The 57037-nt window shown below is 62.0% G+C and carries 51 protein-coding genes and 1 tRNA gene (2 of these 52 cut by a window edge); 28 read left to right on the top strand and 24 right to left on the bottom strand.

The genetic code is table 11. The features are described from left to right. On the bottom strand, window positions 1–77 hold the beginning of the coding sequence (locus IP79_RS02670; protein ID WP_082336967.1) for an exodeoxyribonuclease VII small subunit. It extends 193 nt beyond the left edge of the window; 77 of the gene's 270 nt are visible here — the first part of the coding sequence; it begins with the start codon at window positions 75–77; the stop codon falls past the left edge of the window. A gap of 83 nt (window positions 78–160) precedes the next feature. On the opposite strand from IP79_RS02670, the gene IP79_RS02665 reads away from it, so the two are divergent. From IP79_RS02665 to IP79_RS02650, 4 genes are read left to right on the top strand one after another with little or no spacing between them, the layout of a single operon-like run. Next, window positions 161–568, top strand: coding sequence for a DUF2177 family protein (locus IP79_RS02665; RefSeq protein ID WP_054117681.1), 408 nt, complete (start codon window positions 161–163; stop codon window positions 566–568). 14 nt (window positions 569–582) lie between these two features. Further along, window positions 583–1257, top strand: coding sequence for a hypothetical protein (locus tag IP79_RS02660; protein ID WP_054117680.1), 675 nt, complete (start codon window positions 583–585; stop codon window positions 1255–1257). Window positions 1258–1287: 30 nt separating this feature from the next. Continuing rightward, the gene (gene purL, locus IP79_RS02655; RefSeq protein ID WP_054117679.1) at window positions 1288–3528 is read left to right on the top strand and encodes a phosphoribosylformylglycinamidine synthase subunit PurL; all 2241 of its coding nucleotides are present in this window, start codon (window positions 1288–1290) and stop codon (window positions 3526–3528) included. Window positions 3529–3553: 25 nt separating this feature from the next. Next, entirely contained in the window at window positions 3554–3961 is a 408-nt protein-coding gene (locus IP79_RS02650) for a DUF3052 family protein (protein WP_054117678.1), read from the top strand. 4 nt (window positions 3962–3965) lie between these two features. On the opposite strand, the gene IP79_RS02645 is transcribed toward IP79_RS02650, so the two are convergent. After that, window positions 3966–4757 carry a Coq4 family protein gene (locus tag IP79_RS02645; protein ID WP_054117677.1) on the bottom strand — a complete coding sequence of 264 codons (792 nt, stop codon included), beginning with the start codon at window positions 4755–4757 and terminating at the stop codon, window positions 3966–3968. Between the two features lie 107 nt (window positions 4758–4864). Here IP79_RS02645 and IP79_RS02640 point away from each other — a divergent pair, with 107 nt between their 5' ends. Further along, on the top strand, window positions 4865–5551 hold the full coding sequence (locus IP79_RS02640; protein WP_054117995.1) for a nitroreductase family protein: 687 nt from the start codon (window positions 4865–4867) through the stop codon (window positions 5549–5551). 5 nt (window positions 5552–5556) lie between these two features. Here IP79_RS02640 and IP79_RS02635 read toward each other — a convergent pair whose 3' ends face one another. Together IP79_RS02635 and serB are read right to left on the bottom strand one after the other, a co-directional pair. After that, window positions 5557–6381, bottom strand: a complete 825-nt coding sequence (locus tag IP79_RS02635) for a Coq4 family protein (RefSeq protein ID WP_054117676.1) — start codon at window positions 6379–6381, stop codon at window positions 5557–5559. A 135-nt stretch (window positions 6382–6516) separates the two neighbouring features. Continuing rightward, on the bottom strand, window positions 6517–7401 hold the full coding sequence (gene serB, locus IP79_RS02630; RefSeq protein WP_054117675.1) for a phosphoserine phosphatase SerB: 885 nt from the start codon (window positions 7399–7401) through the stop codon (window positions 6517–6519). On the opposite strand from serB, the gene miaA reads away from it, so the two are divergent. The 11 genes from miaA to IP79_RS02575 all read left to right on the top strand — a co-directional run bounded on the left by miaA (window position 7394) and on the right by IP79_RS02575 (window position 19342). Beyond that, complete coding sequence (miaA, locus tag IP79_RS02625) at window positions 7394–8350, top strand: tRNA (adenosine(37)-N6)-dimethylallyltransferase MiaA (RefSeq protein WP_054117674.1); 957 nt, start codon at window positions 7394–7396, stop codon at window positions 8348–8350. The two genes, serB and miaA, sit on opposite strands and share 8 nt — an antisense overlap. 174 nt (window positions 8351–8524) lie before the next feature. Then, window positions 8525–10270, top strand: coding sequence for a biosynthetic-type acetolactate synthase large subunit (gene ilvB, locus IP79_RS02620; RefSeq protein ID WP_054117994.1), 1746 nt, complete (start codon window positions 8525–8527; stop codon window positions 10268–10270). Between the two features lie 26 nt (window positions 10271–10296). Next, window positions 10297–10812 carry an acetolactate synthase small subunit gene (gene ilvN, locus IP79_RS02615; RefSeq protein ID WP_054117673.1) on the top strand — a complete coding sequence of 172 codons (516 nt, stop codon included), beginning with the start codon at window positions 10297–10299 and terminating at the stop codon, window positions 10810–10812. A gap of 38 nt (window positions 10813–10850) precedes the next feature. Continuing rightward, a complete protein-coding gene (ilvC, locus tag IP79_RS02610) occupies window positions 10851–11870 on the top strand; it encodes a ketol-acid reductoisomerase (protein WP_054117672.1) in 1020 nt (339 codons plus the stop codon). A 69-nt stretch (window positions 11871–11939) separates the two neighbouring features. Then, window positions 11940–12602, top strand: coding sequence for a YceI family protein (locus tag IP79_RS02605; RefSeq protein WP_054117671.1), 663 nt, complete (start codon window positions 11940–11942; stop codon window positions 12600–12602). A 47-nt stretch (window positions 12603–12649) separates the two neighbouring features. After that, the gene (locus IP79_RS02600; RefSeq protein WP_054117670.1) at window positions 12650–13798 is read left to right on the top strand and encodes an alpha-hydroxy acid oxidase; all 1149 of its coding nucleotides are present in this window, start codon (window positions 12650–12652) and stop codon (window positions 13796–13798) included. An 86-nt stretch (window positions 13799–13884) separates the two neighbouring features. Continuing rightward, window positions 13885–14355, top strand: a complete 471-nt coding sequence (locus IP79_RS02595; RefSeq protein WP_054117669.1) for a hypothetical protein — start codon at window positions 13885–13887, stop codon at window positions 14353–14355. Window positions 14356–14563: 208 nt separating this feature from the next. Continuing rightward, a complete protein-coding gene (gene leuA / locus IP79_RS02590) occupies window positions 14564–16252 on the top strand; it encodes a 2-isopropylmalate synthase (protein WP_054117668.1) in 1689 nt (562 codons plus the stop codon). A 75-nt stretch (window positions 16253–16327) separates the two neighbouring features. Beyond that, a complete protein-coding gene (locus IP79_RS02585) occupies window positions 16328–17131 on the top strand; it encodes a DUF2189 domain-containing protein (protein ID WP_082336966.1) in 804 nt (267 codons plus the stop codon). Window positions 17132–17186: 55 nt separating this feature from the next. After that, complete coding sequence (locus tag IP79_RS02580; RefSeq protein WP_054117667.1) at window positions 17187–18245, top strand: amidohydrolase family protein; 1059 nt, start codon at window positions 17187–17189, stop codon at window positions 18243–18245. Window positions 18246–18337: 92 nt separating this feature from the next. Further along, window positions 18338–19342, top strand: coding sequence for an NAD(P)H-dependent flavin oxidoreductase (locus IP79_RS02575; protein WP_054117666.1), 1005 nt, complete (start codon window positions 18338–18340; stop codon window positions 19340–19342). 3 nt (window positions 19343–19345) lie between these two features. Here the strand turns inward: IP79_RS02575 and IP79_RS02570 are convergent, their stop codons facing one another. The 3 genes from IP79_RS02570 to IP79_RS02560 form a co-directional block, all read right to left on the bottom strand. Continuing rightward, window positions 19346–19864, bottom strand: coding sequence for an AHH domain-containing protein (locus IP79_RS02570; protein WP_054117665.1), 519 nt, complete (start codon window positions 19862–19864; stop codon window positions 19346–19348). After that, complete coding sequence (locus IP79_RS02565; protein WP_054117664.1) at window positions 19865–20605, bottom strand: hypothetical protein; 741 nt, start codon at window positions 20603–20605, stop codon at window positions 19865–19867. Window positions 20606–20778: 173 nt separating this feature from the next. Further along, the gene (locus IP79_RS02560) at window positions 20779–21276 is read right to left on the bottom strand and encodes a flavodoxin family protein (protein ID WP_054117992.1); all 498 of its coding nucleotides are present in this window, start codon (window positions 21274–21276) and stop codon (window positions 20779–20781) included. 83 nt (window positions 21277–21359) lie between these two features. Between IP79_RS02560 and recJ the strand changes: the two genes are divergently transcribed. From recJ to phoB, 8 genes are all read left to right on the top strand, one after another. Next, window positions 21360–23168: a single-stranded-DNA-specific exonuclease RecJ gene (recJ, locus tag IP79_RS02555; protein ID WP_054117663.1), complete on the top strand. Its 1809-nt coding sequence runs from the start codon at window positions 21360–21362 to the stop codon at window positions 23166–23168. Between the two features lie 102 nt (window positions 23169–23270). Then, window positions 23271–23345 (top strand) — tRNA-Glu (locus IP79_RS02550). A 123-nt stretch (window positions 23346–23468) separates the two neighbouring features. Next, window positions 23469–24734, top strand: coding sequence for a sensor histidine kinase (locus IP79_RS02545; RefSeq protein ID WP_054117662.1), 1266 nt, complete (start codon window positions 23469–23471; stop codon window positions 24732–24734). Between the two features lie 112 nt (window positions 24735–24846). Further along, window positions 24847–26232 carry a phosphate ABC transporter permease subunit PstC gene (pstC, locus tag IP79_RS02540; RefSeq protein WP_054117661.1) on the top strand — a complete coding sequence of 462 codons (1386 nt, stop codon included), beginning with the start codon at window positions 24847–24849 and terminating at the stop codon, window positions 26230–26232. Further along, window positions 26229–27512, top strand: a complete 1284-nt coding sequence (gene pstA, locus IP79_RS02535) for a phosphate ABC transporter permease PstA (protein ID WP_054117660.1) — start codon at window positions 26229–26231, stop codon at window positions 27510–27512. Before pstC ends, pstA begins: the two co-directional genes overlap by 4 nt. Window positions 27513–27529: 17 nt before the next feature. Further along, a complete protein-coding gene (gene pstB, locus IP79_RS02530; protein WP_054117991.1) occupies window positions 27530–28297 on the top strand; it encodes a phosphate ABC transporter ATP-binding protein PstB in 768 nt (255 codons plus the stop codon). Continuing rightward, the gene (gene phoU / locus IP79_RS02525; protein ID WP_197273712.1) at window positions 28297–28965 is read left to right on the top strand and encodes a phosphate signaling complex protein PhoU; all 669 of its coding nucleotides are present in this window, start codon (window positions 28297–28299) and stop codon (window positions 28963–28965) included. Before pstB ends, phoU begins: the two co-directional genes overlap by 1 nt. Before the next feature lie 212 nt (window positions 28966–29177). Further along, a complete protein-coding gene (phoB, locus tag IP79_RS02520; RefSeq protein ID WP_054117658.1) occupies window positions 29178–29867 on the top strand; it encodes a phosphate regulon transcriptional regulator PhoB in 690 nt (229 codons plus the stop codon). A 3-nt stretch (window positions 29868–29870) separates the two neighbouring features. Here the strand turns inward: phoB and IP79_RS02515 are convergent, their stop codons facing one another. From IP79_RS02515 to IP79_RS02480, 8 genes are all read right to left on the bottom strand, one after another. Continuing rightward, on the bottom strand, window positions 29871–30611 hold the full coding sequence (locus IP79_RS02515) for an extensin family protein (RefSeq protein WP_054117657.1): 741 nt from the start codon (window positions 30609–30611) through the stop codon (window positions 29871–29873). A 2-nt stretch (window positions 30612–30613) separates the two neighbouring features. Beyond that, on the bottom strand, window positions 30614–34114 hold the full coding sequence (locus tag IP79_RS02510; protein ID WP_054117656.1) for an error-prone DNA polymerase: 3501 nt from the start codon (window positions 34112–34114) through the stop codon (window positions 30614–30616). A 1-nt stretch (window position 34115) separates the two neighbouring features. Next, a complete protein-coding gene (locus IP79_RS02505; protein ID WP_054117655.1) occupies window positions 34116–35564 on the bottom strand; it encodes a UdgX family uracil-DNA binding protein in 1449 nt (482 codons plus the stop codon). Further along, window positions 35564–36802, bottom strand: a complete 1239-nt coding sequence (locus IP79_RS02500; protein WP_054117654.1) for a putative DNA modification/repair radical SAM protein — start codon at window positions 36800–36802, stop codon at window positions 35564–35566. The genes IP79_RS02505 and IP79_RS02500 overlap by 1 nt, the downstream gene beginning before the upstream one ends. Window positions 36803–36880: 78 nt before the next feature. Next, window positions 36881–37213: a PilZ domain-containing protein gene (locus tag IP79_RS02495; RefSeq protein ID WP_233994053.1), complete on the bottom strand. Its 333-nt coding sequence runs from the start codon at window positions 37211–37213 to the stop codon at window positions 36881–36883. Between the two features lie 55 nt (window positions 37214–37268). Continuing rightward, window positions 37269–38888, bottom strand: a complete 1620-nt coding sequence (locus IP79_RS02490; RefSeq protein WP_054117653.1) for a DUF6504 family protein — start codon at window positions 38886–38888, stop codon at window positions 37269–37271. Then, the gene (locus tag IP79_RS02485) at window positions 38785–39564 is read right to left on the bottom strand and encodes a recA-like protein (protein ID WP_054117652.1); all 780 of its coding nucleotides are present in this window, start codon (window positions 39562–39564) and stop codon (window positions 38785–38787) included. Before IP79_RS02485 ends, IP79_RS02490 begins: the two co-directional genes overlap by 104 nt. Before the next feature lie 109 nt (window positions 39565–39673). Next, a complete protein-coding gene (locus IP79_RS02480; RefSeq protein WP_054117651.1) occupies window positions 39674–41245 on the bottom strand; it encodes an amino acid permease in 1572 nt (523 codons plus the stop codon). Between the two features lie 138 nt (window positions 41246–41383). Here IP79_RS02480 and panB point away from each other — a divergent pair, with 138 nt between their 5' ends. Both panB and IP79_RS02470 read left to right on the top strand, forming a co-directional pair. After that, window positions 41384–42256 (top strand): 3-methyl-2-oxobutanoate hydroxymethyltransferase, encoded by an 873-nt coding sequence (panB, locus tag IP79_RS02475; RefSeq protein ID WP_054117989.1) that lies wholly within the window; start codon window positions 41384–41386, stop codon window positions 42254–42256. A gap of 30 nt (window positions 42257–42286) precedes the next feature. Continuing rightward, entirely contained in the window at window positions 42287–43366 is a 1080-nt protein-coding gene (locus IP79_RS02470) for a DUF475 domain-containing protein (protein WP_054117650.1), read from the top strand. Here the strand turns inward: IP79_RS02470 and IP79_RS02465 are convergent. From IP79_RS02465 to IP79_RS02435, 7 genes are all read right to left on the bottom strand, one after another. Beyond that, window positions 43338–44318, bottom strand: coding sequence for a bile acid:sodium symporter family protein (locus IP79_RS02465; protein ID WP_054117649.1), 981 nt, complete (start codon window positions 44316–44318; stop codon window positions 43338–43340). The genes IP79_RS02470 and IP79_RS02465 overlap by 29 nt on opposite strands. Window positions 44319–44369: 51 nt before the next feature. Then, window positions 44370–45842: a tetratricopeptide repeat protein gene (locus IP79_RS02460; protein WP_054117648.1), complete on the bottom strand. Its 1473-nt coding sequence runs from the start codon at window positions 45840–45842 to the stop codon at window positions 44370–44372. Beyond that, entirely contained in the window at window positions 45826–47190 is a 1365-nt protein-coding gene (gene prsR / locus IP79_RS02455) for a PEP-CTERM-box response regulator transcription factor (protein WP_054117647.1), read from the bottom strand. The genes IP79_RS02460 and prsR overlap by 17 nt, the downstream gene beginning before the upstream one ends. After that, a complete protein-coding gene (gene prsK / locus IP79_RS02450; protein ID WP_420705616.1) occupies window positions 47190–49238 on the bottom strand; it encodes an XrtA/PEP-CTERM system histidine kinase PrsK in 2049 nt (682 codons plus the stop codon). The genes prsR and prsK overlap by 1 nt, the downstream gene beginning before the upstream one ends. Before the next feature lie 74 nt (window positions 49239–49312). After that, window positions 49313–50698 (bottom strand): TIGR03013 family XrtA/PEP-CTERM system glycosyltransferase, encoded by a 1386-nt coding sequence (locus IP79_RS02445; protein ID WP_054117646.1) that lies wholly within the window; start codon window positions 50696–50698, stop codon window positions 49313–49315. A gap of 98 nt (window positions 50699–50796) precedes the next feature. Further along, window positions 50797–51075, bottom strand: a complete 279-nt coding sequence (locus IP79_RS02440; RefSeq protein WP_054117645.1) for a hypothetical protein — start codon at window positions 51073–51075, stop codon at window positions 50797–50799. A gap of 92 nt (window positions 51076–51167) precedes the next feature. Beyond that, window positions 51168–52511, bottom strand: a complete 1344-nt coding sequence (locus IP79_RS02435) for a helix-turn-helix domain-containing protein (protein ID WP_054117644.1) — start codon at window positions 52509–52511, stop codon at window positions 51168–51170. Window positions 52512–52688: 177 nt separating this feature from the next. Between IP79_RS02435 and IP79_RS02430 the strand changes: the two genes are divergently transcribed. Together IP79_RS02430 and IP79_RS02425 are read left to right on the top strand one after the other, a co-directional pair. Then, window positions 52689–54287: an isocitrate lyase gene (locus tag IP79_RS02430; RefSeq protein ID WP_054117643.1), complete on the top strand. Its 1599-nt coding sequence runs from the start codon at window positions 52689–52691 to the stop codon at window positions 54285–54287. 151 nt (window positions 54288–54438) lie between these two features. Further along, window positions 54439–54618 carry a hypothetical protein gene (locus IP79_RS02425; protein WP_054117642.1) on the top strand — a complete coding sequence of 60 codons (180 nt, stop codon included), beginning with the start codon at window positions 54439–54441 and terminating at the stop codon, window positions 54616–54618. 91 nt (window positions 54619–54709) lie between these two features. Here the strand turns inward: IP79_RS02425 and IP79_RS02420 are convergent, their stop codons facing one another. Then, window positions 54710–56029 carry an amidohydrolase gene (locus tag IP79_RS02420; protein ID WP_054117641.1) on the bottom strand — a complete coding sequence of 440 codons (1320 nt, stop codon included), beginning with the start codon at window positions 56027–56029 and terminating at the stop codon, window positions 54710–54712. A gap of 32 nt (window positions 56030–56061) precedes the next feature. Further along, a protein-coding gene (locus tag IP79_RS02415) for an SLC13 family permease (RefSeq protein WP_324608162.1) crosses the window boundary here: on the bottom strand, window positions 56062–57037 show its 3' portion. It continues 824 nt past the right edge of the window; 976 of the gene's 1800 nt are visible here — the last part of the coding sequence; its start codon lies off the right edge, out of view; it ends in the stop codon at window positions 56062–56064.

The raw sequence follows: 57037 nt of genomic DNA, 5'->3' as shown, positions 1-57037 counted from the left end.
AGCGCGGCCAGCGCCTGCTCGAAACTCATCTGTGAAATCTCCTGCCCTGCGGCAGTGGTTGCTGTACCCTCGTCCATTCATGGAGCATTGACGGCGCGGGCGGGCGCGGTCAAGGCTGGCAAACACGGGCGGGATCACGAAAGACAGGGAAAGTCAGCATATGTTGAAGTGGATCATCGCCTATGGCGTGGCGGCGGTCGCCTTTGGCGCACTGGACGCCGTGTGGCTGCGCTGGGCTTCGGTCAATCTTTACAAGCCGGTGATCGGCGAGATCATGGCCAAGAATTTCAATGTCGGCGCGGCCGCAGCGTTCTACTTTATCTACATTGCGGGCATGACCTGGTTCGCGATCAAACCCGGCATTGAAAGCGGCACGGTGCAAGCCGCCTTGCTCAACGGCATCCTGCTGGGCGGGTTGTGCTACGCCACCTTCGATCTGACTTCGCAGGCGGTGTTCAAGGTGTGGGCGACGCATATCAGCGTGCTCGACATCCTGTGGGGCGCTTTTGCCACCGGTATGGCCAGCGCGATTGCCACCTGGGTTGTGCTGCGTTTCGTCCCGGCCTGACAGGCAGGCACCCCATGTTCATCGGCCATTTCGCTCCTGCTTTCATTGCTGCTGCGGTCAGCCCGCAAAGCCCGCGGCTGGGCACGGTGTTTGTGGCCGCACAGCTGGTCGACTGGGGCTTCTTCGCTCTCGCTCTGCTCGGGGTGGAGCGGCTGCGGGTCGATCCTGCGGCAAGCGTCATGGTGCCGCTTGATCTTTATCATATGCCATACACGCACAGCCTGATCGGCACGGCGATCTGGGCAGCGGCTTTTTTCGGGGTGGTGGCCATTCGTGACCGCAACCTGTTTGCAGGGATGCTGGCGGGCGCGGTGGTGATATCGCACTGGTTGCTCGATCTGATCGTCCACGTGCCTGATCTGACGATTGACGGCACCCCGCCAAAACTCGGCCTCGGGCTGTGGAATTACCCCTGGGCGGCGATCCCGCTGGAACTGGGAATCACCTTGGGCGCTTTCGCGTTTTATCTGCACCGCACCCGCGGGCCGGTGGGCCCACCTGCCGTACTGCTTGGGGTGTTATTGCTGCTGCAAATGATCAATTGGTTCGGCCCGCATCCCGATAGCGCCGGTGCATTTCTTTATATCCAGGCGCTGGTTGCCTTCGCCGTGCTGACGGCACTGGCAGCGTGGGTGGGGAAGAATCGCTGGTTCAAGAAACGCGGCGGCTTGGCCTTGTCGATCCAGTGATCTAGGGGGCCGGTCAAGGAGCTTGCCCTGATGACCACAATCACCCCCGAAATCGTCGAACAGCACGGCCTTTCCGCCGAGGAATACCAGCGCGTCCTCTCCGCATTGGGCCGCGAGCCAAACCTTGTTGAGCTCGGCATTTTCTCGGTCATGTGGTCAGAGCATTGCAGCTACAAATCCTCGCGTCTGCACCTGAAAAAGCTGCCGACCGAGGCGCCGTGGGTGATTTGCGGCCCGGGCGAGAACGCCGGCGTGATCGACATTGGCGATGGTCAGGCGGCGATCTTCAAGATGGAGAGCCACAACCACCCCAGCTATATCGAGCCCTATCAGGGCGCAGCGACAGGTGTGGGCGGCATTTTGCGCGATGTCTTCACCATGGGCGCGCGCCCGATCGCCAATGCCAATGCGCTGCGGTTCGGCCGGCCCGACCATCCGAAGATGAAGCATCTGGTGCAAGGTGTGGTCGCGGGTATCGGCGGCTATGGCAACTGCGTCGGCGTGCCGACCGTGGCGGGGGAGACCAATTTCCATCCGGCCTATGATGGCAATATCCTCGTCAATGCTATGACGGTTGGCGTGGCTGATGCCGACAAGATTTTCTATTCAGCTGCCACCGGCCTCGGCAATCCGATCGTCTATGTCGGCAGCAAGACCGGGCGCGACGGGATTCACGGCGCGACCATGGCTTCGGCCGATTTTGGCGATGATGCCGAAGCCAAGCGCCCGACGGTGCAGGTGGGCGATCCTTTCACCGAAAAACTGCTGATCGAAGCCTGCCTGGAACTGATGGCGACCGATGCGATTGTCGCGATCCAAGATATGGGCGCAGCCGGCCTCACCTCCTCCAGCGTCGAAATGGCGACCAACGGCAAGGCTGGCATCCGACTCGATATGAACAAGGTGCCTTGCCGCGAAACCGGCATGACGCCTTATGAGATGATGCTTTCGGAAAGCCAGGAGCGGATGCTGATGGTGCTGAAGCCCGGCAAGGAAGCCATGGCCGAGGCGATTTTCCGCAAGTGGGAGCTGGATTTCGCGGTGATCGGCGAAGTCACCGATACCGGCCACATGGTGCTGGAATTCAACGGCGAGATCGTGTGCGACATTCCCTTGGGACCGCTGGCTGCCGATGCGCCGCTGTATGACCGCCCCTATCTCTCCAAGGATGAATACAAGGTCTGGGCCGGTGTGAAACCACTCGCCGAAGTGCCAGCGAGCGACGATATCGCGGCTGACCTGCTGACCATGATGGCCTCACCCGACCTCGCTTCGCGCCGCTGGATTGCGCAGCAGTACGATTCGCAGGTCGGTGCCGATACGCTCCAGACCGGCGGCGATGCTGGTGTGGTGCGGGTGCATGGAACAGGCAAGGCGCTGGCCATCACCACCGACTGCACCCCGCGCTATGTCTTTGCCGACCCTTACGAGGGCGGCAAGCAGGCCATCGCGGAGGCCTATCGCAACCTGTGCGCCGTGGGCGCGCGCCCGCTGGCGGTGACCAACTGCCTCAACTTCGCCAACCCGCAGCGGCCCGAGATCATGGCGCAGATCGTCCATGCGCTGGAAGGCATGGGCGATGCCTGCCGGGCGCTCGATTTCCCGATCGTTTCGGGCAACGTCAGCCTCTACAACGAAAGCAAGGCGACTGGCGGCGGATCGGCCATCCTGCCAACACCGGCAATTGGCGGCGTCGGTATCATCACCGATCTGTCGAAGATGATGACGATGCATTTCAAGCAGGCGGGCGATGCGATCTACCTCGTCGGGCCGGAGTTCTGGGCCAAGCCCGATCCCACCCGCTCGCATCTCGGCCAGTCCCTGTGGCTGCGCGTGGTCAAGGGCATGGAGGCCGGACGCACTCCGCCGACCGACCTCACTGTCGAGCGCACTGCGGGCGAGATCATCCACGAATTGATCGCTGACGGGCTGGTGAATGCCGTCCACGATCTGTCGGATGGCGGCCTGGCCGTCGCGCTGGCGGAAATGGCGCTGGCGGGCGATCTGGGCGCGGATGCCGACCTGGCGGGCAACCCCGATTACACGCCCGCCCAATGGTGGTTTGGCGAGGATCAGGGGCGCTATCTGATTACTGTGCCCGATGTGGCGGCGCTCAATCAGGCACTCGCGAAGGGCACCCGTGACGAGGACACCGCACAGATCGGCTTCCAGCGCATCGGCACTGTCGGCGGAGACAGCGTGCTCGGCGTGCCGTTGGCTGAACTGCGCGCTGCCAATCAGCGGTTCTTCGACGAATGGATGGAAGCCTGATCGTCCGGCATTCAGGAGCAAGGCGATGACCTCAGGCCATTCCGGCACCCCGCTGGTCAAGAAACTGACCCTGCGCGACGGAATGCGGGTGTGGTTCGATGCCATGCCGGAAAACGTCATCGACGAGATCGACGAATATGCGCTGGAATTGCGGTTCGTTGCCGAGCCGGGGAGAGGGATCGATGCGGCGCATATCTTCGTGACCGAGCGCAAGGCGCTGGAAGATCATCTCGCCGCGTTGCGAAATCAGATCGCGCTGGATGGCCAAATCTGGGTCAGCTGGCCGAAACCGGGCTCCAGCGAGCCGAACGAAATAACCGAAGACATCATCCGCGAAGTGGGCCTGCCGCTGGGTCTGGTCGATACCAAGACCTGCGATATCGATGATGTCTGGTCGGGCCTGAAGCTTGTAATCCGCAAGGAATTGCGCTGATCGATCAGGCCGCTTGCGCGCCGCCCAGGGTCAGCGCCTCGCGTGCGGTGCCTTCGTTTTCGAGGATCGACAGGCAATGGCGATAAATCTCGGGCTGACCGATATTCAGCCGCGCGCGCGCTGCATCGATGTCCTCGCGCATCAGCGCGGCGATATCCTGATGCGAGATTTTGCCCGCGGCCTTGCCCAGCCTGCGGCCTTCCTTGATCGCTGCAAAGACCGGCGCCTTGGTGCCGCTGACCTTCCTGATCTGGCGCGCACCGGCATAGGCGATGAACAGGATGCCGGTGTTGTGGTTCTGTTCGTAGGAAAAGCCCAGCAGGCTCACTTCGCCCAGCGCATCGCGGCCATAGCCGGTGAGCACGTGGAACAGATCATGCGTATCGCGCAGACGTTCGAAATACCATTCGGTCAGATCCTGCGGGCGGGCATCGGCGGGCAGCCACTTGTGACTTTCAGCGACCAGCCCCGCAGCGGACAATCCTTCGCGTTTCATGAAAGCGATGTAATGCGCTGCAACCGTGTTCGGTCCGCAATCGGCCCAGTGGGCGTGATCATCCAGCATCGCCGGAATGTCGGTTTCTTCGGCAACGAAGCGTTGACCAAGCGGCGAGCGGATAAAGTCCCATGCCTGACGGTGGCTGCGCCTGCCCTTGGTCGCTTCGATGATGTGGAATACCTGTTCGGTGTCTTCCTTGTCTTCGATCAGCTTGCCGAAGTGGCGCAGCACCTTGAGCGGACGAAAGCCGGAAACCTTGCGTTCCGGGGCAACCAGCGGAAGATCAAGCAGTGCCATTGTGTAACGTCCTCGGCGTGATTCGCGAATTGGGTTCACATGGCACTACTTACATTAATGTCAGTTAAATGTCGATTCCTGCCACGATCAAGGTCAAACCCGGTCCGATGAACAGCCCCGATGCCCTGCCCTATACGCTTCCCTTGTTGTCCGATGCAGAGGCGATCACGCGCGCTCAAAATTTTTCGGAACACCTGAAGCAGCGGCGTACCTGCCGGGATTTCTCCGCCGATCCGGTGCCGCGCGAAGTGATCGAGGCCGCAATTATGGCAGCAGGAAGCGCACCGAGCGGTGCCAATCACCAGCCTTGGCATTTTGCCGTCATCGAAACGCCGGAAACCAAGCGCGCCATCCGCGAAGCAGCCGAGGCCGAAGAACGCCGCTTCTACGGTACGGCAGGCGATGCACCGAAGGCTGGTGCAGAATGGCTCGCCGCGCTGGCCGATCTGGGAACCCATGCCGACAAGCCTTTCCTCGAAACCGCGCCCTACCTCATTGTCGTCTTCGCCCAGCGCAAGGGCGGGATCGACGAAGATGGCGAAACGCAGAATTACTACGTCAACGAAAGCGTCGGAATCGCTTGCGGGATGTTGCTGGCGACCTTGCACGTCGCGGGATTGGCGACCCTCACCCACACCCCTTCGCCGATGGGCTTCCTGCGCAAGGTCTGCGGCAGGCCCGAATGGGAAAAGCCGGTGATGATCATCGTGGTGGGCCGGCCCTCGCTGCAAGCTACCGTGCCGGCCCATGCCATGCGCAAAAAGCCGCTGACCCAGATCGCCAGCTGGCTTTAGCGCGATCAGGCGGCGAGCAGCTCGCGCTCTGTTGGCTCACCGGATAGCAGGTTGTAGGGATCGATCCCCTCTGCCCGCCAGATGCGGTGGCATTCACGGTATTGGGTCGGCTGGGCAATGCGCAGCTCGGCGCGCACTTCGTCAAGCGGGCGGGCAAGCAGTTCGCGGATCGGCTGCGCCATCAGCGAAGGCGCGCCCTTGCCGGTGCGGTGCGCCTGACGCACGGCGCCAAACACGGGTGCGGCGCTGCCCTTCACCATCTTCTTGATATTGGCCGCCCCGGCATAACCGATCAGCAGGTGGCCTTGACTGGGGGACTGGCCGTGCGTGAACAGCAGCACGCATTGTTCGCCCAGCGCATCGCGGCCATAACCGGTAACGATGTGGAACAGATCATGCGTGTCGCGCGAACGGTTGATGAACCATTCGACCAGATCGGGATATTTCGGGCGGCCAAGCCGCTCGGCCTCGGCCACCAGACCAGCGGCTGACAGCCCTTCGGTCTCCATGAAATCGCAGTAAGCGTGCGCGAGACTGCCCTTGGGCGTGCGGCGCAGAGCGGCGTGATCATCGAGGATTTCGGGCAGGCTTGGCTCGGTCGCGCGCAACATTTCGCCGCGTTCCGAGAGGGAAAGGTTGCGCACCCGCTCCATGAAGCTGCCCGAAGGTAGCGATTCGAAAATCTTGAAGACGAGGCTGGTGTCTTCCTTGTCCTTGATCAGCGCTTGAAAATTGCGCACGGCGCGGATCGGACGATAGCGCGGCTCTGGCCTCTCGGGGTGACGCAGCACGGTGCCGTCTGCGGCGAACATCTGGCTGTAATCGGTCATCCTTGGTCAATCCCTGATGCGGTCTCAATGGTGAAGCGCAGGCACCTGATGCCACGGCTTGCTTACATTAGTGTAAATAACCGATTCGGGTTCCGAAAGAAAACTCTTTTTGAAATAAGCTTGCGGATTTCGCAATCAGGCGGTGCGCCATTCGCTACGGGGGATGCCAAGCAAACGGAGGACCGCAGTCAAATCTTCGCTGTCGACCCGACCGTTCGCGGCCGCACGGGCCTTGGGTTTGGCGCGGTACGCAAAGCCATAGGTAGCAGCCTCGATCATCGGGATATCGTTCGCCCCGTCACCGGTCGCAAGGCTATGGGCACCCTCGCCCAGCCCCGTCAGTTCCTCGCGCAGCACGGCTGCTTTGACCGCGCTGTCGGTGATCGGGCCGATCAGGCCGCCCGTCAGCCTGACGCCTTCAACCGCAAGCCGGTTGCCGACAACCCGGTGGAACCCAAGCATTTCGGCCACCGGATCGGCGAAGTGGTGAAAACCGCCCGTCACCAGCACTGTGCGTGTGCCAAGCGCCGCCAAAGTCGCAACCAGCGTCTTTGCACCCGGCGTTGCGGTGATCCGGTCAGCCAGGCAGGCGTGGATTGCGCTTTCCTCAAGGCCTTCAAGCAGCGCGACACGTTCACGCAAGGCAGATTCGAAGTCGAGCTCGCCCTGCATCGCGCGTTCGGTAATCGCGGCGATCTGCGGCTTGAGCCCCGCGTAATCGGCCAATTCATCGATACATTCCTGTCCGATCATGGTCGAATCCATGTCGGATACAAACAGGGCGGGAACTGCAAAGTCACCCTTGCTCACCAGCATATCCGTATCGGGGAACGCAGCGTCGATCGCGTCCAGCACGGTGGCCTGATCGTCCGAAGCAAGCCGCAGCTCCATCACGCCCACATTGTCGGCAGGCAGGGCGACCGCTGAAAGCAGCGTGCCCGATCCGCCCAATGCAGCAGTCAACGCATCGAGACGCGTTTCACATTCACTCGTCTCTGCTATCAGCCGCGCAATGAGCATGCATTTTTCTCCATCAGCACCGGTCGCGCTCATTGCAGGGCCGACGGCCAGCGGCAAGAGCGCGATTGCCGTGGCACTGGCCCATCGGCTTGGCGCAGCCGGACGGCGCGGCGTGATTATCAATGCCGATAGCGCGCAGGTCTACGCCGATCTGCGCGTCCTTTCTGCGCGGCCTTCAGACAAGGAAATGGCAGGCGTGGAACACCGCCTGTTCGGCGCGTGGGACGGGTCAGAGGCCTGCTCTGCCGCAGGTTGGGCCGCGCGTGCCAAGGCCGAGATTGCCGACTGCCATGCCGCGGGGGCTGTGCCGATCCTGGTCGGCGGAACAGGGCTTTATCTCAAGGTGCTGCTCGAAGGGATTGCGCCGATCCCGCAAATTGATCCGGCGGTGCGCACACTGGTGCGCAGCCTGCCCGAAGATGCCGCTTACAAGCTGCTCACCCTCGAAGACCCGTTGCGGGCCAGCGAACTTGATCCCGCCGATCGCCAACGCATTGCGCGGGCGCTGGAGGTCAAACGTTCGACCGGCGTGACCCTGGCAGAATGGCAGGTGGCCAAGGCAGGCGGAATTGCCGAGGAAATCGATCTGCACCCGCTGATCCTGTTGCCGGATCGTGCATGGCTTTATGGTCGCTGCGACCGGCGCTTCGAGGCGATGTTGCAGGCCGGCGCGATCGAGGAGGTCAAGGCGTTGCTGGCGCGCGATCTTGATCCCGACTTGCCGGTGATGCGCGCCATCGGGGTGCCCGAAATCGCTGCGTTCCTGTCTGGCGACCTCTCACGCGAAGAGATGATTGCCGGGGGACAGCAGGCCACGCGCAATTACGCCAAGCGGCAATTCACCTGGTTCCGCCGCCAGCCACCCGAGGGTTGGCTTCGTGTTTCCATGACCGATGAATCCGAAAATATCGACATTGACGGCTATTTTGCATCATTATTACGTGATTAGGGGTTGACCCATCAGATTATAACATTTAGCGGCACAATCACTCGGTCCGATGCAATCCCCCCTGCATCGGGCCGGTTTTGTTGTTAAGGCCCCCGCAAACCAACAGGATTGGAATTTCCCGTGCCCGGTCAGCCGGATCCCGCCGCAGCGCAGACTGCCCCCGCAACCGCCGCCATGAGCGGTGCGGCGATCCTTGTGCAGTGCCTGATCGAACAGGGCGTGGAGTTCGTGTTCGGCTATCCCGGCGGCGCGGTTTTGCCGATCTATGACGAATTTTTCGGGGATGAACGCATCCGCCACATCCTCGTCCGCCACGAAGCAGGCGCGGCCCATGCGGCGGAAGGCTACGCCCGCGCCACAGGCAAACCCGGCGTGGTGCTGGTTACATCCGGCCCCGGCGCGACCAATGCGGTCACCGGTATTGCAGACGCATGGATGGATTCGATCCCGCTGGTCGTCATCACCGGACAGGTGCCCACCGCGCTGATCGGCACTGATGCGTTTCAGGAAGCTGACACCGTCGGCATCACGCGCCACTGCACCAAGCACAATTATCTGGTCAAAGACCCGGCTGATCTGGCCGCGACGATCAAGGAAGCCTTTCTGATCGCCACCACCGGCAGGCCCGGCCCGGTCGTTGTCGACATCCCCAAGAACGTGCAGATCGCCGTGCCTTCGGAACGCCGCGCGCTGACGCGGGCGGGCGCGCATCGTTACGCGCCGCAGACAGTCGCCCCGCCTGAACAGATTGTCGAAGCGGTCGAAATGATCGCGAACGCGAAAGCGCCGATTTTCTACACTGGCGGCGGCGTGATCAATTCAGGGCCTGAGGCGAGCCGCCTGCTGCGTCAGTTGCAGGACATCACCGGCGCGCCCGTCACCTCGACCCTGATGGGGCTTGGCGCCTTCCCGTCGCAGCACCCCGATTGGCTGGGGATGCTGGGGATGCACGGCACTTACGAAGCCAATATGGCGATGAACAAGTGCGATGTGATGGTGTGCATCGGGGCGCGGTTTGATGACCGCGTGACCGGCAGGCTCGACGCATTCTCGCCCGATTCCAAGAAAATCCACATCGATATCGATCGGTCTTCGATCAACAAGACCGTGCCGGTCGACATGGGCATTGTCGGCGATTGCGGCACGGTGCTGGCGCAGATGATCGAGGCTTGGGGAACGCGGCAGGCGCGCAATCTGGGCGAATGGAAGGCACGCATTGCTGGTTGGCGGGCGCGCGAATGCCTCGCTTATCCCGAACGTTCGACCAAGAACCCGAACATGATCATGCCGCAAAGGGCTGTCGAGCGGCTCTATGCCCTCACCCACCGGCGCAGCCCAATCATCACCACCGAAGTCGGCCAGCATCAGATGTGGGCGGCGCAGTATTTCGGGTTTGAAGACCCGAACAAGTGGCTCACCTCGGGCGGACTCGGCACGATGGGTTATGGCCTGCCCGCCGCGATCGGCGCGCAATTGGGCCACCCGGACGCGCTGGTGATCGACATCGCGGGCGAAGCCAGCATCCAGATGAACATTCAGGAACTCGGCACCGCTTCGCAGTACCGCCTGCCGGTCAAGGTGTTCATCCTCAACAACGAATATATGGGTATGGTCCGCCAGTGGCAGGAACTGACCTATGAAAGCCGCTATTCGAACTCCTATTCCGATAGCCTGCCAGATTTCGTGAAGCTGGCCGAAGCTTACGGCTGGAAGGGCATTCGTATCACCGAGGAACGCGATCTGGATGATGGCATCATGCGGATGCTCGATCATCCCGGCCCGGTGATCGTCGATTGCATGGTCGCGCAGGACGCCAATTGCCTGCCGATGATCCCGTCCGGAGCGGCGCACACCGACATGATGCTGTATGGCGACAAGGTCGACGGGACTATGGACGACGAGGCCAAGGCGCTGGTGTAAGCCGCCGCTTTACGGGAAACCATGCAATGAAAATCACCGAAGCAGCCTCAGAGCGCCATGTGCTCGCCGTGATGGTCGATAACGAGCCGGGCATCCTTGCCAAGATCACCGGCCTGTTCACCGCGCGCGGCTATAACATCGACAGCCTGACCGTGGCCGACATTACCGAAGATCACGCGGTCAGCCGCATCACCATTGTTACCAACGGCCCGCCACAGGTGATCGACCAGATCGAGGCGCAGCTGGAACGGCTGGTGCCGGTGCACAAGGTCACCGATCTCACCACCGCCGGCCCCCATGTCGAGCGCGAGCTGGCGCTGATCAAGGTCACGGGCACGGGCGAAAAGCGCGTCGAGGCGCTGCGGCTGGCGGACATTTTCCGCGCCCGCCCGGTCGATACCACCACCGAAAGCTTCATCTTCGAAATCACCGGCCCGCCTGAGAAAGTCGACAGCTTCATCGCATTGATGCGCGAATTGGGGCTGGTCGAAGTCGGCCGCACCGGCGTGGTCGGGATGCTGCGCGGGCCGCAGGGCGCCTGAACAGTTTCAACAAATACAATGTGCAAGAGAGAACACTGATGAAAGTCTATTACGACGCCGACGCCGATCTCAACCTGATCAAGCCCAAGAAGGTCGCGATTGTCGGCTATGGTTCGCAGGGCCACGCCCATGCGCAGAACCTGCGTGACAGCGGTGTCGCCGAAGTCGCCATCGCCCTGCGCGAAGGTTCAGCGACCGCCAAGAAGGTCGAGGCCGCCGGGTTCAAGGTGCTCTCCAACACCGAAGCCGCCAAGTGGGCTGACCTGATCATGATCCTTGCGCCCGATGAACATCAGGCCGCGATCTGGGAAAACGACATCAAGGGCCACATGAAGCCGGGCAGCGCGCTTGCCTTCGCCCACGGCCTCAACGTCCACTTTGGCCTGATCGAGCCGCCCGCCGATATCGATGTCATCATGATCGCGCCCAAGGGCCCCGGCCACACCGTGCGCAGCGAATATGTGAAGGGCGGCGGCGTGCCCTGCCTGATCGCGATCCATCAGGACGCCAGCGGCGCGGCGCATGACGTGGCCCTCGCCTATGCCAGCGCCGTCGGCGGCGGACGTTCGGGCATCATCGAAACCAACTTTCGCGAGGAATGCGAAACCGATCTGTTCGGCGAACAGGCCGTGCTGTGCGGCGGGATCACCCACCTGATCCAGGCCGGTTTCGAAACACTGGTCGAGGCCGGTTACGCCCCCGAAATGGCCTATTTCGAATGCCTCCACGAAACCAAGCTGATCGTCGATCTGCTGTATGAAGGCGGCATCGCCAACATGCGCTATTCGATCAGCAACACTGCGGAATATGGCGACATTACCACCGGCCCGCGCATCATCACGGCAGAAACCAAGGCCGAAATGAAGCGGGTGCTCGATGACATCCAGTCGGGCCGCTTCGTGAAGAACTTCGTGCTCGATAACCGCGCAGGGCAGCCCGAACTCAAGGCCGCGCGCAAGCGGGCTGAGGCCCATCCGATCGAGCAGACCGGTGCCGCCCTGCGCGCCATGATGCCGTGGATCGCCGCCAACAAGCTCGTCGACAAGGCGAAGAACTGACACGGCAGGCCGAGGAACCTTTGCGGCGCATCGGGGGTTGCTTATCCTGAACAACAGGAGGCTCCCCCGATGAACCGTCTTACCTTCCTCGCCGCTGCTGCGGCAACCGTCACGGCCGTAACCGGCGGCATCGCTGCTGCCCCCGCGATCTTCGCGCAAGAAGCGCCGCAGATGCCCGGCATTCAGGATGCTTCGCGCGTTACCGCTGGCACATACGCACTCGATGCGGGCCACACGCTGGTGAAGTGGAATGTCAGCCACTTCGGCTTCAACGACTATTTCGGCCTGTTCGGCAATATCACCGGCACCATCACGATGGACCCGGCCAATATCGAAGCCGCCACTTTCGAAATCATGATCCCCGTGGCCGAAGTCACTGTGGCCAGTGACGGCCTGAAGAACCACCTGCTGCGCGGTGGCAAGGATGGCGCCGAGCCGGATTTCTTCGGGCCTGAGCCTGGCATGGCCAAGTTCACCTCGACCAGCGTGACAAAAACCGGCGCGACCAGTGCCAACGTGCTGGGTGATCTGACTCTCAACGGCAAGACCGGCCCGGTCATGATGGCGGTGGACTTTGTGGGCGCCGGGGCCAACCCGATGAACAAGAAGGAAACCGTCGGCTTCCACGCCCGCGCTATGATGGACCGCACCCAGTGGGGCATCAATTACGGCGTGCCGATGGTAAGTAAGGATGTGGAGCTGACCATCAGCGCCGCGTTCGAAAAGCAGTAATCACCCTCTCGACTTGATCCCGGCAATCGGGCAGGCGCTCCGTCACCATGCGCCTGTCCGATTGCCACAATATCGATGATTTCCGTCAGCTGGCAAAGGGCCGCTTGCCCTTCCCCGTGTTCGATTACATCGACGGGGCAGCGGACGACGAACTGACCAAGGCGCGCAACACGGCGGCTTTTGCCGATGTCGATCTGGTGCCGGATGTGCTGGCGGGCGTCGAGACGATCGATACCTCCTGTACGATCCTTGGCCGCGCTTCGGCCCTTCCCCTGATGCTTTCCCCCACCGCCGTCCAACGCGCCTTCCACTGGCAGGGCGAAACTGCCGTGGCAAAAGCGGCGGACAGGTTCGGCCTGTGGTTCGGGATCTCCAGCCTTGCGACCCGTTCGATCGAGGAAATCGCCGCGCTGACCAACGGGCCAAAACTGTTCCAGCTTTATGTCCATAAAGACAAGGGCTTGAACACTCACATGATCGAGCGGTGTCAGGCGGCGGGCTTCGATGCACTGGCGCTGACGGTCGACACGATTGTTTCGGGCAAGCGGGAACGGTGTTTGCACAGCGGCTTCACCACCCCGCCGCGCTTCACTGCGGCCAGCATGTGGAGTTACGCCACGCGCCCGCGCTGGACGATGGATTACCTGCTCCGCGAGCAATTCCGCCTGCCCAATCTTGATACCCATGTGCGCGAGGGATCGAGCAAGGCATTGAGCATCGCCGATTATTTCAACACCATGCTGGATACGTCGATAGACTGGCGCACCGCCGCCGCGATCCGCGAACAATGGGGCGGCAAGTTCGTGCTGAAGGGCGTGATGAGCGCCGGGGATGCGCGGCGCGCGGTGGACATTGGCGCCGATGCGATCATGATTTCCAACCACGGTGGCAGGCAGCTGGACGGCAGCCGCGCGCCGTTTGACCAATTGCCTGAAATCGTGGACGCTGTCGGCGGCCAGATTGAGATCATCTGCGATGGCGGCATCCGGCGCGGCACCCATGTGCTGAAGGCATTGTGCAGCGGCGCAAGCGCAGGATCGGGGGGTCGGCTCTATCTCTACGCCCTGGCAGCGGCGGGGCAAGAAGGGGTCGAGCGCGCGCTGGGCATCCTCAAGGACGAGCTGGAACGCGGCATGCGGTTGATGGGCGTCACGCGGGTCGATCAGCTGACGTCCGACCGCTTGCGTCAGCGCTGACTTTTCGGACAGGCCTGCTTGTCATAATCCTGCAACGGTTCGCGCCTTTTGCGGCACGTGTCACAATTCATCGGGGAAACTGTCTCATGATCCGCACCGTCGCTTTGCTGCGCGCCCTGCCCTTGGCCTTCGCCGCACTGGCACTGGCCGCCTGCGGTAGCGAACCGGAACAGCCCGGCAACGATGCCGACAGCTTTGCTGCGCGCATCGGTCAGGCTCAGGCAACGCCCGCCCCCGGAGCGTCCCCCGTCGCTGCTGCCACCAATGCGCCGACTGTCGCTGATCCCCTGCCCGGCGCCGTGCCCGGCCCGTTTGCACGCGGCACCCTGACCGATCCGGCATCGAAGACCTGCGGCGCGACGCTGATGGGGCCGTTCATCGGCAAGCTCGCCGATCAGACCACCCGCGCAGATATCGCCGCAGCACTGGGACGCACCGACAATCTGCGCTTTGTCGCCTTTGGCGGGGGCGGCAACGTCAACCCCGATCCTACCAACCCGCGCCTGTCGATCATGCTCGACGCGCAGAATATTATCCGCGACGCGCGTTGCGGATAAGAATAGATCGCGGTGCCGGATTATTCCCTGCTTGCACGCGCAACCAATATCGGCAAAGACTTCGCGCCATGACACGCACCGGAACCCTGCTGCTGCTTCGACTTATGCGCCCTTGGGCGTAGGCGCTGCGCACAGGATGCCAGCGGCCCGCTCCCAAGGGTGATGCAGCAGCAAGCTTCCTTCCTCTTTGCGTGACGAGCCAGTTTCCATGTCCATGCTCAAAAACCCTGCCGCCAAATACCGCCCGTTCGGCCAGATCAATCTGCCCGACCGCCAGTGGCCTTCGCGCCTGATCGAAACTGCGCCGCGCTGGCTTTCGACCGATCTGCGCGATGGCAACCAGTCGATCATCGATCCGATGGACGCGGTGAAGAAACGCCGGTTCTTCGATCTGCTGGTGGAAATCGGCGTGAAGGAAATCGAAGTCGGCTTCCCCAGCGCAGGCGCGACCGAGTTCGATTTCATCTCCGGTCTCGTGAAGTCCGATGCGATCCCCGATGACGTGATCGTGCAGGTTCTGACGCAAAGCCGCGAAGACCTGATCCGCACCAGCTTTGCCAGCCTTGAAGGTGCGCGGGCGGCCATCGTCCACCTCTACAACGCGGTCAGCCCCGCATGGCGCGACATCGTGTTCCGGATGAGCAAGGACGAGGTGAAAGCCATCGCCGTCGCCGGCGCCAAGGTGATGCGCGATGAAGCAGCCCGCTATCCCGGCACGGATTGGCACTTCCAGTACAGCCCTGAAACCTTCTCCACCGCCGAACTCGATTTCAGCATCGAGGTGTGCGCCGCAGTGATGGATGTGCTCCAGCCAACCCCCGAACACCCGATCATCCTCAACCTGCCCGCCACGGTCGAGGCGGCCACCCCCAATATCTACGCCGACCAGATCGAATATTTCGCGCGTCATCTACCCAACCGTGAAAGCGCAGTGCTGTCGCTCCACACCCACAATGATCGCGGCACAGGCGTAGCTGCGGCGGAGCTTGGGCTGATGGCCGGCGCCGACCGTGTCGAAGGCTGTCTGTTCGGCAATGGTGAACGCACCGGCAATTGCTGCCTCGTGACAATGGCGCTGAATCTCTACACGCAGGGTGTCGATCCGAAGCTCGATTTTTCGGACATCGACCGGGTGATCGAGACGGTTACCTATTGCAACGATCTGCCCGTGCATCAGCGCCACCCCTATGGCGGCGAACTGGTCTACACCGCCTTTTCCGGCAGCCATCAGGATGCGATCAAGAAAGGTTTCGAAGCCCGCGACACGCAAAATGATGAACAGTGGCGCGTGCCCTATCTGCCGATCGATCCGGCTGATCTTGGGCGTAATTACGAAGCGGTGATCCGCGTCAATTCGCAATCCGGCAAGGGCGGTTTTGCCTGGGTGCTGGAAAAGGATCAGGGCCTGAAACTGCCCAAGAAAATGCAGGCCGATTTTTCGAAACACGTGCAGGCCATGGCTGACGAACTGGGCCGCGAACTGGGCGCAGCCGATATCTGGGATGCCTTCCGCCGCGCCTATCAGGTCAAGATCCACCCCAAGCATTTCCAGCTGGTGCGTTACGAAGAAAGCCGCGGCAGCGACGGGACACGGATTTTTGCGGGGACAATCGCAGTCAACGGCCAGGAAAAGAGCGTTTCAGGGCGCGGCAACGGGTTAATTTCCAGCGTCATGGGTACGCTGCACGAAGCCTTCGGGGTGGAACTGGAAGTGGTCGATTACACCGAACACGCGCTGGGCGCTGGCACCGATGCCCGCGCCGCCGCCTATCTTGAATGTCGCGCGCCTGATGGCAGCACGGTGTGGGGCTGCGGCATTGATGAAGACGTGGCGACCGCCAGCGTGCGTGCGGTGCTGAGCGCGGCCAACGGGGCGGTTGCACGATCCACACAGTGAGCATTCGGCCCCGGCTTGCGTGACGATTGATTTGCGCGCAATCTCCCATCAGAAAAGATGGGAGGAGGATCACCGATGGATGTGTTGGATCATGATCCAGCCCTGCGCCTGCCGCCTGAGATAGCGCCGCCCTTGCCTGCGCCGCAGGTCGCTGACGATCTGACCTTCAGCGACCTTGCGCGGGCACTTGCCGCAGGCTGGCACGATTTTATCAATATGCCGCAGTTCGGCCTGTTCTTCGGCGGGGTTTATGTGGTGGCCGGTTTGCTGATCGGCTGGGCCGCGATCACCGGGGGCGAGCCGACATGGCTGATCCCTGCGATTGCCGGTTTTCCGCTGATCGCGCCGTTTGTGGCCGTGGGCCTGTACGAGGCGAGCCGTCGGCGCGAGACGGGGGACGCTGTGAAATGGCGTGCCGTGCTCGGCGCGTTGCGCGGCCATGATGATGACCAGATCCTGTCGATGGGCGTGATCGTGTTCGTCGCCTTTTCGTTCTGGATGATCGTGGCCCACGCAATTTTTGCGGTGTTCATGGCGGAAAGCGGCATGGGTGGCGGAGAGCTTGCGGCTTTCCTGACCCCGTCCGGTTTGGCGATGCTTGCGGTGGGCAGCGCGGTGGGCGCACTCATGGCCTTCGCCTTCTACGCAATGACGGTGATCAGCTTGCCGATGCTGGTTGAACGCAAGGTCGATTTCCTCACCGCAATCATTGCCAGTCTCAAGGTGGTGCGGCGCAATCTGGCTGTGATGCTCGGCTGGGCTGCGATCATTGCCGGATTGCTGTTCCTCGCCTTGCTGCCGGGCTTTCTCGGTCTGCTGGTCGCCCTGCCGGTGCTGGGCCATGCAACCTGGCACCTTTATCGCCGGGCGGTGGTCTGATTCGCCTTTGCCGCGAACGCTCTCTTGCGCTTAGGAAGATGTGAGGGAGAGATACATGACCACAAATCACCAGCCCGAAGCGATTCTCGAACCCGATCTGCCGATCATCGATCCGCATCACCACCTGTGGGATCTGCGGCCGATGATCCCGATGTTTCCGCAGCCGCATCACCATTTCATCGCCGCTCTGGTCGATAATGCGCACTACACCTTCGATCAGCTCCACGCGCATCTGACCAGCGGGCACAACATCATCGGCACCGTGTTCATGGAATGCGGCGCATTCTACAACAGCGGGCTTGGCGATGCGTTGAAGCCGGTGGGCGAGGTCGAATTCGTGAACGGTGTCGCCGCGCAATCTGCCAGCGGGCTTTATGGCGCAGGCCGGGCATGTGCGGGCATTGTCGGCCATGCGAACCTGATGCTGGGGAGCGAGGCTGGCGCGGTGCTAGATGCGCTGACAGCCGCAGCGCCGCGCCGTTTCAAGGGCATCCGCCATGCAGGCGCGTGGGATGCCGATGCCGAAGTGCTCGGCCCGCCGTTCCATCACCCCGAAGGCCTGTATCGCGATGCAACCTTCCGCGCAGGCTTTGCCGAACTGGGCAAGCGCGGGCTGACGTTCGACGCGTGGGTGCTGGAACCGCAACTGCCCGATGTGATCGCCCTTGCCCGCGCATTCCCCGACCAACCGATCTGTCTGGATCACTGCGGCACACCGCTGGGTGTTGCTGGCTACAAGGGGAAGTTGCACGAACGGTTCGATGTGTGGCGGCACAACATCAGGGAACTCGCCACTTGTGAAAACGTGGTGGTGAAGCTTGGCGGGCTCGCCATGGCGTTTTGCGCCCTGCCCGAAGATGGCCCCTGCGCAGGCCATGGTTCGGAACATCTCGCAGCCCTGTGGCGGCCCTATATCGAAACCTGCATCGAAGCCTTTGGGCCGGAACGTGCCATGTTCGAAAGCAATTATCCGGTCGATTACTGGGGCGCGGATTATGCGGTGCTGTGGAATGCCTTCAAGCACCTCACCCGCTCTGCCAGCGCGGATGAAAAGGCTGCGCTTTATGCCGGAACAGCCGCACGCTTTTACGGGCTTGAGGAATTGCTCGGCTAAGCCTGCCCTCCCATGGCAAAAATCGCGCTTGGCAGTCTCGGAACCGGCGTTAGAGACGCGGGTTGAGCACAATACGTTTTGAGGAGAAACCGATGCCGCTTCCCGCCCCGTTCGATCGCCTGCGCCTGCCGTTGATCGGATCGCCGCTGTTCATCGTCTCCGGCCCCGAACTGGTGATCGCGCAGTGCAAGGCGGGGATCATCGGCAGCTTTCCCGCGCTGAACGCGCGCCCGCAATCGCAGCTGGATGAATGGCTGCACCAGATCACCGAAGAACTGGCCGCGCACAACCGCGCCAATCCTGATCGCCCCGCCGCGCCCTTTGCGGTCAACCAGATCGTCCACAAGACCAACGACCGCGTCGATGCCGACATGGCGACTTGCGAAAAGTGGCAGGTGCCGATGGTGATCACCTCGCTGGGCGCGCGCGAGGATATCTACACCGCGGTGCGCAACTGGGGCGGGGTCACGATGCACGATGTGATCAACAACCGTTTCGCCATGAAGGCGATTGAAAAGGGCGCGACCGGACTGATCCCTGTGGCAGCAGGCGCGGGCGGCCATGCGGGCGCATTGTCGCCCTTCGCGCTGATGCAGGAAATCCGCGAATGGTTCGATGGTCTGGTAGCGCTGTCAGGCAGCGTCGGACACGGCGCGACGATCCTTGCAGCCCAGGCCCTGCGGGCAGACTTTGCCTATGCCGGCAGCGCCTTCATCGCGACCAAGGAAGCCAATGCTTCGGATGGCTACAAGAACGGCATCGTCGAAGGGTCTTCGGAAGGCATTGTCTACACCAACCTGTTCACCGGCGTGCACGGCAATTACCTGCGCTCCTCGATCGAGGCGGCAGGCATGGATCCTGACGATTTGCCGGTCAGCGATCCCAGCAAGATGAACTTCGGCAGCGGCGGCAACACCAAGGCCAAGGCGTGGAAGGACATCTGGGGTTCGGGCCAGGGCATCGGCCCGATCAAGGAAGTCGGCAGCGTCGAAGACCTCGTCGCCCGGATGGAGCGGGAATACCACGCGGCCAAGGCGCAGCTGCTCGCCAATTCAGGCTATGCATCATGGGGCGCAATGGCCGAGGCTGCCGAATAGCGCCTATTGGCTGGCCCATAGGCTTTCAGCCATTGCGTCAAGCTCGGTAAAATCGAACCCGGTGCCGAGCGGGTCGTTGCGATTGAGCAGCACCCGCCGGCGTTCGGCCAGCAATTGCCGCCGCAGGGCGCCTTGCAGCAGGTGCAATCGCAGCACGACTTCGGTCAGGGCAGCTTCGGGATTGCGTGATTGCACCTGCGCCCAATGCTGTTCGATCACACCCACGCGGGCGATGACCACTTCATTGTAGCGGCGGTGCGGCCCGCGATGCAGCGGCATGCTGGTGCGCATGCTTGCCTTCTCGGTCGCGGGCAGCAGCAATCCGTTGCGGCGAAAGTCGTCAAACCCCACGTACCCGCGCCCGATAATTTCGAACATCGGACCAAAGCAGCGGCGGGTCAGCAATTGGCGGGGAAGCAGGTGATGGCGCTGCAGGCCGGGGTCGTAGCCGCCAGTGCCCGGCCGATTGACCGAACGGAAGGCGATGGTGGTGGTAAATGCGGCGCGACCCACTGGCTCCATCTATTCCCGCCACACGCTGATGGTTGCACGATCGCGCGATGGCCGCAGCACCAGCCTTGAACCATCGGGCGAGATAATCCGCTCGTCAGCCTCGACCCGGCCTGCCAGCACAAGCTGGTTCACCAGACGGATGCCAAGCCGGGTGGCCGTCACCCGGTCTGCCGAAAGCGGCGGTTCGATCCGCAATTCCTGCCCGATCCAGTAATCCAGCCCTACGCTTTGCAATGCGCCGTCAGGCGCCTGGACGAAAGCCGTCAGACCCAGCGCAGGGAAAGCTCCGCCATCCAGCCAAGCCGTTACCACCGATTCAAAGAATTGGCGCCCGATCATGCTGCGTGAAGGGCCCCAACTGATCGCGGCCAGATCATCGAAATGCCGGATCATGTCGCATGCGTGGCCCAGCATCCCGCGAATCACCGGCAGACTGCGTGCAGATGAAGCCAGATGCGGGCCTGCCATCACGGCGACAGCATCGAAACCGGCGGGCGTGGGCATTTCGGCCAGATCGAAGCGATGCATGACCTCGGGAAAATCGCTCGCCGGGCCCGGCGCAAGCCCGCAAAGATCGAAAGTCAGCCCATCGCGCAGCAATTCGGCCCAGACAGGATTGCCCGGCGATAAGGCATCATCACCGGCACCGCCATCGGAGGAACCGGCTTGGACGAAACCCAGCGTGTGAACCTGCGCTGCACATGCACTCAGATCAGCCCGGTCTGGCCGTTTGCCTCTGGCAAACAGCAAATGCAGCTCTGCGGCATCGGCACGCTGAGACTGTGAAATCGTACAGGCCCCCTTCGTAACGCGCCCGGCAGAGCCGAAATCCTGTCATCAATATTTGACCTGTTTGCAACCTATCGTCGAGTCCACAATGGGTTGTGCTGTACTGATACGGGACACTACCCGGTTTCGGGTCGCTAAAACACGCCGAGCCGCAGCCCTTCCGCCAGTGCCGCACCCAGATCACGGCACTGTTGCAGCGCGGCTTCGGGGACCTGTTTCGGCGCCAAAATCGCTTCCGGCGTCTGTGCTGAAAAACCCACGATCAACGGATCGGCCACCCGGCGCAGCCGCCACCCGGTGGCGATCCGGTCGATCTGGCGCTGCGCCCCTTCCCCGTCCGATCCCGCAGCAATCAGCGTGGCATAGGGCCGCCCTTCGACCTGCCCGAGCACGGGATAATAGGCGCGGTCGAACATTTCTTTCATCAACCCGCTCATGCTCGCAAGGTTTTCGGGGCAGCAAAAGATGTAGCCATCTGCCGCCAGCAGCATTTCAGGCACGGCATCGGCGGCGTTGACGAGAAGCGCGCCGCGCCCTGCGCCATGCGCCGCGGCCTGCGCCATCGCCGCGCTGGCACCGGTCCGGCTGTGCCAGATAATCAGCAGGCAAGGATCAGGCGATGCGTCGGACATGGCCAAAGGCTTCATCGCAGGCCTGTCGATTGTCAATCGCACGAGCCTGTTGGCGGCGCTCTGATTGCGGTAGAGCGTGCTGCATGGCTTCTGCTCCGATAGTTCCGCCCGTTCTTGCTCCTGTGCTGGGGGTCACCTCCTCGCTGTCGGGCAAGGCGTGGCGCTGGCGCGGCGGCAATATGGAACTGTCCGAGGGGCAAGGCGGGGATGCGCAAGGGCTGGACCGTTCGATCCTGGATCAATTGCTGCTGACCCGCGGCGTGGCCCCTGATGATCTTGAACGCCATGCCAAGCCGACAATGCGCGGGTTTCTGCCTGATCCTTCGGTGTTCCGCGATATGGATACCGCCGCCGAACGGCTGGCCCAGTGCGTGATGACCGGCGAACAGGTGACGATTTACGGCGATTATGATGTCGACGGGGCGACGAGCGCTGCGCTGCTGGTTGAACTGCTGCGGCAATTGGGTCACGCGGCTGGATATTACATCCCCGACCGGCTGCTTGAAGGCTATGGCCCCAGTGGAGAGGCTCTGGTCAATCTGGCGCAAAGCGGATCGCGGTTGATCGTGACAGTCGATTGCGGGGCGATGGCGCATGAAGCGCTGGGCATGGCGCGCGATGCGGGCGTGGACGTGATTGTGGTCGATCACCACAAATGTTCGCCCGAACTTCCGCCAACGGCTGCGCTGGTCAATCCCAACCGGCTGGATGAAAGCGATGTTGGTGCAGCGCACGGGCATCTGGCGGCAGTTGGCGTGGCCTTCCTTCTCGGCATTGCGCTGGTGCGGTGCCTGAGGGTGAAGGGCTGGTTTGCACGCCGCCCGGAACCGGATCTGATGGGCCTGCTTGATCTGGTGGCGCTGGGCACGGTGGCCGATGTCGCCGCGCTGCACGGGCTTAACCGCGCATTCGTGGCGCAGGGCCTGAAGGTGCTGGCCCGGCGCGAACGGATCGGGATGGCGGCGCTGATGGATGCAAGCCGCCTGACCCGCGCCCCGCAATGCAGTGATCTGGGTTTTGCGCTTGGCCCGCGGATCAATGCCGGCGGGCGGATCGGTGAATCGACACTGGGCGTGCGGCTGTTGACCACCACAGACCCCGAAGAGGCCCGCGCCATCGCCACTCAACTTTCGCAACTGAACGAAGAACGCCGCGCTATCGAAGGTGAGGTGCAGGAAGCCGCCGAGGCGCAGCTGGCAGGGCAACACAATATGGCGGTGCAGGTAATTTCCGGCCACGGCTGGCACCCCGGCGTGATCGGGATCGTGGCCGGGCGGATCAAGGAAAAAACCGGCAAGCCCGCTGTGGTGATCGCTCTGGATGATCTGCAGGGAAAGGGTTCGGGCCGGTCGATCAGCGGGGTCGATCTGGGCGCCGCGATCATTGCCGCGCGGGAGGCAGGTTTGCTGGTGGCAGGCGGCGGGCATGCGATGGCAGCCGGGCTGACAATCGATCCGGCGCGGCTTGCCGATTTCGCCGAATTTCTCGACACCCGGCTTGCCCGCGATGTTGACCGCGCCCGCGCAGGCCAGGCGATGCTGCTCGATCTGGCGCTGGCACCCGGAGGATTGACGCCCGAACTGGTCGAAACGCTGGAAGCGGGCGGGCCTTACGGGGTCGGCTGGCCTGCGCCGCGTGTTGCAGTGGGCCCGGTGCGGATCATCAAGGCGGACATTGTCGGCAAGGATCACCTGCGCATCGTGGCCAGCGGCAATGACGGTCGCAGCTTCAAGGCCATCGCCTTTCGCGCCGGTGAAAGCGAAATGGCGCAGACCCTGCTCCACCGCAGCCAAGGCCGCCGCTTTCACCTCGCTGGACGGGTCAAGCTGGATGATTGGGGCAATCGCCCCGCCGCAGAATTGCATCTGGAAGATGCCGCCTTTGCCGATTGATCCCAAAGCTCCTGCCGCGCCGATGTTTTTCCATGGGGCTGCGCAAACGGGGCTTGACCGATCCGATTCACCCCCCTAGTTGCGCGCTCTCGCAATCGCGACGGCCCCTTCGTCTAGCGGTTAGGACGCGGCCCTTTCACGGCTGAAACACGGGTTCGATTCCCGTAGGGGTCACCATCTTCCGGATGGTTGAACAGGGCGGCAGGCTTAGGCCTCGCCGCCCTTTTTCGTTGCGGATTGATGTGTTGCGCGGCACCTGCCCGCTTCCCTCGAACGATGCTAGCTTGTAAAGGACGGCCCATGGGCAGCGGCCAGAACATCCCGATCGCCGGAATTCTGCTCGCGGCGGTGACCTTTCTGGCGATTCTGTCGCTGGGGGTCGATCCGATTATCGGCGTCGCCGTGCTGGCCGTCTGGATCGGATCGCTGATGGTTGCGGCAGGACGCCCGCCTGAACCACCCAAGGCCATGATCAAACAACCTGTCACGATCGATTCGATTCGCGATCTGATCGAAAACTCCACGACCCCTCTGCTGATCACCGAACGCGGCACGATTGCAATTGCCAACCAGGCGGCGCGCAGAATTCTTGGGCCGCATGTCGTCGGTCAGGATGCGCGCGTTGCGCTGCGTCAGCCTGAGGCGATTTCCCTGCTTAACGAGAACCGGCAGGGCGAAGCGATCGTGCGCGGGCTCGTACGGCGCGGCGATATCTGGCAGATCAACCGGCAGGAAATCGACGAACGCCTGGCCATGCTCGAATTCGTCAACCAGACCGCAGAGGCCGACATCAGCCGTGCGCACACCGATTTTGTTGCCAATGCCAGCCATGAATTGCGCACTCCGCTGGCCGCGATCCTCGGCTATGTCGAAACGCTGCGCGAAGGCGATGGCAGCCTTGATACGCCCACGGCGCAGAAGTTTCTCGGCATTATCGAACGCGAAGCGCAGCGCCTGCACGCGCTGGTCAGCGATCTGATGAGCCTTTCGCGGGTCGAGGCGGAAAAGCATGACCTCCCGACCGAGCGGATCGATCTCGCCTCGCTGGTCGAACGCGCTGCCACTGACGCAGCCGGATCGAACCGGATAAGCCGGCTGCAACTGGATCTGACTGCGGAGCCCTGTGTGCTGGGTGATCGGCAGCAACTGGAACAGGTGGTGCGCAATCTGGTCGATAATGCGCTGAAATATGGCGCGCCTGATACGCCGGTGAAGGTCGCGCTCGACCTGGCGCAAGGCGATCTGACCCGGATTTCCGTGACCGATGAGGGCGAAGGAATCGCGCCGGAACAAGTCCCGCACCTGACCCGCCGGTTTTACCGCACCGATCCCGGCCGAAGCCGCGCATCGGGGGGCACGGGGCTTGGTCTTGCGATCGTGAAGCATATCGTGGAGCGCCATCGCGGACGGCTCGACATCACCAGTGAACTGGGCAAAGGCACCCGCGTGGTGGTAAGGATACCGCTTGCCGAACCCGAAACCGAAGCTGAACCCGGTCATCAGATATCCGCCTCGCAGACCGCTGCTCAAGCCGCTCGCCCTGCAGAAACACAACAACTGTCATAGTAGTGTCTTATTTCTTCAACATGCGGCCCCCATGGCATAAGGGCCGGGGCGCAGGGGCGATGCCGGTCAGATCCGCTGTTCGCACCCCCTGCAGGAAAAACAGGTCCAATTGATGTCGCCGATCACACTGATCCTGATTGCGATAGGCCTTGGCCTTGCGGGCTGGCTTGCCGGTCGTGCCAAGGCCTGGAGCTTCCAGTCCAGCGATCCCGCGCTGCGGCCGGCTTCGCGGCCGATCTACCACGCATGGTATGTTGCCCTGTGGGTCGTGATCCCGGTGCTGGCCTTTGTCGTGTTGTGGAGCGCAATTGCGCCCCAGCTGGTGCTGCAATCGGTTCTGTCCCACCCCGCAGCGCAGGCACTTCCCGCCTTCGGGTTCGAACGCGACGCCTTCCTGAACGAAGCGCGCGCCGTGGCGATTGGTCAGGCGCCCGGTGTGTTCAACAATGATGCAGAAGCGCTGATCGTTCCGTTCCGCGACGCGATAGCCCGTTACAGGCTGATCGGCATCATCGTCACCATTCTGATCGCTCTCGCTGGCGGAGCTTTTGCCTTCTTGCGCCTGCGCCCCGATTTCCGCGCCCGCACCAAGGTGGAACGCACGGTCATGATGATCCTGCTGCTGGCTTCGCTGGTGGCAATCCTCACCACGCTGGGCATTTTTGGCAGCCTCGTGTTCGAAACGGTGCGGTTCTTCAGTGTTGTCTCGCCGCTGGATTTCCTGTTGGGCACTGTCTGGGGGCCGGACACGATGGTCAGCCCCGAAGCGACCGACCCTTCGCGTTACGGCGCGGTGCCATTGTTCTGGGGCACGATCTTCATCGGTGCGATCATCGCGATGATCGTGGCCATTCCGCTTGGCCTGATGAGCGCGATCTACCTCACCCAATATGCCCATCCGAAGGTGCGCACCTGGGTCAAGCCGCTGCTGGAGATTCTCGCCGGTGTGCCGACGGTGGTTTACGGCTATTTCGCCGCCCTCACCCTCGCCCCGATGATCCGCGATGCGGCGGTCGCCATCGGTATCACCAACGCATCGACCGAAAGCGCGCTTGCCGCAGGGGTGGTGATGGGGGTGATGATCATCCCCTTCGTATCATCGATGGCCGACGATTCGATGGCTGCGGTGCCGGGCGCCATGCGCGATGGCAGCCTGGCGATGGGCGCGACAAAGTCAGAAACCATCCGCAAGGTGCTGTTTCCCGCCGCGCTGCCGGGTATTGTCGCTGGCATCATGCTCGCCGTCAGCCGCGCCATCGGCGAAACGATGATCGTGGTGATGGCCGCCTCTCCGGCCGCCAACCTCACCGCCAATCCGCTTGAGCCGATGTCCACCGTGACGGTGCAGATCGTCAAGCTGCTGACAGGCGAACAGAGCACCGATCACCCCGCCACCCTCAGCGCCTTTGCGCTGGGCTTTGTGCTGTTCATGGTGACGCTGGCGCTGAACTTCATTGCGCTGCGCGTGGTCAAGCGTTTCCGGGAGGCTTACGAATGAGCACTATTGCCCCCTCTGTCACCGGCAACGCGGTCGAAAAAGAGCGACCGACGCGCACTGCCAGCTTCGAGGCCCGGTTGGCCAAACGTTACAGCGGGGAACGCAACTTCCGCCTGCTGGGCTTATCGGCTGTCGCATTTTCACTCGCGGTGCTGGTGTTCCTGCTCGGCAACATGCTGATCAACGGGATTGGCGGATTCCAGCGTGCGGAACTCGCGGTTACAATCGACTTTCCCGAAAGCGGGGTAACGGGCGATGCCGTTTCGCTGACCGCGCCAAGCGCAATGCAGACGCTCGAAATGCAGGGCCTGCCGGAAGTCATCGAATTCTTCGCTGAACAGCAGTTGGGAGCGGATGCGGCGGCCCAGATTTCTGCCGAAGGCTGGCGCGATGTCGCATCGGCGCTTTCGGCAGACCCGACGCTGATCGGGCGCAGTGCAACTTTCAAACTGCCCACAACCTCCGCGCTTGCCTCGGGCCTGCGCGGTGAGGGAGCGCCCGAAATGCAGGCCCTTGCCCAACGCCTGTCGAGCGAAGGTGCGCTGGCAACCAATTGGGATTGGGGCTTTCTTGCGCGTTCGGACGCAACCAGTCCGCAAGCTGTCGGGATCTGGGGGGCGCTCAAAGGTTCGATGCTGACCATGCTGGTCACGCTGGTCCTGGCCTTCCCGATCGGGGTGCTGTCCGCCCTCTACCTTGAAGAATACGCGCCCAGAAACCGTTGGACCGATGTGATCGAGGTATCGATCAGCAATCTTGCGGCTGTGCCTTCGATCATCTTCGGCCTGCTGGGCCTGTCGATCTTCCTTGCGATTTTCCCCAACCTGCGATCCGCGCCGCTGATCGGCGGGATGACGCTGGCCCTGATGACAATGCCGGTGATCGTGATTTCCGGCCGCAACGCGATCAAGGCCGTACCGCCTTCCATCCGCGATGGCGCGCTCGCCATTGGTGCCTCTCCGGTACAGGTGGTGTTTCACCATGTCCTGCCGCTGGCGATGCCGGGGATGCTGACAGGCACAATCATCGGCATGGCCCGCGCGCTGGGTGAAACCGCCCCGCTACTGCTGATCGGGATGCGCGCCTTTGTCGCCACCCCGCCCGAAGGCTTTTCCTCGCCCGCCACAGTGCTGCCGATGCAGATCTTCCTGTGGTCCGACGAAGTCGATCGCGGCTTTGTGGAACGCACCAGCGCCGCTATCATCGTGCTGCTGGTGTTCCTGCTCGTCATGAACGGTCTTGCCATTTACCTCCGCAACAGATTCGAGAAACGCTGGTGACAGTCATCCATCCCAACATGACCGACGAAAACGCCAAGATTCGCGCGCGCGAGGTCTGTGTCTATTACGGCGACAAGAAAGCGATCGACGAAGTGTCGATCGACATCTCGCCCAATTACGTCACCGCTTTCATCGGCCCGTCAGGCTGCGGTAAATCGACATTCCTGCGATGTTTCAACCGCATGAACGACACGATTGGCGCGGCCAGAGTCACCGGTCTGATCGAACTGGATGGCGAAGACATTCACGGCGACCGGATGGACGTGGTGCAATTGCGCGCCCGCGTCGGCATGGTGTTCCAGAAGCCCAATCCCTTCCCCAAGTCGATCTACGAAAACATCGCCTATGGCCCCAAAATTCACGGCTTTGCCGAGAAGAAGGCCGATCTTGATGTGATCGTCGAACGGTCGCTGACCCGTGCCGGCCTGTGGGACGAGGTGAAAGACCGGCTCGACGATTCGGGCACCGCATTGTCGGGCGGGCAGCAGCAACGGTTGTGCATTGCCCGCGCCATCGCGGTTGACCCTGAAGTGATCCTCATGGATGAACCGGCGAGCGCGCTCGATCCGATCGCGACTGCCAAGATCGAGGAACTGATCGATGATCTTTCAGGCCGTTACGCCATCGTCATCGTGACGCACTCGATGCAGCAGGCCGCTCGCGTCAGCCAGCGCACGGCGTTCTTCCACCTCGGCAAGATGGTGGAATACGGCCCGACTTCGGAAATTTTCACCAATCCGATCGAAGAACGCACCAAGGATTACATTACCGGAAGGTACGGTTGATGGCTGAACATACCGTCAAAGCGTTTGACGAGGACATCACCCGGCTGCGCGGTCTGATCGCGGAGATGGGCGGCCTTGCCGAAGTCGCCATCAGCGAATCGCTCGATGCGCTGGTGCGCGGAGACGAGGCGCTGGCCGAGAAGGTCGTTTCGCGCGACAAGCGCATGGACGCGCTGGAAATGGAGGTCGACAAGCTGGCGGTGCGGATCATCGCCCTGCGTGCGCCGATGGCCGACGATCTGCGCGAGGTGATTGCCGCACTGAAGATTGCAGGCGTGCTGGAACGGATCGGCGACTATTCCAAAAACATCGCCAAGCGCACCGGAATGATCGAGGGGCGCGGCCGCTTCGAACCGCTGACCTTACTGCCTGTGATGGGCGAAGTGGCGGGCGAGATGGTGCATGACGTGCTGACCGCCTATGCCGCGCGCGATCCTGATCTGGCCCGCGAAGTGATCGCCACCGATGCGAAGGTCGATAGTTTTTACAACAGCATCTTCCGCAATCTTGTCAGCTACATGGTCGAAAACCCTTCAACCATTTCCAGCGCCGCGCAGTTACTGTTCGTGGCCCGCAACATTGAACGCATCGGTGACCATGCGACCAATGTGGCCGAAATGGTGCACTTCGCTGCCACCGGCGTTTATCCGCCCGAAGGTGATCGGTAGCCTCTTCCAGACCCCCTCTAGGTGCGCCTAGACCCCGTTTAGACCCTGCTTAGACCCCTTTTCGAGGCGCGTTGGCGCTGTGTTTCACGTGAAACATTGACGCCTTGTCAGAGCGCAGTTGAAATCCTGCGGAGTTTCATCAAACTGTCGCGCAAGTGACACATAGGCGCAGGAGTAACCCGCGCGTGCGGGTCTGAGGAGGCATCTTTCGTATGTCCGCTGCCAAATTGCTGCTGGTTGAAGACGATCCGGCCCTGTCCGAACTGCTTGAATACCGTTTCCAGAACGAAGGCTATTCCGTGCGCTGCACTGGCGACGGGGACGAAGCCCTGATCCTTGCCAGCGAAGAAGTGCCCGACCTTATCATCCTTGACTGGATGATAGAGGGCACCAGCGGGATCGAGGTATGCCGCCGGCTGCGCCGCGACAAGGAAACGGCGCACGTTCCGATCATCATGCTGACCGCGCGCGAGGCCGAGGATGACCGCGTGCGCGGGCTGGAAACCGGCGCGGACGATTACCTGACCAAGCCGTTCTCCCCGCGCGAATTGCTCGCGCGCGTCGCCGCCGTCATGCGTCGCATTCGCCCGGCACTGGCAGGCGAAACCATTGAAGTCGGCGATCTCAAGCTCGATCCGGTCGCGCACAAGGTGCAACGTCGCGGCCGCGCCTTGCAACTGGGGCCGACCGAATACCGTCTGCTCAAGTTCTTCATGGAGAGCCCCGGGCGCGTGTTCAGCCGCGGCCAACTGCTCGACGGGGTGTGGGGCACCGGTTCCGATATCGAACTGCGCACGGTCGATGTCCACATTCGCCGCTTGCGCAAGGCTATCGGGATCGAAGGTGTGAAAGACCCGATCCGCACGGTGCGGTCTGCGGGATATGCACTGGAACCTGCCTGAAGCCTAACGGCACACCCCCGCCCAGCGCGGGCTTTGATCAAGGTGGAAGTGATCCGCGTGGGCGGCGTTATAATCGGGCGATAGGACGGTCGCGAACCAGTCGCACGCGCCTTCGCGGGCGCGGCGCAGAAAGCGGGCCTCGTTATCATCCCCGTCCCAATCGGCGATCAGGCTGATGCGGCGTCCGTCTTCCAGCACAAAGGCTGCGATATCGATGGCGTTGGCCGTAGCATGTTCGCTCCACGGGCCTTCCGCAGTGCCATATGTGCGGCGGCAGGAAAACGCGCCGAGGTGCTCGATACGGGCGATACCAGTGCCGAAAATCTCCTGCGCGGCCGGGGCAAGTGTCTTGGTGCGCCACAATTCCAGCGCAGCAGCGGCGGCGCAGGTCACTGGCGGGGTATTGGGCGCAAGCGGATAATCATCGAGCCGGGTGCGATCCGGCCGGGCGCAGGCCCCCTCTCCCGCCGGATCAAGCGCGGTGAAGGCAACTTCGCTACGCTCCAGCACGGCGCGGCAGGCGGGCACATCATCGCGCAGCGCAGACACCTTGGTAGCGGTGGCAAAGCCGACCGGGTGATTGAGATCGAGCGGCGCGGTCGGATCATGTTCGGGGTGCATTTTGATCCAGCGCCAACCGGTAAACAGGATGATGGCGAGGATCGCGAGGAGGATCAGCCTGCGTTCGGTACGGAAACGCCCGATGCGGCGGCTGATCCTGGTCGGGGATTGCTTGCGGGTCATGCCTAGTGAAAGTCGCGGGAAGGCGGAATGATCCGTTGATTGCGCGGATGGCCGGTAACATTCGGCTTCGGCCCGGCGCGATCGGCAAGCGCCGGGGGCCGCCTGCCCGTCAGCGGCGCGTTGACATGATCGGCGCGGGCGAGCGGGGCTTCCAGCAGATCGTCCGACAAGGTGTGCAGCCGGTGGGTCGCATCGGTCATGGATTGCGCAATCACGTGTATCACCTCGTCATCATATTCCACGCGCCCCCGCACCTCCATCAGCCGCGCGCCCATCACGACCTTGCGGTTCTTCTCCTTGAGATCAGGCCAGACCACGAGGTTGATGACGCCGGTTTCATCCTCAAGCGTGATGAAGGTGACGCCCTTGGCGCTGCCAGGCCGCTGACGGATCAGCACCACGCCGGCCACCTGCACCATGCTGCGAAATTTCCGGCTGCGCAGATCGGCCGCGCGCACAAACCCGCGATGGGCCAGATCGGCACGCAGGAACGCCATCGGGTGCGCCTTCAGACTGAGGCGGGTGGTCTGGTAATCAGCCACCACCTCTTCCGATAGCGGCATCACCGGGAGCACGGTCCGGCCACGCTCCGCCCCCTCCTCGCGCACCGCAGCGGCGCGGAACAGCGGCAGATCGGGCGCGGCAATCAGGCTGCGCGCGTCCCATAAGGCCTGCCTGCGGGTAAGGCTGATCGAGGTGAATGCATCGGCGCTGGCAAGCCGCTCGATATGCGCAGGCGACAGCCCTGCCCGCATGCGCAGGTCAGCAACATCGCGATAAGCCCTGCGCTCCTCGCGCTCGGCGACCAGCGCGGCGGCGATATGTTCGGGCAAACCATCAATCTGGCGCAGACCGAGACGCAGAGCGAAATCCTCGCCCTCCCCCAAGCCCTCAAGCGTGCAATCCCATGCAGAGTGGTTCACATCCACCGGCAGCACCCGCACCCCGTGCTCCGCCGCATCGCGCACGATCTGGGCAGGCGCGTAGAAGCCCATCGGCTGCGAATTGAGCAGGCCGCAGGCGAAGGCGGCAGGATAATGGCACTTGAGCCAGCTCGACACATAGACAAGCTGGGCAAAGCTCGCCGCATGGCTTTCGGGAAAGCCATATTCGCCGAAGCCACGGATCTGGTTGAAGCAGCGCTGCGCAAAGTCGCGATCATATCCGCGCGCGACCATGCGCTCGACCATTATGTCCTGAAGCTCGTCCACCATCCCGCGGCTGCGGAAGGTCGCCATTGCCTTGCGCAGCCGGTTGGCTTCGAGGCTGGAAAACTTGGCGGCATCCAGCGCAATCTTCATAGCCTGTTCCTGAAAGATCGGCACGCCCAGCGTTCGACCCAAGATGCTGGTGAGTTCGTCGGGCGGCCCGTGTTCGGGCGCGGGCGCGGGGATCTGCACCTGCTCCGCCCCTCGGCGGCGCTTGAGATAGGGGTGCACCATGTCGCCCTGGATCGGGCCGGGGCGGACAATTGCGACCTGGATCACCAGATCGTAGAACTCGCGCGGGCGCAGGCGTGGCAGCATGTTCATCTGCGCCCGGCTTTCAACCTGAAACACGCCGAGTGAATCGCCCTTGCGCAGCATCGCATAGGTTTCCGGATCTTCGCGCGGAACAGTGGCGAGCGTCAGCCTGCGTCCGTGGTGATCCGCCAGCAGATCGAGGCATTTGCGGATACAGGTCAGCATGCCCAGTGCCAGCACGTCAACTTTCAGGATGCCCAGCGCTTCAATGTCGTCCTTGTCCCATTCGATGAAGCTGCGTTCGGGCATCGCGCCATTGCCAATCGGCACAGTCTCGGTCAGCGCGCTTTCGGTAAGGATGAACCCGCCGACATGCTGGCCCAGATGGCGCGGCATTCCGATCATCTGTTCGGTGAGTTTCAGCACGCGCCTGAGGTGCGGGTCGGTGATATCCAGCCCGGTTTCCTCCGCATGCTTCTCGCTGATCTCGCGCCCCCAGCCCCCCCATACGGTGCGGGCGAGAGCGCTGGTGACGTCCTCCGACAGGCCCATCGCCTTGCCCACCTCGCGGATCGCCATGCGCGGGCGGTAGTGGATCACAGTGGCGCACAGCCCGGCGCGGTGGCGGCCATATTTGGCGTAGATGTACTGGATCACCTCCTCGCGCCGCTCATGCTCGAAATCGACGTCGATATCGGGCGGTTCTTTCCGCTCCTCGGAGATGAAGCGGTCGAACAAGAGCTGGTGCTTGGCCGGATCGACGCTGGTGATGCCAAGCACGTAGCACACGGCAGAGTTGGCGGCGCTCCCCCGTCCCTGACACAATATCGGCGGATCGCAGCCCCGCGCGAAATCGACGATGTCCTTGATGGTGAGGAAATAGCGGGCCAGATCGAGCTTGGCGATCAGCGCCAACTCGCGCTCCAGCGTGGCGCGCACTGTCTCAGGCAGGCCGCCACCTGATTCATTGGCAGGATAACGCCGGCCAGCACCGGCCCACACCTCGGCATCAAGGAAGGCCTGCGGGGTCTGGCCGCCGGGGTAGATTTCCTCGGGATACTCATACCGCAATTCATCGAGGCTGAAATCGCACCGGTCGGCCACCTCCCGCGCGGCAGCAATCGCGTGCGGCCAGCGAGCAAACAGGCGCTGCATTTGCGCCGGCGACTTCAGATGCCGTTCGGCATTGGGGTGGAGCAGATGCCCGGCTGCCGCCACGGTGGTCTTGTGCCGGATCGCGGTCATCACGTCTTGAAGCGCGCGGCGTTCAGGCGCGTGGTAGTGGACGTCATTGGTGGCGAGCAGACCAAGGCCGTGCGTGCGGGCGAGGCTGTCGAGCTGTTCGATCCGGGCGACATCGTCACCGCGATAGAGGTAGCTGGCAGCCATGTGGCGCATGGTGGGTAGCTGACGGGCCAGGTGCGGGATAAGGTCGGGGAACGCCATCTCCTTCTCGTCATCCCGGCGAAGGCCGGGATCGCTGTCGGTGAGCGTCCCCGGATCGGGTCCGGGGCGACGAAAGGGGATGATGTTGCTCGGCACCGCAATCGTGAAGAGCGCCTCCAGATCATCAGGCGGCAGCAAGATCAGCTGCACACCCTCTGCGTGGGCAGCCAGCATTGCCAGCGTGATCTGGCACACCCCCTTGTCCTGCCACCCGCCGTCGGGCGTCTGCATCCGGCCCGCGCTGATGAGGCGGCACAGGCGGCCATAGGCGGCACGATCTTCGGGATAGGCGAGGAAGGCCAACCCCTCGACTGTCTCGATCCGGCAGCCGATCAGCGGGCGCAGTTTCAGCGTCTTGGCCTCGGTGTGCAGGCGCACCACACCGGCCATGGAATTCACATCGGCGATTCCCAGCGCGTCATAGCCGTGCGCGTGTGCTGCCAGCACCAGATCGACCGCATCCGAAGCCCCGCGCAGAAAGCTGAAACAGCTTGCCACCCCCAGCTCCACGAAAGCCGCACGCGGCGGAGCGGCTATGCCATCGGGATCGACATCAAGCGTGCGCTTGTCCGGGGTAAGCGGGGCGTCGGGCACGTTACGCTCCGATGTCCGCCATGCGCCCCTGCACCGCTGCCAGATCGCTGGCGAACAACGTCGCCTGCGTCTCGCGCGCCGCTCCGTCCAGCCTGAGCAGATAGGACGGGTGCACCGTCATCCACAGTTCGGCCCCGTCATCGAGCATGATCGGAGCGCCGCGCGCCTTCGAGACGCTGACCGTACGGCCCAGAACACCCCGTGCCGCGCTCGCCCCCAGCGCCAGCACGATGCGCGGACGCACCAGTGCCCGCTCGGCATCCAGCCACCAGCGGCAGGTGTCGATCTCCTTGGCTTGCGGAGATTGGTGCAACCGGTGCTTGCCCTTCCAGGTGAACTTGAAGTGCTTGACCGCATTGGTGAGGTAAGCCGCGCTACGATCAATCCCGGCGCTGGTGAGATACCGATCCAGCAACTGGCCCGCCGGACCGACGAAGGGGCGGCCTGCAATGTCCTCCTGATCCCCCGGCTGTTCGCCCACGATCATCAGATGCGCTTGCCCCGGCCCCTCGCCCGCCACCGCACGGGTGCCGCAATCGGCAATCGGACAATCGCGGCACGCCGCCACCCCTTGTGCTACCACGGCCAAAGATGCAGGCCGCGCCCGCTCCTCCCGTTCGCCCGCTGCCACCATCACCGCCTCACGCGCCTGCGCGCCTGCGATCAATTGCGGGATGATCTGAGCCTCGGGCAGGTTCTTCCAGTATTTCCGGGGCATTTCCGATAGCATCGCGCCGACCTTCAGCCGCGCCGGATTGAAGATCGATGCGTAGTAAGACCGCCACAGGTCCTCGACCGGATCATCGCCCGGAGCATCCTCGCGCCGCGCTGGCGGGCCTTCGCGCATTACCTCGCCATCCCAGTGCATGCTGCCGCGCGGGGTCAGGATCGACCAGCGCATATTGGCAAAGCGGCGCATGAAGAACGCAGCTTCGGCGCGGACGATGTGATGATCGGGTTCAAACCAGGCGACGAAATGCGGGGTGCCGTTGTCCTCCGAGACTTCGCGGAAGCGCACGAAAGCGTGCATTTTGTGCGCATCGCGCCGCACCGATTTGGCAAGTTCCTCGATCCGGCGAACATCGGGATCGGCCTTGTCCTCCATCATCCGGGGGCTGCGCTGCAATCGCCACAGCACGCGATAAAGCAGCCCGAACCGCGCCGGATCGGAGTGGAGGCCGGCGCTGCGGGCGAGTGTCAGAAACCGCTGGCTGGCACGCACCGCCGGGGCATCAGCGGGCGGCGAAGGCAGTCGCTTGTCCCCGCGCGAGGGGCCATCGGACGCGAACAAATCTCCCGTCCCCCCTGGCTCGATCCAGGATACGCGGTCGGGCGGCACATCGCACTGGATCAGTCCGCGCGCCCGTTCACGCCAGAACGCGAAATCATCGGGCGCAGGCAAGTGGACAGCGTAATGCGCGCCGAGTGAGACGTTTTGCATCGCTGTCATCAAAACAGTTCCAACTGCTCTACGCGCGGCGCGAGCAGGCGACGCAGGTCGGCGCGGTCGGTCAGCAGGGTCGGGCGCCAGTCGAGCGCGCAGATAAAAGGCCGAACCTTGGCGATCGAGGCGGTCAGCCGCGCGACATCGTCAAGCCGCAGCGTCCGATGCCGCCGCGCTGCGAGAATGCGCCCCACCGCCGTCGTTCCCAGCCCCGGCACCCGCAGCAATTGTTCTTTCGCGGCGCGGTTTACGTCCACCGGAAAGCTTTCACGGAACTTCAGTGCCCAGGCGAGCTTGGGGTCAATATCGAGCGGCAGATTGCCATCAGCCTCGGTCGCGTCAGCCACTTCGCCAGGCGCAAAACCATAGAATCGCATCAGCCAGTCCGATTGATACAGCCGGTGTTCGCGCAGCAATGGCGGGCGCTTCAACGGCAGCACGGCGCTCGCATCGGGGATCGGCGAGAACGCACTGTAATAGACACGGCGCAATCCGAATGCGCCATACAGCCGGCTCGCCTTGCTGATGATCGCGGTGTCATTGGCATCATCCGCGCCAACGATCATCTGGGTCGATTGGCCTGCCGGGGCAAAGCGCGGTGCGTGGCGAAAGCGTTTCCTCTCGTCCTTGGCCTCGATGATCCGCGTCTTGGTGCGGCCCATCGCGCCTTCGATCTGGTTTTCATCCTTGTCTGGTGCGAGCCGGGTCAAACCTGCACGGGTCGGCAGTTCGACATTGATCGAGACCCTGTCGGCATAGAGCCCGGCCTGATGGATTATCTCGGCATCAGCTTCCGGAATGGTCTTGAGGTGAATATAGCCGCGGAAATCATGCTCTTCCCGCAATATCCGGGCAACTTCGACCAGCTGTTCCATCGTGTGGTTCGCGCTTTTGACGATACCGGAGGACAGGAACAGCCCCTCGATATAGTTGCGGCGGTAGAAATTGAGCGTGAGGTCAACCACCTCCTGCGGGGTGAAGCGCGCGCGCTCCACGTTAGAGCTTTTGCGGTTGATACAGTAGTGGCAATCGAAAATGCAGTGATTTGTCAGCAGGATTTTCAGCAAGGAGATGCAGCGTCCGTCCGGCGCATAGGCATGACAAATGCCCATTCCCTCGGTCGATCCGATACCCTTGCCGCCCAGTGAATTCTTCTTCGCCGTACCGGATGACGCGCACGAAGCATCATACTTCGCCGCATCGGCGAGAGTTTCGAGCCTTTGCTGGAGTGTTTTCTGAACCATGGAACTTTAGGAGCACCTTTCGTGTTCCTTATATGTTCCTACAACCCTTCTGCCAAATGCAAAGCTTGCAAGCCAGCATCACACAGCGCGGCGGCTGGGTGTGATGATCCGGTTCAATTCTTCCTGCTGGCTCAGATAATCGATCACGGCAGGGTGCATCGCGCCTTCGAACGCGATTCCGGCGATCGGGCCTTCAACCCAGGCAACGCTGCCAAGCGGAGCATTGACCCCGCCAACTTTCATCGTCACCCGGTCGCCCACTTCAGCGAAGCCAGCCTTGCCGCGCAGCTTGCAGCCGCCTTCGGACAGATCCAGCAGATCCACGAACACCACGCGCGACCGCACCCGGCTTTTCACCATCAGGCTCATCGGTTTGCGTTCGGACGCGCGCGGGATCGAATTCAGGTTCATGAGGGGAACATCGCACAAATCGGTAAAGAAAATATAAGCAGAGCAGAAAATGACGTCAGGCATACAGTCCGTGCAAAAACCAATCGGGCACTCCGCCGCGCCCGTCACCGGCGATACCCTGGCGGTAGATCCAGTAGCGCCGCCCGCCATCATCCTCGATCCGGTAATAATCGCGCAGCCGCGCGGTTGAGCGTTCGCGCCACCATTCAGGCGCAAGACGTTCCGGCCCCTCAACCCGCACCACCTCGCGCACCTGCCCGCGCCAGCGAAACCGCTGCGGATAGCCATCGGGCGAGGCGTAAAGCACCGCAATCGGTTCGGCCCGGTCGAGCAGCTTCAATGGGCGGGTGTGGAACGGCAACGCGTCTTGTTGCAGCGGCAGCGGATCAAGCGGCGGCTGCCAGCCCTGCGCGCGTTCGGGCACGTGGCTGGCGCGCAGCACCGGACGGGTGATGGCCTTTGGGCCAAGCCGCACGCTCAGCCGATCGACAAAGGCCGCCAGCGAGGTGCCATGCTGCTGCGCAGCCGCATCAAGATCGGCCTGCGACAAGGCCAGCGATTCGGTCCAGCTGGCGCGCAATTGCACCGCTTCGATCCCGAAGCCTGCCTCGACATCATCGAGCCGCGCGGCAAACAGCCGGGTAATATGCGATGCTTCGCGGGTGGCAGCGGCGAGTTCGATCCGGCGCCACAATACCTCGCCATCAACCCGCCACAGCGCCATTTCAAGCCGCCGGGCGCCGTGCCCCCGCGCTTCGAGTTCGCGCACCATATCAAGCGTCAGATCTTCCAGCACCCGATCCAGCAGATCGCGGTGGCGGATCGGCTCCATCAAGCGGCGCTGCACCAGCGGCATCACTTGCGCGATGACCGGCAGCAACGGTTCGGGGACACGGCCCAGCAACTGGTCAAGGCGAAGCAGCGGGTGGGCTGCGGGCGAACGATGGTTACGGAACCGGCGGCGCAGCGCATCGCGTGCGGCGGCCTCTTTCCGGGGATCATTCTGCCCCGCCCCGCTTACGCCTGCCAGTTCGTTGAGGCGTTTGATCCCCAGGCGGTGCAGCACGGTCAGCACATCGTCATCCAGCCTGAGCGCGGCAACCGGCAGATCGCCAAGCTGGCGCAGCGGGTCATTTTCCGGTGCAAGGATCGCAGCAGGTGGCCCATAATGCGCCAGCGCCCACGCTGCCCCTGCGGTGGGAGCAAGCGCGGCGCGGACGGTCAATCCGCGTGCGGTAAAGGCGCTTGCAACATCCCTGAGAAGGTGTTCCTCACCCCCGAACAGGTGCGCAACCCCGGTGATATCGACCAGCAGACCATCGGGCGGATCAAGCGCGCTCCACGGCCCCCAGCGCTGCGCCCATAGCGCCAGCTTTTCAAGGAACGCCAGATCGCCCGCCGGATCGGCTGGCACGGCATCAAGCTGCGGGCACAGCGCACGCGCATCGGCGAGCAGCATCCCGGCGCACGCACCTGCGACAAGACCTGCATCATTGGCCGCAACAATTCGCGGGCCGTGTGCAGTTTCGGCAATCAGTGCGGTCGGTGCGGCATCGGCAGCGCCGCGGTCATCAGGCGCGAGCGCGAGTCGCCAGCGATCGACCGACAGTCGGGCGACCCAGATAGATAAAATCCGGCGTGATGGCAGGTTCGGGTTCGGGTTCGGGGCGGACATGCAGACGTCCCTTGTCATCGCTCAATATCCATTCGCCGGGTGCATGGGCACGCGACCGGAACAGTTCTGCGTGCCAGATAGGGGTGCCGGGCGCAGCCGGGTTCCAGCGCTGCGGTGAAGACGGCGCAGCGCGGGCCTGCCAGCGCATCCGGGCAGACGAGAGGTCGGGCGCTGCATCAAGCCGCACCAGCCACAGTCTGACCCTGTGGCGCTCCGCCGTAAGGCTGAGGCGGCGCGAAGCGGTGAAACCAAGCGCGCGCGGGTTGCCCGCAATCTCGCCGATCACACAGGCAAAATCACGGCACTTTAGCCCTTCCTCCAATGCGAACAGCATATCTTCAGGCGTAGCAGCGGCAACGTGGATCAGGCGGCGGCGCAGGTCAGACGGCAGACCGGCAAGGCAAGGCCGTCCGCCAAGCCGGATCGCGGCGCGATCCTGCACCCACAGCACATGGCGATGATCCTTTCCCGGACATTCGTTGAGTGACGTCAACGCGTCACCCGCCAGCGCCAGCGCCAGCCCCGCCCCGCTCGCCTCGGTTGCAGGAGCAAAGATTTCGGAATGGAACGGCTGCTCCGCCAGCCCCGGGCGCCAGCGCGATTCGGACAGGCGGGCAGGCAAAATCCGGGCAGGCGATTGCTTGATGGACTTGAAGGGCATGGGCGAACGACTCATTTGTTCGCATTATGTTCCAACATTGCTGCGATGGCAATCTTTCCGGCGAGGTAACGAAAAAGGGGCGCCCGATCGCGGACGCCCCTTGTGTATTCACGGATGGTCTGGATCAGTCGTTGGGCGACTTGATCGGGATGATCGTCTCGTCACCAAGGATATCATCCACCACTTCCACCACACCGCGGCCAAGGTGGCTGCGGCTGCGGCCATAGGCGAAGTAAATCACCACGCCGATCAGCGTCCACACCGGAAGGACGATCATCGCTTCGGACGGCAGATTGACGAACAGGAAAACGCAGCCTGCAATCGCCGCTGGAGCGATTATCATCAGGCCCGCAACCCGGAACGGCCGCTTCACATCAGGCCGTGTACGCCGCAGCACCATGACCGCCAAGGCGACCAACGCAAAGGCATACAGCGTCCCGGCATTAGCGATATCGGCCAGCTTGCCCACCGGCAGGAACGCAGCGGCCACTGCCACCACAATACCCGTGATCAAGGTAACAATGTGCGGCGTCTGCCACTTGGGGTGAACCCGGCTCAGCACATCGGGAAGCAGGCCATCGCGGCTCATCACGAAGAAGATCCGGGTCTGCGCATAGAGCAACACCAGGATCACCGAAGGCAGAGCGATGAAGGCGGCATAACCCAGCGCGTTACCGATACCCGAATAGCCGATCTGCCGCAGCACGTGCGCCAGCGCTTCATCCGAACAGACCAGCGCCGCCGAATAGGCCGGCATGGCGCATTGGCGGGCAAGTTCTTCCGAACCGGCCGGGAACGGCACGCCGCCCGGGCCCATGATCGGCTGACCGCCAATGGTCCCGATCGCGCCGGCCGCCACCAGAATGTAGAACACGGTGCAGAACAATAGCGACCCGACCAGGCCGATCGGCACGTTGCGCTGCGGGTTCTTGGTTTCCTCCGCTGCGGTCGAAACCGCATCGAAGCCGACATACGCGAAGAAGATCGTCGCTGCAGCACCGACCGCACCGACGCCTGTGCCCCATCCGCCAAACACCCCTGCGGGCAGGAACGGGTTGAAGTTTTCCGCTTCAACTTCGGGAAGGGTCAGCGCGATAAATACTGTCAGCGCAGTGACCTTGATCACCACCAGCACGGCATTGACCTTGGCGCTTTCGCTCGTCCCGATCATCAGCAACCATGTGACCAGCAACGCGATCACCAGAGCAGGAAGGTTGATGATACCGCCTTCAACTCCGCCGAACGCCAGCGGTCCGCCCGAAAGCGCAGCAGGCAATGTTATGCCGAAAGTCTCGTTAAGGATCGTACCGACGAAATAGCCGGACCAACCCACGGACACCGCACTCGCTGCGATGGCGTATTCGAGCACCAGCGCCCAGCCCACCGTCCACGCAAGGAATTCCCCCATCGTGGCATAGGTGTAGGTGTAGGCCGACCCCGATACCGGGATGGTCGAAGAAATCTCGGCATAGCAGAGCGCTGCAACGATACAGATCAGCCCGGCGATGGCGAAAGCAAGCATCAGCCCCGGCCCGGCCTTCTGCGCCCCGGCTGATGTCAGCACGAAAATCCCGGTGCCGATGATACAGCCGATCCCGAACAGCATCAGCTGAATGGCCCCGAGTGATCGTTTGAGCGATTTCTTTTCCGCAGCCGCGAGGATCGCGTCGAGCGGCTTTACCCTGTCAAGAAACATCTGGAATAGGTCTCCCACTGATCGCAAGCAGATCCCCCGCGCGATCGAATGGGCGGCAAGCTAGCGCAACAGCGCCGCAAAACAAGTCGAAAGCGCGCTCTTTCCCCCGACGCGCGCAGGCGCTAGATGCGGCCCATCATGTCGACAACATTCCAGCTCGATACGAGCACCAGCCGTGCCAACCCCACCCCGCAGCCGATGAAGCGGCTGACGGTGCCCGCCATCCGCGCGCGCAAAAAGGATGGCGTCACCGCCAACCCGCTGGTGATGCTGACAGCCTACACCGCGCGGCAGGCACAGTTGCTCGACGCGCATTGTGACCTTTTACTGGTGGGAGATTCACTGGGTCAGGTCATCTATGGCCTGCCTTCGACCATTCCGGTAACGCTGGAGATGATGGCCAATCACGGCGCGGCAGTGGTGCGTGGCAGCTATCATTCTGTTGTTGTGGTCGATATGCCCTTCGGCAGCTACGAAGCCTCGCCCGAACAGGCGTTTGAAAGCGCAGCTTTCCTGCTTAAACAAACCGGTGCGGCGGCGGTGAAGCTTGAAGGCGGCGCCGCTATGGCGCCGACAGTCGCGTTTCTCAACGCGCGCGGCATCCCGGTTATGGGCCACGTCGGCCTGACACCGCAGGCTGTCAATGTGCTGGGCGGCTATGGCGCACGCGGTCGTTCTGATGCGGAGGCGGAAAAGATCGTCTCGGACGCCATCGCCCTCGATCAGGCGGGTGCCTTCGCCATAGTGATCGAAGGTGTAGTGGAACCCATCGCCATCGCCGCCACAAAAGCGGTCGCCTGCCCCACCATCGGCATCGGCGCTTCTGCACAGTGCGACGGACAGGTGTTGGTCACCGAAGACATGCTCGGCATGTTCGAACGTGTGCCGCGGTTTGTAAAACGGTATGAAGACATTGCCGGAGTGATCGACCGCACCGTTGCCACCTATGCAGAAGAAGTGCGCACCCGCGCTTTTCCCAGCGAAGAACAGACCTATCAGCCCAAGAGCTGAATTCTCTCCTATCCAAGGCCCAAACTCATCATGCAGACGTTGCTGCGTTACTACACCTTCTCTCTGGGCTTCACCGCAGCCTGCCTTGCGCTGGCGGGCTATTATGGCTGGGTCAGCAGCGGCACCCTTTCCGGGATGCTGGCGATCTTGTGGATCGTGTTCGTCCTGTCGATTCTGGAAATTTCGCTGAGCTTCGATAACGCTGTGGTCAACGCCACAGTGCTGCGCGAGATGGATCCTGTATGGCAGCAGCGGTTCCTGACCATCGGCATTCTGATCGCGGTGTTCGGGATGCGGATCGTGTTTCCCATCGCGATTGTCTCGATCGCGGCGCAGATCGGCCCGTGGGAAGCGGTGCAATTGTCGCTCGGCAATCCTGAGGAATACGAGCGCATTGTATCGAGCGCCCATATCGGGATTGCCGGATTCGGCGGCGCATTTCTCGCGATGGTGGGGCTCAACTTCTTTTTCGATGGCGATAAAGACGTGCACTGGATCGCCTCGGTCGAACAGGCGATCAGCCGTTTCTCTAGCATCCCCGCAGTGGAAATCGGCTTGGTCCTGTCGCTGGTCTATGGCGTTTCCACGCTTCTGGCACCCGATGATGCGTTGACTTTCCTCACCGCCGGATTGCTGGGACTTATCACCTACATATCCGTCAATGCGCTGGGAGCGATCATCGAACAGCGCGAGGCGGCCAAAAAGGCGAGCGGCGCTATCGTCCGCTCCGGTTTGGGCGGGTTCATGTATCTCGAAGTGCTCGACGCCAGCTTCAGCTTCGACGGCGTGATCGGGGCGTTTGCGCTGTCGAACAACATGATCGTGATCGCCATTGGCCTGTCAATCGGCGCGATGTTCGTGCGTTCGATGACGATCCATCTGGTCAAGGCGGGGACGCTGGCGGAGTATCGCTATCTTGAACACGGCGCTTTCTGGGCGATCATCGTGCTGGGCGCGATCATGCTGATTTCGGCGCGCTATCACATTCCAGAAACCTTTACCGGGTTGATCGGCGCGATACTGATTGGGTTGTCCTTGTGGTGGTCGATCAGGCACAATCGCGCCGAAAAGCTGGCCGAGGCTAACGGGCACTGTGCGCCAGACGCATAGCGAGCGGTGCGGCCAGCACCAACTGGGCCAGATGATAAATCAGCAGCGGGGCGATAACGAACCCCGCTGCCGTTGGCGGAAACAGAATCGCAGCCAGCGGCGCGCCGATGGCGACACTCTTTTGCGAACCGGCGAAAAGAAAGGCGATGCGGTCCGGCCTCGGCAGACCGAGCAATCCGGCAGTCAGCCATGCAGCCGCCAGCGCCAGCGCCAGAAAGCTGAGCACCAGCGCCGCAAGCACTGCCCAGTCGCTCGCCGCAAACATTCTTCCCAGTCCCTGTTCGACAGCTCCCGAAAAGGCAACATAGACCGCGATGCCGATCACGGCGCGATCCAGCCATGCGATGCGCGCGCGATGTGAGACAATCCGGTCAATCACCCGATCCTGCACCACCTGCCCGATTACGAAGGGCAACACCAGAATCACGCCGATGCGAATAATCGCCTCGCTACCAATTCCCCCTGCCCCGCTACCGCCCAGCAGCGCGAACAACGGCGCGCTGATGAATACGCCGGCGATATTGATCAACGCAGCCCCCACAACGGCCAGCCCGACATTGCCATTCGCAAGGCTGGTGTAGGACGTCGCCGATTGAACGGTCGAAGGGAGGCAACCGAGATAAATGAAGCCGAGCGCCACCATCGGGGGCAGTGCTTTTCCGGCAACGGCCGCAAATCCCAGGCCCGCCAGCGCCATCACGCCGAACACAAACAAAAGCAATGGTGCGAAATAACGCCAATTGGCCAACCCGCGCACAATCTCGCTGCGCCGGATACGCATCCCGTTGAGCAGAAACAGCACGAAGATCCCGGCGTTTGACACAATGCTGGCGACGCTGCGCGTTTCCCCCTCGGCAGGAAGCAACAATGCCAGCGCCGTGGCAATGACCAACACAGAGATCATCGGATCGGACAGAAACGGCAGGCGAGAGAGAAAACCGGGTTTAATCATCAGGTCATGCGCCCTGCCTTTCCCGGCTCAGGTTGTCGAGCCGCAGGATTATCAGCGCTGGGTAAGGAGGCGCGGGCGCACCTGGGCCAGCAGAGCGGCAAATCGTTCGACATCGTCTGTTTCGCCAAGTGCCCGTGCGGCCTTGATCCGCAAGGAGATCAGCGCCGGATCATGCCCGCCGCCAAGCAGCATAGCCTGATCCAGAAGCACTGCCACCCGCGTCCAATCGCCCGTCTCGGCCTGTCGCTGCGCAAGCGCGAACAGGGCCGTGATCGCGGTCGGCTCTCCGGCAACGTGGCGTGCCAGCAATGTATCGGCGGCGCGGTCGTCGTCCGACTGTCGATAGGCCAGAGCCGCCTTGCGGGTCAGCGGCCAAGGCCGCTTGACCTTCGCGGCAAGCGAATAGTTTTCCAGAGCGGCGCGCGGATCACCTGCGCCCAGCGCTGCATCTCCCGCGAGGCTGGCAATATCGGCTGAAGTGGAAAAACGGTCACTGAGGTTTTTCGCATAGGCGTTTGCACCGGCCCAGTCGCCGCTTGCTGCCATCCCGCGCATTTCCTGCGTCAGCGGGGCAAGGCCCGGCTGCGCGACCAGCACGACCGGTTTGGCCTGCGCGCCCCCATTCGCGCGCGCCAACAGCGGAGCCGCGCTGGCGCGATCGCCGATGCGTTCGTGGGCACGGGCCACCAGCATCACGAGATAAGGGGACGCCCCCGATCTGGCGGCTTCGGCGCCAAAGCGATCGATCACCTCGGCAGCGCGTCCGCTTTGCATCAGCGCTTTGGCGAGGAGTTCTTTCAGACGGGGATTGGCTGGCTGGCGATCAGTCAGTTGTTCCAGCGTGGCGGCAGCACTGTCCGAGTTGCCGACCTCAAGGCTGATGATGGCATCCAGCAGCGCGGCCGCCGGGACGCCGCGGACAGCCATCCCGCTCCGCGACAAAAGGCTGCGCGCCAGAGGCCAATCGCCAGCCCGTGCGGCAATAACTGCTTGAAAATAAAACACCCGCGGATCGTCTGATGCCACTTTGAAAAGTTCGCGCACGGCCTCGAGCGTATCCTCGCCCGCCCCGCTATCCCCCAGCGTTGCGGCATATTCTGCCCAAACTTCGCGATTGCCCTGATCGGCAGCCAAAGCGGCTTCGAACCACGGCAGGGATGCGGAAAGCCCATGCACATCGCGCACAAATAATGCTCGCATCTGCAGGGCAGGCGCGTGATCACGACCAAGTGCCAACGCCCTGTCAGCCGCCTCAAGCGCGGTCAGGTGCTCGCCCCCGCGGTACCGAAGCTTGGCAATTGCGACCCATACATCAGGATCATCGGGCGCCAATCCGCGTGCGTCATCAAGCCTTTGACCGGCATCAGCCAGCGCGCCATCGACCATCAGCGCTTCTGCCTCATCAAGCAGCACCGCCACATCCGGATCCACTGCTTTGGCCGTCGGGTTATACGTATCCGAACAGCCCGAAAGGGCGAGCGCAAGCGCCAGCAGCAGGAAGCGGGTATCAGGTTTGCAGGTCATATTGCTTCAACAGATCATACAGGGTCGGACGGCTGATCCCCAAAAGTTTGGCAGTGCTGGAGATATTGCCTTCACTACGGGCCAAGGCATGGCGGATCACGCGACGATCCGCAGCCTCGCGCGCAGCCTTGAGGTTGAGTACGTCAGCGCTTTCCTCGTCAGCCTCACCGAAATCGAGATCGTCGGCGTTGATCAGCTTGCCATCTGCCATGATCACAGCGCGCTTCACCCGGTTTTCCAGTTCGCGGACGTTGCCCGGCCAGTCATGCGCATCGATTGCCGCAAGCGCATCGGGCGCGAAACCGCCGACGGAAGGGTTCATTTCAGCAGCAAACCGCTTGAGGAACACCTTGGCAAGCAGCACCGGATCACCGTGCCGTTCGGCAAGGCCGGGAATGCGAACGACAATTTCTGCTAGGCGGTAGAAAAGGTCTTCACGAAAGCCACCGGTTTGGATCATGCTTTCCAGATCCTGATGGGTTGCGCAGACAATGCGGGTGTTCACCGCGATCGCCTTGCGACCGCCGATCCGTTCGATCGTGCGTTCCTGCAGAAAGCGCAACAACTTGACCTGTAGCGGCAACGGAATGTCACCCACCTCGTCAAGAAACAGGGTGCCACCGTTGGCGCTTTCGATCTTGCCTTCGGTGGTCTTGATCGCACCGGTGAATGCACCTTTTTCGTGCCCGAACAGCTCGCTTTCGAGCAGGTTTTCCGGGATCGCGGCACAATTGATCGCTACGAACGGCCCGCCAGCGCGATCGCTGGCATCATGCAAGCCCTGTGCAAGCAATTCCTTCCCTGTTCCGCTAGCGCCCAGCAGCATCACGGACACGCTGGTTCGGGCAACCCGTTCGATGGTGCGCGCGACCTTCACCATTTCCGGCGCGCCGGTGATCATCCGGCCCAGTACGGTTTTGTCGGCGCTCGACGAGGCGACGAGACGACGGTTTTCTTCTTCAATGGCGCGCAAGCTGAAGGCGCGCCGCACGATTAGTCCCAAGGCGGCAATGTCGATGGGTTTCTGGTAGAAGTCATAAGCCCCGCGTGCGATCGCATCCAAGGCACTTTCGCGGGCGCCGTGGCCGCTGGCGACGATGACCTTGGTATCGGGCTTGATCGCCATGATAGCATCGAGCACGGCAAAGCCTTCAGTAGTGCCGTCAGGATCAGGCGGAAGGCCGAGATCCAGCGTCACCACGGCTGGAGCGTCTGCCCGCAGAGCAGTCAATGCACTGTCGCGGTCTCCCGCGATCACCACTTCGAAATCGTCATAGGCCCACTTGAGCTGGGCCTGCAGGCCTGGATCATCCTCGATCACCAGCAGGACGGGTTTTTTCTCTGCCATCAGGCAACCTCTTGCGATGCGTTTTGCGGGAATTGCTGCGCGCCCATCAGCCGCACGGCCTCTGCCTTGGGCAGGACGATGGAAAAGCGGGTGCCGAGACCTTCGCGGGACTCCACCGAGACACGCCCGCCCATCGCCCGCACCAGTTCGCGCGCTTCGAATGCTCCGATACCGAAACCGCCCTGCTTTGAGGAAACGAATGGCTTGAACAGACCGGTGCGGACAAACTCCGGGGTCATCCCCTTCCCGCTATCGACCACGTCAATCATTCCGTTGATGCCTTGTGCAACCACATCAAGAAACACCGGCGTATCAGGAGCGCTGGCATCAATTGCGTTCTGAACCAGATGGATCAGCGCCTGCTCCAGTGCCTCGCGATGGCCGATTACCACCACAGGTTCATCGCGGGTCAGCGCAACTGGTCGCACGCCGCGGAACCGTTCGGAAATGCCGCGGGCGAGCGCCACCAGATCGAAAGTTGATCGTTCATGCACTTGCCCCGATCCATAGCGACCGAGCCGCGCGAGCAGCGCAGAAAGCTTGTCGGCCGAATTGCGCAGCGTGACCAGCATATCCGCACGGAAGGCGGGGTTATCGGCATGCTTTTCGGCGTTGGTGGCCAGAAGCGAAAGCTGGCTGACCAGATTTTTGATGTCGTGCATCACAAACGCCATGCGGCGGTTGAATTCATCGAACCGGCTGGCGTCCATCAGGGCCTGCTGTCCCGCCTGTTCGGCAAGATAGCTGGCGAGTTGCTGCCCGGCGACACGCAGCAGATCAAAATCTTCCCAATCAAGCTGCCGGGCCATGGTCGGGCGGGCGAGCACTATCACGCCGACCAACCGGTCGAAATGCAGCAGCGGTACCAGCGCCCACGCATCGTCGGCGTCGGTCAACCAGGCTGGCACCTGCGCCTGTTCGCCGTGATGATCGATTCCGTTCCGCGCTTCATCCAGCGCGAGAACCATATTGTGCTGTTCCAGAAGGCTCGAAAAGGCATATTCTGCGGCGACCGCAGGCACCGCAATCGTGGGCCAGTTCCAGCGTGCCGTGATCTCCAATTGGGCTTCTTCGTTGGGCATGAGCAGCAAGCCGGCGGGACTCTCTGTGATGTCGGCCAGGGCTTTGACCGCGCGCTCTTCAAGGCTGGCGCTTCCGGTTCCGCCGCGTCCGATGGTTCGGGTAAAGCGCAGCCATTCTTCGCGGTAATCATAACGGTGCTGGAACAAGTGCTTCGTCACCATGACACGCAGCCAGCTGCGTAGCCGCGGAGATGGCAGGGCAACGACAGCCGCAAAAATCGCGAGCACCAGAAACATGATCTGGATGGCAAAGGCGATATCGCCGCCGATCAGCGCGAGCGACTTCGTCACCAGCACCATCAGGGTAAGATAGCCTCCAATCAGCAGAAGCGAGAGGGTACGGAAGGTCACTGCACGCGAAGGGTTGAACTGCATGCGCGGACCGGCCGCATTCATCCCCAACGCAAACAGCACCGCCATCACACCAGCGAAAAGACCGCGAAGATCTCCAATCGGGGCGGGATACTCGCCGCTTAGGTAGGCAATCGATGAGAGATTGAGATCAAAGGCAAATATCCCTGACAATCCCACACCCGTCCATCGCAGGATCGGACGCAAGGTGTTGGCAGCACCGGCGTACAGGTTGTGGAGCAACATCAGTGCGCCGATCGAAACCAGCATGTCGATCACCGCGCGCACCTCGACCACTGCACCCTCGGGTTGCGGAAAGCTGCTGCCTTTCATTTGAGACAATAGCACCAGTGGTTGCATCAACTGCACCAAAACCAGCGCGATAATGACCGGGCGTATCGGCTTTAGGCTGTCGCTGCGGCCGTCTGCGGAAAATAAAAAGAAAATCGCAGCAATAAGTGCCAGGTTGCGCGCTGTGGCGGCTATTATCGTCGAGTTGTTATCAGGCCCGACCATCGTCGCGAGCGTACACCACACCGCGCTGCAACCCGCCGCCACCAATAAAGCCGTTCGATCTGGCCGGCTACGCTCGCCGTGACGCCATATCCACAGCATCGCGCCAGCGCTGAGCAACGCACCCGTTACCCAAGCTATACTGGCTGCCAAAGGCATGAGGGCGCTGGCGCCAATCACCGTGCACCCTCGGGCCAAAGGATCACCCGCAACGTTTGCAGCAGGATCACGAAATCGAGAAACGGCGTGTAATTCTTGGCGTAATACAGATCATACTCGAGCTTGCAGCGACTATCCTCAACCGACGCACCGTAGGGATAATTGATCTGTGCCCATCCGGTTATGCCAGGTTTCACCATATGGCGTTCGCCGTAGAACGGGATTTCCTCTTCGAGGCTCTCGACAAACGTGGGCACTTCGGGGCGCGGGCCGACAAAGCTCATCTGGCCTTTCAGTACGCTCCACGTTTGCGGCAGCTCATCGATCCGTACTTTGCGGATAAAACGGCCAAGGCGGGTGACGCGCGGATCATTTTCCTCCGCCCATTTGGCCCCGTCCTTTTCCGCATCAGTGCGCATCGAACGCAGCTTGATCAGCGTGAAAGGCTCGCCATACAGGCCCACGCGTGTCTGGCGAAAGAAGGCTGGGCCCTTGCTGTCTAGCTTCACCAGAAGTGCAAACAGCACGATAATCGGCAATGTCAGCACCAGCAGGATAAGGCTGGCAGTGATATCGAAGATCCGCTTCACCGCACTGGAAAACATACGCGAACTGGAAAAGCCATCGGAGAAAATCAGCCAGCTGGGATTGATGGTATCGAGATCGACTCGCCCGGTCTCACGTTCGATAAAGCTGGAAAAATCATTGACGTGGACACCCTTGGTCTTGATCCGCAGGAGATCTTTCAACGGCAAGGCGTTGCGACGTTCCTGAAGCGCGAGCACCACTTCGCTGACGCCGAGATTTTCGACAAAGCGGCCCAGATCATGGATGGCTGCGCGCGGGATAGCTTCCTCGACCACGCGCCCGTTATCGCTCATGGAAATGTAGGCGACGATGGCAAATCCAGTCTCCGGCTTGTCACCCAGCTCACGCAGACGCTGCGCCCGGTCACTCGCGCCCAGCACCATGACCCTGCGACGAAATGCTGACGACCCCAGGAAGCTGTTGAGCAGCAAGCGGTCTGCCACCAGCACCAGAATGGCAAGGCCCATGGTATAGAGCAGCGTCGATCGCCAGAGAAGGTCGGTGGGAATGATGAAATCCACTACCGCCAGAACGATGATGCCAAGGCTGATCGCAACCAGCACCCGCGCACCGGCAAAACGAAGGGATCGAAGCGCGTTCGGCCCATAAACTCCGACCGCAATCATCGCGAGCCAGATCATCATCGCCGTTCCGATCAGCGCAATGCCCCGCCCGCCGATATCGCCGGTGCTGATGCCGATCTGGCTGGCGCGCAATTGCCACGCAATCTCGCTGGCAACCACCAGCAATGCAAGGTCAAGCAACCCGAGCAACAGCACGGCGTGCGGAATGTAATGCTTGAACAGGCGGATCATGGTTTGCGGTCCGGTTAACCTTCTTGATCAACCGGACTACGCGCAAGAAATGAAATGTCGGTAAACTTTACAATGTGCTCGTGGAAAGGCTGCCGGCCTTATTGTTCGGCGACATTGTTGGCAGCATTTTCAATCGCCTCACCTGCCTGCTGCGCGCTGTCGCCCACCTGCTGCGCCGCATCGGCAATCGCCGCATCGCGCATTACTTCGGAATCCTGGCTGCGCATGTAAAGGAACCCGGCCACGATCAGGCCAAGCACAACGATCAGTCCGAGAACCATTCCGCCCGAACCGCGCTTTTCGCGAATGATGGTGGTGGTGTGGGTGGGGCCGGAGGCATCACGCACTTCAGTTTTGCGTTCGCGTTCGTGTTCCATGTGGTCTCTCCGTAGAAATGTCATTCGTCTGCAGGGCAACCGGAACGCGAGTTCGAATGTTCCATGTCGACGACAGACTTGGTGCGAGAGCTTCAGCCCGGCCTTACACTGGCAAGGCGAGCAGATGCGGGGGTCAGACATTCGGTGCGACCACAACGCCCGCAAGGTGCGCCCAACGGCACTGCATCGGCCCGGTCAAGCGATACACCACGCGCATGGGCAAGGTCTCCGGCAAAGCGCGCCTCGATACCCAACACCACCGCGCGGCGGCCAGCACACATGACACCATCGACGTCGACCGTTCGGGTGATGGTAAACCAGTGCCGCGCAGCACTCTCCCCCTCGCCGAAAGTCACAGCCTGTGTCAGCACCGTGCCGGGCCGTTCAAAAGCAGCGAAAGGCACCCATGCAGGCCAGCGCGCACCATCAAGGGGATAGATCGCTCCGCTGCCTCCGGCAGTGAAGTGTGTCATCCGCCCCGCCCGGTCGATTGTGGCAGTAAAAAAGGGCAAACCGCGTTCCCCCACGCGGCCCAACGTGGTCAAGCGCGCAGCTACCTGATCGAAGCTTACAGCAAACCGGCGTTGCAATACCGCAAGATCATATCCCGTGCTTTCACAAGCACGCAGAAACCGCCGATAAGGCAGCAGCAACGCGCCTGCGAGGTAATCGGTAACATGTTCGCGCAATGCCTCCCGTGAATCAGCCGCGGCAAGGTCGGCACCTGCCACCAAGGCCTCGATCGCGTCACGCATCTCGAGCGCGCCGACTTGCCGCGCAATCTGGAACCGCCGCGCTGCACCCGGCAACATTTCGGACAGCTGCAATTGCCTTGCATGCAGATCAAGCCGGTGCACCTGACCCGGCATCACCTCTGCCGGAAGAATACGCACCTGTAACTGATGCTTTTCGCGCAGTCGCTCGCTCAAGGCCGCACTTAATTCTCCGCGCGAAAGGCGCAATTCATCGGCCAGATCTTCGGCGGCATGATCCAGGTCCGCGAAATGGTTTTGCCAGCGTTCAATGACGCGCCGGGCTGCTGCGGCCGTATCCTCGGTCACAGCCTGTCCGCCAAAGCTGCCACCGGCATCATAAAGTCGCGCAAAGGCAGCGGCGATCTGCGGTGCGGCAGACAGGAACTCCTGAACCTCTTCGCGGTCGATCCCGAGATCGGCGAAGCGTTTATCGGCCAAACGCCGGTTCAATCCGTCGATTCCGCCAATCGCGTCATCTTCCCGGAGAGAACGCGGATCGAAATCGAACCGCTCGATAACCCTCACAAGCACCTTGGCCGAAAGCGGGCGCTGGTTGCGTTCGATCAGATTGAGATAGGACGGCGAAATGCCAAGAGCGCTCGCCATGGCGGCTTGGGTCAGCCCTTCGCGTTTGCGCAGACGGCGCAGCGCCGGGCCTGCGAGGAGGTTGGCATCGATCATAGCCCATTTGTAAATAAGTTTACTGATTTACACAAGATGGCGGGATAAAGTAGCGATAGCGACACGATTTTCTGTAAGTTTTCCTGTCTTGCTGCGCTGCACCACGGCAAAGGCAATCCATCCACGGCGCGAGACTCGCTTGCTCAGCCGCCTCCCCAGAATGGACAGGAGACGCACATGACCTACCAGAACACCATCACCCAGATGCGCGACGTCGTTGCCGCCAATGGGCCAAGCTGGGCCGCAATCGATCCCGAAAGCGCCGCCCGCATGGTAATCCAGAACCGTTTCCGTACCGGGCTCGACATTGCCAAGCACACCGCCAAGATCATGCGTGCAGATATGGCCACCTATGATGCCGATCCGGCGCAATACACCCAGTCGCTCGGCTGCTGGCACGGCTTCATCGCTCAGCAGAAGCTGATCGCGATTAAAAAGCACTTCGGCACCACCAAGCAGCGCTACCTTTACCTCTCAGGCTGGATGGTCGCCGCATTGCGCAGCGAATTCGGCCCCCTGCCCGATCAGTCGATGCATGAGAAGACCTCGGTACCTGCTCTGATCGAAGAGCTTTACACCTTCCTCAAGCAAGCCGATGCCCGCGAACTCGGGATGATGTTCCGCGCGCTCGACACTGCGCGTAAGTCTGGTGACGCGGTTGAAGCCAAGCGGCTCGAAAACGCGATCGACAATTACGAAACCCATGTCGTGCCGATCATCGCGGACATCGATGCAGGCTTCGGCAATGCCGAGGCGACCTATCTGCTCGCCAAGAAGATGATCGAAGCCGGTGCTTGCGCGCTGCAGATCGAAAACCAGGTCTCGGACGAAAAGCAGTGCGGCCACCAGGACGGCAAGGTCACCGTGCCACACGAGGACTTCCTCCAGAAAATCCGCGCCTGCCGCATGGCTTTTCTTGAGATGGGTGTGGAAGACGGGATCATCGTTGCCCGTACCGATTCGCTTGGCGCTGGCCTGACCAAGCAGATTGCCTATTCGAAGGAAGCCGGTGATTTGGGCGATCAGTACAACAGCTTCCTCGACTGCGACGAGGTCGATCCGGCCAGCATCACCAACGGGCAGGTGTTCATCAGCCGCGACGGCAAGCTGCTTGCACCCAAGCGCCTGCCTTCGAACCTCTTCCAGTTCCGCGCTGGCACAGGCGTCGACCGCGTGGTGCTTGACTGCATCACCAGCTTGCAGAACGGCGCCGATCTGCTGTGGATCGAAACTGAGAAGCCGCACGTCGAACAGATCGCCGAAATGGTCGACCGCATCCGCGAAGTCGTGCCCAATGCGAAGCTCGTCTACAACAACTCGCCCAGTTTCAACTGGACGCTGAACTTCCGCCAGCAGGTGTTCGACGCCTGGGCCGAAGCGGGCAAGGACGTGTCGGCATATGACCGTGCCAAGCTGATGAGTGTCGATTATGACGCGACAGAACTGGCTGCGGAAGCAGACGAGAAAATCCGCACCTTCCAGCGCGATGCTGCTGCACGGGCCGGCATCTTCCACCACCTCATCACCCTGCCGACCTACCACACTGCTGCCCTCAGCACCGACAACCTCGCCCGCGAATACTTCGGCGAACAGGCGATGCTGGGCTACGTCAAGAATGTTCAGCGCGAGGAAATCCGTCAGGGCATTGCCTGTGTGAAGCACCAGAATATGTCGGGCAGCGACATTGGCGATGATCACAAGGAATACTTCGCAGGTGAAGCTGCCCTGAAGGCGGGCGGCGCTCACAACACGATGAACCAGTTCGAAGCCGCTTAAGTTGCAGATGGAACGCTGTATGGCCGCGCATGATGGCCAGCAGCGTGAGGATGCAAAATGTCAGCCAACCGGAAAGTGCGCGTTGTGCCTTCCGGTTGGCGGCTGAAACGCATAAGGGCGAGTTCGTGCAACGCCGCCTGAGGAGTTTGAGATGAGCGAAACCGATACCCCCAACCCTGAGCCCGCCCGCGCCCGTGCGCTTTTGTCGACTGCCGACATGAAGCTACTGCGCCGCGCGCTGGAAAGTCATGCCCGCGCCACCGAAGACCGCGAGGAACTGGCCAAGATCAACGCTCTGCACCACCGCCTTGGAACCTACGTTCCTTCGTAAGGCGCAGCCCGTTCAAAAGTTCTCCTGGGGAGGAGAAACGGCCGCCGGAACGCCCCGCAAGGGTGCGCTCCGGCGGCCGAATTTTTCAAAGCTACCGTTTCGCCATCAGATTTAGCGTTGCAGCCGTCAGCGCCTCGGTCGCGGTTGCAATCACAACCGGCGCATCAGGCGCCCAGAATGGCGAGTGGAGCGAAGGCAAGGTAATCTCACCCTTCTGCGCCTTTTCCCATTCGTCAGCGCGCACCCCGCCGACCCAGAAGATCAGCGACTCCACATTTTCTCGGTCGGCGCGGTAAAACTGGCTGAAATCCTCACCGCCCATCACCGCAGGGGTTTCAAACACGCGGCCTTCAAACCGGGGTTTGAGACTTGCCATGACCGTATCGGTAAATTCGGGCGTGTTATAGGTTGCTGGCGTGTAGGGATCGGACACTGTGACACGCGGCAGCTTGTCGTCCGGCATCCCTGCCGCCAGAGCCTCTCCCCGCGCAATCCGGGCAATTCCATCGAGCAGGTGCTGACGGGTCTTGTCGGCATAGCTGCGCACGGTGATCTGCAAGCGCGCTTCATCGGGGATGATGTTGTGCTTCGACCCGGCCTGAAAGCTGCCGACTGTAACCACGGCGGGCTCTTGCGGATCAAGCTCGCGGCTGACCAGCGTCTGCAAACGGCTGACAATACTGGCCGCGATCACGATCGGATCTTTGGTGGTGTGCGGATAGGCGCCGTGTCCGCCCACCCCCGGCACCACGACATCAACTGAATCGACATTGGCGAGCGCAAAACCCTTGGAATAGCCGATGAACCCTGCTGGCGCCTGTGCGGCATCGTGAAAGGCCAGCACGTAATCCGGCTTTGGAAAACGGCTGTAGAGCCCGTCATCCAGCATCGCCTTTGCGCCCTCGCCGATTTCCTCGGCCGGCTGGAGTATCATCACCAGCGTGCCCGACCACTGATCGCGGCGCTCGGCCAAAAGTTGGGCTGTGCCGACCCAGGCGGCCATGTGGGTATCGTGCCCGCAGGCGTGCATCACCCCGGTCTCGATCCCCGTGGCAGGCACGGCGCGGCGTTTCGAAGCATAGGGCAACCCGGTCTGTTCGATCACCGGCAGGCCGTCCATATCGGCGCGCAACATGACCGTGGGGCCTTCACCATTGCGCATGACCGCAACCACGCCGGTCTTGCCGACGCCTTCGGTGACATCGAAACCCAAAGCCCGCGCGCGGGTCGCAAGCTTTCTGGCGGTTTCGACCTCCTGAAAGCTCAATTCGGGATTGGCGTGGAGGTCTTCATACAATGAAACCAGTGCGGGCAGGCCAGCCGACACTGCGTCGCGCAGTTCGTCCGCATGTGCAGGAGATGACAGACAGGCCAAAGCGCTGATACCTGCCAATATGGATGTTCGCTTCATAACCATGTCCCCTTTTTGATCAGTCAGTCCGCTTACAATCCGTACCAGAGCACGAGCAAGACCGAGAGCACTGTCACCATCAACACCACCAGCGGCACCCCGGCCCGCAAATAGTCGCGGAATTCATAGCCGCCTTCCGACATGATCAGCATGTTCGTCTGATAGGCGATCGGGGTGGCATAACACAGATTGCACCCGAACAGCACCGCCAGCACCAGTGGCTCGGGTGGCAAGTCCAGCGAGCTGGCGATACTGAAGGCAATCGGCGTCCCAATGGTCGCGGCGGAAACATTCGATGCGAAGTTGGTGACGATGGTCACAAACAGCATGATCGCCGACAAGACCAGCGCTGGCGGCAGATAGGCAAGACCAAGCGAAAGACCTTGGCCAAGCCATTCCGCCGCGCCGCTGGCGTCAATCACCCGCCCGATAGCGATGCTTGCTGCAATCAGCACAATCACCTTGGCCGAAAGAGCGCGACCGACCCGGTCGAACTTCACGCATCCGGTGACAAACATGATGATGGCACCTGTCAGCGCCGAGATGGCAATCGGCAGTTTGATCGGCGCATAGCCATTGGCATCAAACCACGGCAAGCCGAGCGAGGCTGTGGAAATTGCACCCAGCATGATTGCGCCTGCCAGAACGGCCTTGGATCGGCGGGGCAATTCGCGCGCACCTTCGAGCCGGAGGAGCCCATCATTGCGGGCAAAGGTGTGCAAATCGTCTTCTATGCCCATTACCAGCAGCACATCGCCTTCCAGGATGTGCAGATCACCGGCTTCGCTGTGGACATCGCGTTCACCGAGCATGCGGTTGCGGCGGTGAATGCCAAGCACGGCCACGCCGTAAAGATCCGCCACACCCGAACTCGCCAGCGTGCGCGTAATCAAGCGGGAATCAGCTGTGACGGTCATCTCGACTGCAACGATATCTTCCCCCCGCGCCTTGGAGACGCGGCGGATGCGATCAAGCACCCAGCTCGGGGCAAGTTCGCCTTTGAGCACA

This window comes from Porphyrobacter sp. AAP60 (genome assembly GCF_001296025.1).
GTDB lineage: Bacteria > Pseudomonadota > Alphaproteobacteria > Sphingomonadales > Sphingomonadaceae > Erythrobacter.
Note: the sequence above shows the minus strand (reverse complement) of the source record. Positions and strands in the feature narration are given on the sequence as shown.

What these genes read in the sequence shown, in the direction of transcription:
- IP79_RS02665 (WP_054117681.1), top strand. Translation starts at nt 161, where the DNA reads ATGTTGAAGTGGATCATCGCCTATGGCGTGGCGGCGGTCGCCTTTGGC.
- IP79_RS02660 (WP_054117680.1), top strand. Translation starts at nt 583, where the DNA reads ATGTTCATCGGCCATTTCGCTCCTGCTTTCATTGCTGCTGCGGTCAGC.
- purL (WP_054117679.1), top strand. Translation starts at nt 1,288, where the DNA reads ATGACCACAATCACCCCCGAAATCGTCGAACAGCACGGCCTTTCCGCC.
- IP79_RS02650 (WP_054117678.1), top strand. Translation starts at nt 3,554, where the DNA reads ATGACCTCAGGCCATTCCGGCACCCCGCTGGTCAAGAAACTGACCCTG.
- IP79_RS02645 (WP_054117677.1), bottom strand. Translation starts at nt 4,757, where the DNA reads ATGGCACTGCTTGATCTTCCGCTGGTTGCCCCGGAACGCAAGGTTTCC.
- IP79_RS02640 (WP_054117995.1), top strand. Translation starts at nt 4,865, where the DNA reads ATGAACAGCCCCGATGCCCTGCCCTATACGCTTCCCTTGTTGTCCGAT.
- IP79_RS02635 (WP_054117676.1), bottom strand. Translation starts at nt 6,381, where the DNA reads ATGACCGATTACAGCCAGATGTTCGCCGCAGACGGCACCGTGCTGCGT.
- miaA (WP_054117674.1), top strand. Translation starts at nt 7,394, where the DNA reads ATGAGCATGCATTTTTCTCCATCAGCACCGGTCGCGCTCATTGCAGGG.
- serB (WP_054117675.1), bottom strand. Translation starts at nt 7,401, where the DNA reads ATGCTCATTGCGCGGCTGATAGCAGAGACGAGTGAATGTGAAACGCGT.
- ilvB (WP_054117994.1), top strand. Translation starts at nt 8,525, where the DNA reads ATGAGCGGTGCGGCGATCCTTGTGCAGTGCCTGATCGAACAGGGCGTG.
- ilvN (WP_054117673.1), top strand. Translation starts at nt 10,297, where the DNA reads ATGAAAATCACCGAAGCAGCCTCAGAGCGCCATGTGCTCGCCGTGATG.
- ilvC (WP_054117672.1), top strand. Translation starts at nt 10,851, where the DNA reads ATGAAAGTCTATTACGACGCCGACGCCGATCTCAACCTGATCAAGCCC.
- IP79_RS02605 (WP_054117671.1), top strand. Translation starts at nt 11,940, where the DNA reads ATGAACCGTCTTACCTTCCTCGCCGCTGCTGCGGCAACCGTCACGGCC.
- IP79_RS02600 (WP_054117670.1), top strand. Translation starts at nt 12,650, where the DNA reads ATGCGCCTGTCCGATTGCCACAATATCGATGATTTCCGTCAGCTGGCA.
- IP79_RS02595 (WP_054117669.1), top strand. Translation starts at nt 13,885, where the DNA reads ATGATCCGCACCGTCGCTTTGCTGCGCGCCCTGCCCTTGGCCTTCGCC.
- leuA (WP_054117668.1), top strand. Translation starts at nt 14,564, where the DNA reads ATGTCCATGCTCAAAAACCCTGCCGCCAAATACCGCCCGTTCGGCCAG.
- IP79_RS02585 (WP_082336966.1), top strand. Translation starts at nt 16,328, where the DNA reads ATGGATGTGTTGGATCATGATCCAGCCCTGCGCCTGCCGCCTGAGATA.
- IP79_RS02580 (WP_054117667.1), top strand. Translation starts at nt 17,187, where the DNA reads ATGACCACAAATCACCAGCCCGAAGCGATTCTCGAACCCGATCTGCCG.
- IP79_RS02575 (WP_054117666.1), top strand. Translation starts at nt 18,338, where the DNA reads ATGCCGCTTCCCGCCCCGTTCGATCGCCTGCGCCTGCCGTTGATCGGA.
- IP79_RS02570 (WP_054117665.1), bottom strand. Translation starts at nt 19,864, where the DNA reads ATGGAGCCAGTGGGTCGCGCCGCATTTACCACCACCATCGCCTTCCGT.
- IP79_RS02560 (WP_054117992.1), bottom strand. Translation starts at nt 21,276, where the DNA reads ATGTCCGACGCATCGCCTGATCCTTGCCTGCTGATTATCTGGCACAGC.
- recJ (WP_054117663.1), top strand. Translation starts at nt 21,360, where the DNA reads ATGGCTTCTGCTCCGATAGTTCCGCCCGTTCTTGCTCCTGTGCTGGGG.
- IP79_RS02545 (WP_054117662.1), top strand. Translation starts at nt 23,469, where the DNA reads ATGGGCAGCGGCCAGAACATCCCGATCGCCGGAATTCTGCTCGCGGCG.
- pstC (WP_054117661.1), top strand. Translation starts at nt 24,847, where the DNA reads ATGTCGCCGATCACACTGATCCTGATTGCGATAGGCCTTGGCCTTGCG.
- pstA (WP_054117660.1), top strand. Translation starts at nt 26,229, where the DNA reads ATGAGCACTATTGCCCCCTCTGTCACCGGCAACGCGGTCGAAAAAGAG.
- pstB (WP_054117991.1), top strand. Translation starts at nt 27,530, where the DNA reads ATGACCGACGAAAACGCCAAGATTCGCGCGCGCGAGGTCTGTGTCTAT.
- phoU (WP_197273712.1), top strand. Translation starts at nt 28,297, where the DNA reads ATGGCTGAACATACCGTCAAAGCGTTTGACGAGGACATCACCCGGCTG.
- phoB (WP_054117658.1), top strand. Translation starts at nt 29,178, where the DNA reads ATGTCCGCTGCCAAATTGCTGCTGGTTGAAGACGATCCGGCCCTGTCC.
- IP79_RS02515 (WP_054117657.1), bottom strand. Translation starts at nt 30,611, where the DNA reads ATGACCCGCAAGCAATCCCCGACCAGGATCAGCCGCCGCATCGGGCGT.
- IP79_RS02505 (WP_054117655.1), bottom strand. Translation starts at nt 35,564, where the DNA reads ATGACAGCGATGCAAAACGTCTCACTCGGCGCGCATTACGCTGTCCAC.
- IP79_RS02500 (WP_054117654.1), bottom strand. Translation starts at nt 36,802, where the DNA reads ATGGTTCAGAAAACACTCCAGCAAAGGCTCGAAACTCTCGCCGATGCG.
- IP79_RS02495 (WP_233994053.1), bottom strand. Translation starts at nt 37,213, where the DNA reads ATGAACCTGAATTCGATCCCGCGCGCGTCCGAACGCAAACCGATGAGC.
- IP79_RS02490 (WP_054117653.1), bottom strand. Translation starts at nt 38,888, where the DNA reads ATGTCCGCCCCGAACCCGAACCCGAACCTGCCATCACGCCGGATTTTA.
- IP79_RS02485 (WP_054117652.1), bottom strand. Translation starts at nt 39,564, where the DNA reads ATGAGTCGTTCGCCCATGCCCTTCAAGTCCATCAAGCAATCGCCTGCC.
- IP79_RS02480 (WP_054117651.1), bottom strand. Translation starts at nt 41,245, where the DNA reads ATGTTTCTTGACAGGGTAAAGCCGCTCGACGCGATCCTCGCGGCTGCG.
- panB (WP_054117989.1), top strand. Translation starts at nt 41,384, where the DNA reads ATGTCGACAACATTCCAGCTCGATACGAGCACCAGCCGTGCCAACCCC.
- IP79_RS02470 (WP_054117650.1), top strand. Translation starts at nt 42,287, where the DNA reads ATGCAGACGTTGCTGCGTTACTACACCTTCTCTCTGGGCTTCACCGCA.
- IP79_RS02465 (WP_054117649.1), bottom strand. Translation starts at nt 44,318, where the DNA reads ATGATTAAACCCGGTTTTCTCTCTCGCCTGCCGTTTCTGTCCGATCCG.
- IP79_RS02460 (WP_054117648.1), bottom strand. Translation starts at nt 45,842, where the DNA reads ATGACCTGCAAACCTGATACCCGCTTCCTGCTGCTGGCGCTTGCGCTC.
- prsR (WP_054117647.1), bottom strand. Translation starts at nt 47,190, where the DNA reads ATGGCAGAGAAAAAACCCGTCCTGCTGGTGATCGAGGATGATCCAGGC.
- prsK (WP_420705616.1), bottom strand. Translation starts at nt 49,238, where the DNA reads ATGCTGTGGATATGGCGTCACGGCGAGCGTAGCCGGCCAGATCGAACG.
- IP79_RS02445 (WP_054117646.1), bottom strand. Translation starts at nt 50,698, where the DNA reads ATGATCCGCCTGTTCAAGCATTACATTCCGCACGCCGTGCTGTTGCTC.
- IP79_RS02440 (WP_054117645.1), bottom strand. Translation starts at nt 51,075, where the DNA reads ATGGAACACGAACGCGAACGCAAAACTGAAGTGCGTGATGCCTCCGGC.
- IP79_RS02435 (WP_054117644.1), bottom strand. Translation starts at nt 52,511, where the DNA reads ATGATCGATGCCAACCTCCTCGCAGGCCCGGCGCTGCGCCGTCTGCGC.
- IP79_RS02430 (WP_054117643.1), top strand. Translation starts at nt 52,689, where the DNA reads ATGACCTACCAGAACACCATCACCCAGATGCGCGACGTCGTTGCCGCC.
- IP79_RS02425 (WP_054117642.1), top strand. Translation starts at nt 54,439, where the DNA reads ATGAGCGAAACCGATACCCCCAACCCTGAGCCCGCCCGCGCCCGTGCG.
- IP79_RS02420 (WP_054117641.1), bottom strand. Translation starts at nt 56,029, where the DNA reads ATGAAGCGAACATCCATATTGGCAGGTATCAGCGCTTTGGCCTGTCTG.